Below are 56,357 nucleotides of genomic sequence, written 5' to 3' on the forward strand. Positions count from 1 at the left end.
GTACAGCGCAGCCACGCGGGCCAACACCTAGGCTTTGCCTACGACAAAGCAGGGCGCCTGACCCAGCTCACCAACGAGAACGGCGAGCACACCCGTTTTGCGTGGGATGTGATGGACCGCTTGGCCCAAGAAACCGGGTTCGACGCCCGGGTGCAGAGCTACCAATACGACGCGGCTGGCCAGCTTGTCCAATCCAGTGATGGATGGGCCGCAGAACAAAGCCTGGCTGAACACACCAGCCACTACGAATGGACAATAACTGGCCAACTCGCTGCTCGCTATCTGCCAGCGACGGACTTGTTGCCGGCTTCCACACAGCGCTATGAATGGGGCAAGGTCGGTGAATTGCTGAATGCCAGCGTTTGGCACCAAATACAAACCGGCAGCGAAGGCCCAAACCAGCATCCAGCCCCAGAAGGCATCCTGCAAAGCCAGGCCGTCATCGAGCGCGATGCAGCAGGCCGAGTCATCGGCGAAGTCCAGCGTCTCTACAAAACCTCCACCCCGGATGACCTGCAAGACCGGTTCTTTACCCCCGAGATTGAGTTCGAACACCGCATCAGCCACCAGCTAGACGCCCTGGGCAACCGCCAAGGCAGCCGGCTCCAAGGCCTGGGCGAAGTGGGCTACCTGCTCTACGGCGCAGGCCACGTACACGACATCACCTGGCAAGGCGAGAGCCTGGTGAACTTTGAGCGCGACGCGCTGCACCGAGAGATTCACCGCCAAGTTCTCACCGACATCAATAGCCAAGCGCCCGGCGAGAGCATCGCCAAACCGCTCTACCGCAAGCTCAGCTGGGATGCAGCAGGGCGCATGGAAACGATGCAGTGGATGGGGTTGGAACAAGGGAGTGCGCTGGATGACATGCTGTCCATGCCCGGCGGGCAAGCCCCCAAACGCGTCCCGCCAACGCTGCTGGGCGCCATGACCGCCCGCCAGTACTACTACGACAGCCTGGGCCAGATGGTCGGCATGCGCAGCCATGCCGGCATCAGCCGCTTTGCCTACGACGGGGCAGGACGCCTGACAGGCGCGCATACACCGCATGCCGGCTCGCAGCGCTGGCAGTTTGACCCAGCAGGCAATCGCCTTCCTATCGCTGGTCCTGAGACTAAGCCCACCACCCCAGACGCCATCACCGGCCACCTCAACGAAACCGACCGCCTCAGAGCCCAGCAACGCGCCGCAGTCCAAGCCAACCCCATCACCAAAGAGCAGCTGCTGCGCAGCGACTTCAACCCGCTCCAGGCGGATCCTGACCCCAGCAGCAACCAGCCGCTGCACATCAGCAAACGTTGGGCCGGCAACCGCGTGGGCTATTACGAGAACCAGGAAGATGTGAGTAGCCAAGGGGCAAAGATCCACTACCAGTACGACAGCCGAGGCAATCGGGTACAGAGTTTGGACGAGGCCACGGGCCGCAAGCTGGAGCTGATGTATGACAGTGGCAACCAGTTGGTGCAGGTGGTCGTCACAACCAACGAAAAACAGACCGCCCAGCAGTACCGCTACGACGCCTTTGGACGGCGACTGGCCAAATACAGCATGCCGGCGAACTCAGAATCAGGCGACCTGAGCGAGACAGACTACTTCGGATGGGACGGAGACCGCCTGATCCACACCGAACGCTTCAACAGCGCCAAAGATGACGGCGGCAATGCGCAACCCGAAGTCATCCACACCATCTACGAGCCCGGGTCGTTTACCCCACTCATCCAACTACGCAGAGCCGCCAAAGCTCCCTTAGACCTGGGCGAACAACTGCTTGCCAACACCTCACCAGGCGTAGTGCAAGACGCCTTGCGCAAAGCCCTGGCAGATATCAAAGAGCTCAGCGCCACGCTGCCCCAGAACATCGCCTTTAAGTCCATGTCCAAGGATGTGCAGATCTTTATGCGCGAGCAGCTGCAGGAGTACGAGCAAACGTTGAGCGTCCAACGCAAAGCAGCTGCAGAAAAAGTCGAAATCCGCCACTACCTGTGCGACCACCTGGGAACGCCCAATGCGCTGATCCGGGAAGACAGCCGGCTGGATTGGGCGGTGCAATTAGATGCCTGGGGGAATGTGCGGGCGGAGCATAACCCGGGTGAGCTGTACCAGCCGATTCGGCTGCCGGGGCAGCATGCGGATGGGGAGACGGGGCTTTATTACAACCGGCATCGGTATTATGAGCCGGGAGACGGTGATTATATAAACCAAGACCCTATTGGTTTGCTCGGAGGGATCCAAACAAGTGGATATGTTCGTAGTCCATTAATGAAATCTGATCCTTTAGGTCTTGTAGAAGAGCTTGCTCATATTTGGAATATTGGACCATTAGATGCATGGAATACTAGGGCTGATAATACAGAGGCATTAAGAAGGTCTCAGGAGAAATTTCCAAACCACGAGCTTCATAATGGGACGGGAGATGCATTTAGACATTGCTACTGGTCCTGCATAATGAGTCTGCGAATGGGTGTCGATCAGGCTAAAAAAGTAGGTGATACCCATGAGGTCTACGGTACAGAAAAACGAAAACAACCTAAAAAAGAAGAAATTATGGATTATCACAATAATAACAAAGGTCGTGAGTGCTCAGCTTTCTCGAATGATAAAAATGATTGTGAGATGAGATGTGATGAGAAGTTGGGGAATGGGGAGCTTTGGTTTATTGATAAAACCACCGGTTTACTTGATACAACAATAAAAATACCATGAAAATTTTGAATGTGATTTTATATATTTTCCTTTGTATTTTGATTGTTTTGCTTCAGGGTAGTAGAGGGATTAATTTTAAATATGATTACATTTGTGTATTCCCCCCTTATTCTTCAAAAGACTATATTGGAAAAGAAATTGGAAAGTATGTGGCTTCTAGTAGTTATCTGCGCTATTTCGAACCTTCGTCAGATGATGGATGGATTACGCGAGCAGCAATTTACAATCAGAAGTTAATTTATATTAAAAACGAGATAAGAGAGAATGGATTAAGTTATGAGGCCGGCTGTCGGCGCAATAACTAATTACCGAAATGCGCTTCTGAGTGCTTTATTCTTGCTTGGTCGAGAGAAAGAATGCTGCGTAAACTTGCGCTATGGATGTAGTGGTTAGATCGATGCTCCTATCGCTATAACAGTAGTGAGAGTATTGATTTCAGTGCTATTTTAAGATAAGGGAATATGTATCATTAATAGGTGTATATACGTGAAATATTTTTATTCATCCAGTAGCAAAGGTCTGGTGACTATGCGAACTTTACGCTCGATGATTTCTCGACCCTTGAAGAGATCTCACGCGTATGACTAAGTTTGTTATCTCGGTAATCATTTTGATGATTTCTAATTTGTCCAATGCCCAAGATTGGATTTATTTTGATATCAAATATCCAGAAAATCAATTTCTCTTGAATGGCAACCCTAGTTATAGCGCATGGTATCACTCGGTCGGCAATGTTGAATTTTGCCAAAAAGCTAGTGGCTTTTATTGTTTTAATACCGATAATTTTAAATTTGCGGTACCAAAAAAATTAAATAGACATATGGAGTCTTGGGTTTTTGATAATGCGAAATACACTATTCAGGAATAAGTAATAGATCTATTTTAGGTGCAAAATATCTTGCTTACTTGATAGATAGCGATTTCGAGGTGCATAAGTTGAGGTTTATTTACACTAAAGAGGTTGGTCTCATTGCGATTACATCTATAGGCGAAAAACAAGGAATGTTTTTATTGATAGCTGGAAAGTGCGGATATGCGGCACCAGCCAACTGCTACCAAGAAAAATAAACGCTAATGCCTGATCCACACCGAGCGCTTCAAAAGCGTTTCGCGATAGATGAAACCGGTGCAGTCCAACCAATAATTGCTGATATGAGCCTTTTGGGATGGATGTAGGATGAGTCGCCAAGCCTTACATGTGAGCCTAAATGTGAATAAATATCAATTTCATATCGAAATAATTGAGCAAGTGCTTTGGCCTAGAGGTATTTACGGTCTGGTTGTTTTTTTAATCGGGTTATTTTGTGCATTAATCTTATCTAATTTCTCTTTTCAGAGTATAAATGCTTATAGAAAAATTCACCAGTGGCATGCGAATGATGCATCTATTGAAGAACTAGTTGTTAAAAATAGTTTGCTTCATATGAAATACAAATATAAAGTCGGTGGGCATTACTACATCAATTCAAAATTAGAGGCAGAAGGGATCCCTAAGGCTGAAATTAGCAATAGCCAGAGACTTCAGCTTGAGGAGATGAAGCGCGATGGAAGATCAATAGCGATAAAATACAATCCAAAAAATCCTAGTGATTCGGTGTATTTAATAGATCCTAATGAAATTTACTACACTCTGGTTCTTGTAATTTTCTCGTTGTATTCATTACTAATTTATATATTTGTTATAGTTATTAAATTAATGAAGTATATGAAGAATTGTGATGCTCACTGATAGTTCGAGTCGCCTCGCTTCTAGTTCCAATATTAAATATCCCCAACACGGGTTTAAGCCCATCCAGGTTTGATGGCGCCATGACTCAAATAGCGGCCTTCATCAACCGCCCTCAGTCCCCCATCTAACTTGAGCGCCGTACGCCGGGCGCAACTGTCGCTACCATGGGGCCATGGACCAAGCTGTGGCTGCCTCTCTTCCCCCCACCGTGCTCGATTGGCAGGAGCGCGTTCGATCCGCCCATGCCCACAAGACGCCGCTGCGCATCCGGGGCGGTGGCAGCAAGGATTTTTATGGTGCACGCCTGGGCGGCGAGGTGTTCGACACCCGCAGCTACAGCGGCATCATCAGCTACGAGCCCAGTGAGCTGGTCGTGACGGTGCGGGCCGGCACGCCGCTGGCGGCGCTGGAGCAGGCCTTGGCCGAATGCGGCCAGTGCCTGGCGTTTGACCCACCGCATTTTGGCCCGGGCGCCACGGTCGGTGGCATGGTGGCGGCCGGTCTGTCCGGCCCCTCGCGGGCGGCGGTGGGTGCCGTGCGTGACTACATCCTGGGCCTGGAGCTGATCAATGGCCAGGGCGAGCTGCTGCGCTTTGGCGGCCAGGTGATGAAAAATGTCGCGGGCTATGACGTGTCGCGCCTGATGGCCGGTGCCTGGGGCACCCTGGGCCTGCTGACCGACATCAGCCTCAAGGTGCTGCCGATGCAGCGCGCGCAGGCCACCCTGTACTACGAATGCACGGCGCAGCAGGCGCTGGACAAACTCTCGGCCTGGCGCGCCAAGCCGCTGCCTATCAATGCCAGTCTGTGGCAGCAATCCGGCGATGGTGAACAAGGCCATCTGCTGGTGCGGCTGCGCGGTGCTGTGGCAGCGGTGCAGTCGGCCTTGGATGGCATGGGCGGCACCATGCTCGACCACGGCCAGGCCGATGCCGCCTGGTTGGCCTGCCGCGAGCAGCAACTGCCCTGGTTCAGCGATATGGACCCGAGCCATGCGCTGTGGCGCCTGTCGCTGCCAGCCACCACGCCGGTGCTGCCCTGCACCGAAGAAGGCCTGCAGCCGCTGATGGAATGGGGCGGCGCACTGCGCTGGGTGCAGGCCCCCATGCAGCATGCCCAGGCCTTGCAGGCGTTGGCCGCCAGTGTGGGCGGCAGCGCCGTGTGTTTCCGTCCCGGCCCCCAGGTGGGCCTGGTCGCATCCGATGATTTTGGTTTTACGCCCGCCTCGCCCGCGCTGCGCCAGGTGCAGCAGCGGCTCAAGCAGGCGTTCGACCCCCACGGCATCTTCAATCCCGGCCGCCTGGGCGACTGGGCGTTGAGCTAAGCTAATCGAGGCACCCCTGCACCATGCAAACCCAATTAGCCCCCGAATTCAAAGACACCCCCGAAGGCCAGGAGGCCGAGGCCATTCTGCGCAAGTGCGTGCATTGCGGCTTTTGCACCGCCACCTGCCCCACCTACCAGCTGCTGGGCGATGAGCTCGACGGCCCGCGTGGCCGCATCTACCTGATCAAGCAGGTGCTCGAAGGCCAGGAGCCCACGCGCAAGACCCAGACCCATCTGGACCGCTGCCTGACCTGCCGCAACTGCGAATCGACCTGCCCCAGCGGCGTGCAATACGGCAAGCTGCTCGACATTGGCCGCCACATCGTTGACCAGAAGGTGGAGCGCCCGACGGCCGAGCGCCTGCAGCGCTGGGCGCTGCGCAAGGGCATGGTGTCCAAGGCCTTTGGACCGGCGCTGGCGCTGGGCCGGCTGGCCCGCCCGGTGCTGCCTGCCGCGCTGAAGGCCAAGCTGGCGCGCGTGCCGCGTGCCGGCAAGTGGCCGACGCGTGCCCATGAGCGCAAGGTGCTGATGCTGGCCGGCTGCGTGCAGCCGGTGATGCTGCCCAATATCAATGCCGCCGCTGCGCGGGTGCTGGATGCCGTGGGCATCCAGACCTTGATCACGCCGGCCGCTGCCTGCTGTGGCGCGGTGCAGCAGCACCTGAGCGACCCGCAGGGCGCGCTGGCGCAGGCGCGGGCCAATATCGATGCCTGGTGGCCGCATGTGGAGAGCCAGCAGGTCGAGGCGATTGTGACCACGGCCTCGGGCTGCGGCGTGATGCTGAAGGACTACGGCCACCTGCTGCGCCATGACCCGGCCTATGCCGCACGGGCCGCAGCGATTGGCGCGCTGGCGCGTGATTTGTGCGAGCTGCTGCCCGACATGCAGCCCGAGCTGGAGCAGCGCCTGCAGGGCCAGCTGAACCTGCCCGAGGCCCCGCTGGCCTACCACCCGCCCTGCACCTTGCAACATGGCCAAAAGCTGCGCGGCGGGGTGGAGGCGAGTCTGCGCCGCCTGGGTTTTGACATCCGCGTCTCGCGGGTGGAATCGCACCTGTGCTGCGGCTCGGCCGGTACCTATTCCTTGCTGCAACCCGAGATTGCGCACCAGCTGCGCGACCGCAAGATCGGCACCCTGAACCAGGCCTGCAGCGATGCACCACCTGCCGCGATTCTGTCGGCCAATATCGGCTGCATCTCGCATCTGCAGTCGGGCACCGATGTGCCGGTGCGCCACTGGATCGAGGTGATCGACGAGGCGCTGGTGCCCGCCAAGGCCCAGCGCTGAAGCGGCTCAGACGGCCAGTGCCAGGCCGTCCTTGCGCTGGTCGGAAGCGCCGCAGAGCTGGCCATCGGGCAGGCGCCAGATGCACTGCGCGCCACCAAAGTCGCTGCGCCCGCCCAGCTCGCCTTCGCCACTCGGTTCGCGGTAGCCCTGGGCCCGCAGCGCAGCGGTAATCGCGGGCGGCATGCCGGCTTCCACCGCCAGCACCCGGCCACCTTCCAGGCGCCAGCGCGGCTGGTTCAAGGCGGGCTGCGGTGCCTCGCCGCCGGCCAGCATGCGGCACAGCAGCTGCACCTGGCCTTGGGGCTGCATCGCGCCGCCCACCACACCAAACACACCGAGGAATTGGCCATTGCGCGTCGCCGCGCCCGGCACCACCGTGTGGTACGGCCGCTTGCCTGGCGCCGGACCATTGATATGGCCAGGCTGCGAAAAGCCATGGCCCCGGTTCTGCAGCACAAAGCCGCCTTCTGCCACGCCGATGCCCGAGCCAAAGCGCTTGAACACGCTGCTCATCAGGCTGATGGCCAGGCCATCGCCATCGACCACGGTGGTGCATACGGTATTGCCGGCCGGGTCGGCCACGGTCTGCTGGGCATGGGCCATGGCCGCTTCCATCGCCTGCACCAGCGCGACCTGGGTGGCAGCGCTGGCCATGTCGATGGACTGGTCCTGCATGGCGGTCAGTGCATGCAACACAGCCACGCCATGGGTGTTGGGCGGGCATTCGTAGATGGTGGCGCCGCGAAACAAGGTGCTGACTGGCGTGCAGAAGTTGCCCTGGTGGGCACTGAAATCTGCAGCGGCCAACACGCCGCCCGCTGCTTGCACGGCGGCCGCACAGGCAGCGGGGATGGCGCCTGCATAAAAGGCTTGCGGCCCCTGCGCAGCTACGGCCTGTAGCAAGCGGGCCAGCGCGGGGTTTGCAAAGCGCTCGCCCGCGCGGGGCGGGGCATCGGCACGGTACAGGGCGGCGCTGGCGGCATCGCGGGCAATCACCGGTTGGAACAGCGCCCATTCACGGGCAGCCACGGGGGCCACCGCAAAGCCCTGGCTGGCGGCCTGCACGGCGTCATCGAACAGCTGCGCCCAGGGGCGTTTGCCAAAGCGCTGGTGCAGATCCCACCAGCCTTGCACCACGCCGGGCGTGGTGACGGAGAGCGGATGGCGCTCGGGGATGCGGCGCTGGGGCAGGGCCTCGACCAGATCGGCCGTCAACGCCTGGGGCGCACGCCCGGTGCCGTTGTAGGCCAGCGGGGCCTGGCCCGGCGGCACCAGCATGGCCAGCAGGTCGCCGCCCACGCCGGTGGCCATCGGCTCAACCACGCCCAGCACCGCATCGGCGGCAATCGCAGCATCGACAGCCGAACCGCCCTGCCGCAGCTGGGCCTGCGCGGCCGCTGCGGCCAGCGGGTGGCCGGTGGCGACCATTGCGCCCTGGCCCAGTACGCCTGCTGCGCCTGGCGCGTCCTGGCGGTGCAACTGCGCCATCTCAAGCGCCCCAAAGAGCGACAGCGGTGAAGACGGCCGCCATCAGACCCAGCACCACCGGTATCAGCAGCGCCCGGGCCAGCTCCAGCACATTCACCCGCGCAAAGCCTGCGACTGCGATCAGCGAGGACCAGGCGATCAAGGTGCCGCCACCGGTCCACACCGCGCCCATCTGACCCAGGGCGGCCAGCGCCGATACATCCATGCCCGAGGCCGGGCCGAGTGCGCCGGACAAGGTGCCGGTCAGCGGCAGGCCGGCAAAGCCTGAACCATCAATGCCGGTGATCATGCCCATCAGCAGCACACCAAAGGACACCAGCAGCTGGCTGTCGGGAATCAGGTGCTGGCTGGCCTTGACCAGCTCGAACAGCAGATCGGGCACGGGCTGGCCGGCGGCAATGCCCAGAATGGGGCCGGCCGTCTCATGCGAGCCGATGAAGAAGAAGCCGGCAATCGGCAGCACCGCGCCCATGGCCTTGAACGCAAAGACAAAGCCATCGGTGATGTGGTCGGCCGCGCCATCGAGCATCTTGCGAAAGCCCCGCGCGGCAGTGGTGGCCCAGATCATCAGCAGCGCAGCCACGCCGCCGATCAGCATGGCGGCATCGCCGCCCTTGAGCTCGGGCACGCTGGTGGTGAACTTGGGCGCCACCATCACCAGAATCACCACCAGAAAGGCCAGCGGCGTGACGACGGCAAACAGCTTGGAGGCCGAGGCCAGTGGCTGGGTCTTGCGCAGCTCGGCTTCCAGCTCCGAATTGGTGCCTAGGTCGCTGTCATGGGCGGTGCCCTTGGCGATCTCGGCCTTGTCAAAGGCGCCTGCACCCGCGATCTGTGCGCTGATGCCCGCCGGGTTCAGCTCCCAGCGCTCCAGCAGGGCGTTGTCGCTGGGCACGATGAGCTTGCGCACCTTGAAGTACGACAGGAAGAGCGCAATCATGCCGACCACCCAGGACAGCAGCAGCGCCTTGTCGGCCACCGCCACGGCGCTGATGCCGCCCGCGGCCTTGGCACTGATGCCCGGTGCCACGCCAATCACATAGTCGGACGACAGCGCCATGCCCTGGCCGGCAATCGCAATGGCCATTGCCCCAGCGATGGGCGGCAGGCCCGCCGCAATCGCTGCCGGCAGCAGCACCGCTGCCACCAGCGGCACGGCTGGCGTGGGCCAGAAGAACAGCGAGATCAGGTAGGTGACCAGCGCCAGGATGAAATAGGCCATATGGCCGTTTTTCATCACCGCGCGGAAGGGCTTGACCATGCGGATGTCCGAGCCCAGGTCCTTGAGCGCGTTGAGCAAAGCCGTCATCAGCGCAATGATCAGAAAGATGTTGAACAGCTCCTTGGCGGCCACCATGCTGGCACTGAATATGCTTCCAATCCCCGTGATGAAGCTGCCGCTCCAGGCGAAGGCCACGACGACGGTGGCCAGTATCGATGGCACCACCACATTGGCGCGGAAGGCCATGGTCAAAATGATGACCAGCACCCCGGCGAGGTAGGCCCAGTGCGCAGGGCCTATAGAGACTGACGGATCCATCGTGGCTACTCCTTGGTATGTTTAAACAGCCAATTTGTATACTAAATACAATGAATCAAAAAATCATCAGGGAATACCAGAAATATTGCATCGCAGCATCTAATAAACCAGGGTTAAATTCAAAAAATCTCCTTTTTCGTATACAAAGAAGGTGATTTCTGGCCTGAGATGTCAGATTGCAGGCGCTGTGGGTCCCGCTGATGTGCATTGCAAAAGCCTTGTATTGGCGTGAATTTCCAAGGCACATCAAAGGCTTGGATAGCGCATGGTTATGAATCCAGATCAAGGACATGGATTTGTACACTGGATACACTAGGGTAATTGCTAAGTCATCCAGGAGCTTATCCATGAAGAACACCGCTTCCCAAGCCATTGCTGCCCCGCAAGCCGATCTGCTGGCTCTGCGCGAGCCCCGCCAGGCCTTGCTGCCCGCGTCGTTGGGCTGGCTGTCGGCCATCGAAAACGCCTTTGTGCGCTGGCAGGCCAAGCGCCTGGCAGAGCTGGAGCCGGGCCGCCTCTGGGCGCAGGCGATGCAGGATACGCGCTCGCTGGCGGAGATCCGCCGCGCCCAGCGCTGAACGCCGATTTCTGTATACAAGGCAAGGCGAAGACGCTGCAAACCCTTGCTGGGCATGTAAACTGAGCGCGACCCAGGGTGGCGCATTGCAGCCGATGACGCCGCCCGGGCTTGCAACGTACCGAACGGACCGACTTTCATGCCCATTGCCAACGGAGACAAAAAACCTGGACTCAACCACTCGCCGCTGACCCAGCAGCTGGTGGAGGCCTTGCGCGAGAAGATCATGTCTGGCGAGCTCGCCTCAGGGGAGCGGCTGGTGGAGGAGCGTCTGTCCGAGGAGTTTTCGGTTTCGCGCATGCCTGTGCGCGAGGCCTTGCGCCAATTGGCCGCCAGTGGACTGGTGATCATCGAGCCCCGGCGTGGCGCATCGGTGGCCAAGTTCCATGGCGATCTGCTGCGAGAGCTGGTGGAGGTGCGCGCCACCTTGGAAGCGCTCAACGCGCGCCTGGCCGCCAAGCGCCATGACCCCGAGCAGATTGCCGCGCTGGAGGCCTTGCTGGCCGAAGGCACAAAGAACGCCCATTCGGGCGATGGCGATGTGCTGGCCGTGCTGAACCAGAAGTTCCACCTGGCGCTGGGCAAGATCGCCGCCAACTCGGTGCTGCAAGAGGTGATGCTGTCCTTGCGCGACCGCACCGAAGTGCTGTTTGCGCCCCGCAGCCAGGCGCGTGCGCCCCAGAACTGGGAAGAGCATGCGGCCATCCTGCGCGCCGTCATCAAGGGCGATCCGGAGCTGGCCGGCCTGCTGGCCGCGCGCCATATCTACAACGCGGCCGGCATCGAGCCCTGAGGTCTGCCGTTACGACTTGCTGGCCAGGTAGTTCTGGTAGGCCACACCAGCCAGCGCAATATCTTCCAATCCCACGCCCACGGCCTTGTACAGCCGGATGCCCGGCTGCGCGCTGACCGCATAGCGGCCGCTGACGATATCGCCCAGCTCCACCAGCTTGCCCGCCAGCGACAGGCCCGGGTCGGCCCGCACCAGGTCGCCCGCTTCGCTGGTCGCCTGCTTTTTCCATTCCACCGCAATCAGCTGTGCGCGCGCCAGCAAGGCATCGTCGAGCTCGCGGGTGTGGGGCAGGCTGGAGCCAATGGCCGCTACCAGCGCATGGGGGGCGACATGCGCACCGTTGAAGAGCGGCTCCTTGGCGCGTGAGGCGGTCACGATGATGTCGGCCTCGCCCACGCCCTGGGTGTGCGCCACGCGGCGGATCTGAGCTTCGGGCAAACCGGTCAGCTGCGCCAGCCGTGCATCCAACCCCTCGGGCGCATAGGGGTCGAACACATCGATGTGCTGCAGGCCGAAGTGCTGCACCATCTGCTGCGCATGGGCCAGGCCTTGCACGCCGGCGCCGCACAGAAACAGATGGCGCGCATTGGCAGGTGCCAGATACTGGGCCACCAGCACCGTGGTGGCAGCGGTGCGCAGGCGCGTGATGGCATTGGCATCCAAGGTGGCCAGCGGCGCGCCGGTCTCGGTCGAGAACAGCAGGATGACAAAGTTGAACTGGCCGGCAATGGTGGTGTAGACCTTGGCGCCGGTCACGCCTTGCGCGGGAATGACGGCCCCCAGGGTGGAGAGCTTGGCGCCCCCGGCATCGGTGCGCTCGCGCGCTTGCATGGCCGCCTCGCCCGCGCCAAAGGCGGCAAAGGCGCTGTGCATGGCCTGCAGGGCTTGGTCGGTGGACACCAGGGTGTCCACCATGGCATCGGTGATGTGCAGCATGGTGTGTGGTGGAGTGGGGGTGAAAATCAGAGCCAGACGCGCAGCAGGATGATGCAGGCGCTGACGGCGGCGGTGCCCAGCAGCCAGCGGCGGATGGTGGCCTTGGAGATATGGCGGGCCAGGCGGTTGGAGGCCAGAAAGCCGCCCAGCATCCAGGGCAGCAGCACCAGGCTGAGCAGCCATTGGCCGCTGTCCATGCGCCCCACCCAGGCCAGGGCGGTGAGCGAGACGATGGTGCCGGCAAAAAAGACCACGCCCAGGGTGGAGCGCATCGTGGCCGGCGCCAGGTGCTGCATCGCGATCGCAAACGGCGGGCCGCCCGCGGCGGTGATGGTGCCCATGATGCCGCTGGCCACACCGGCAATCGACAGGTTGGTGGTGCTGGGCTGCACGCGCCAGCCCAGGGTGCTGAGGCTGACGGCGGCCAGGATCAGCACGGCAAACAGAATGGACAGCGCATGGGCGCTGAACAGCACCAGCAGCCCGGCGGCGGCAAAGGTGCCGATGACCCGGCCCACCAAGGTGGCCGCAGCGACCTGGCGGTTGAGGGCATCGCGCTCACGCAGATACGCCAGCAAGGCCAGCGGTGCACCCACGGCCAGCAAGGGGCCGGGCACCAGTTCGGGGAAAAAGATCGCCGCCAGCGGCGCGCAGAACATCGCATAGCCCAGGCCGCCCACGCCCTGCATGGCGGCGCCGGCGAGCACCATCAGCCCCATGGCCAGGTAGCGGCCCCAGGAGAGGTGCTCGGCCATGGCGGTCCAGGCGCTCATGGCCGGGGCACCCAGCTGACCTTGATGTCGCCGTTGACAAAGGTCTGGCAGGCCAGGCGGTGGCCCTGGGCAAACTCTTCATCGCTGAAATGCTTGCGCTCCTTGGCCTTGATGGCATCGGTGTGGGCCAGGCCTTCCTCGATGCGGCATTTGCAGGTGCCGCAGAGGCCGCCGCCGCATTTGAAGGGGATGCCGCCTTTCTCGCGCAGCGACACGCGCAGCAGGTTGCTGTTTTCCGGGGCTTCGACAGTCTTGTTGTCGTTGCTGACAAAGGTGATGGTGGGCATACGAGGCAATCAGGCGGCAGAAGGGGCGGGGAGGGGTGCTGCTGTCAGGGTGGCGTCAAGCGCGCCGAACTGGCACAGGTGCTGCAGCTCCTGGCGAGCTTGCTCCAGCGAGTCAAAGCGCTCCAGAAACTTGGACGGCACCCGGTTGGTGGTGCCGCCAGGGCCTTCTTCGATCACCTGCACCTTGGTTTCGCGCAGCAGCTCGCCCACGGCAAAGTGGGCCAGCAGGCGACCGCAGAAGTGGTAGTCCCAGGCTTCGCACAGCGCAATGTCGGCATTGGGCTGCGTGCGGTACTGGCCGGGCTTGCTGGTCAAGATCACAAACATGGGCATTCCTCAGACGACAGGGGTGGCGGGCGCTGTGCCTGCGGCTTGGGTCGCGCTGGCGGGGCTGGCCGGCAGCGGCACTTGCTCCAGCTCCAGGTCGTGCTCGGGCCAGAGTTGGCAGACCAGGCGAAAGCCCTCGTCCAGGTGTGCGCCCAGCTGCTTCTTTTCTTTCCAGTTCGGCGCCGGCAGGTGCTCAGCCCCCGCTAGCACCTTGCAGGCGCAGGTGGCGCACTTGCCCATGCCGCACTGGTAGGCCAGGTGGGGAAAGGGGAACTGCTTGATCCCCGCGCGCACCACCAGGTTGGCGCCGGTCTTGACCTCGCCTTGGAAGGTCTGGCCGTTCTTGTGAAAGGTGATCTGGGGCATGGCATCCTCCGCATTGCAATTACGTATACTGTATACAAACGGATCTTGTGTATGTATTAGGGATAACGTGATGCAGGGGGAATTGGGAGCTGACTGTAGCAATTGAAAATGAATGAATATCAACTGCTTGTAGCTCTGCGGTGACGCGTGAAGACTTTGAGATTAACAGCGCTAGGGGTAAGCACTAGGGATGAATGGGGTGTGAAAACATTGACCTCGTATTCTGTATACAGTATTCTAACTCCGTCGCTTGGATCGGTTTGACTTGGCGACGACCCCAACATTTCAGAGGAACCCGCCATGACCCAAACACTGATGAACCGCGACGAATTCCGCGCTGCGCTTGAGAATGCGATCAAGGGCAAAAGCGCCAACAAGGCCCCTTTCAGCGTGGCCTGGGCCACTGGCCGCCTGAGCCGTGAGCACCTGGCGCGCTGGGCCGAGAACCACTACCACTATGTGGGCCCGTTTGCCGACTACCTGGGCTATCTGTACGCCCGCACGCCAGACCATATGACGGAGGCCAAGGACTTTCTGCTGGCCAATATGTATGAGGAAGAGATTGGTGGCGACCGCCACACCGATCTGCTGATCCGCTTTGCCGAGGCCTGCGGCACGACGCGTGAGCGCGTGGTGGACCCCAACAACATGTCGCCCACCACGCGCGGCCTGCAGTCCTGGTGCTATGCGATTGCGATGCGCGAAGACCCAGTGGTCGCGGTGGCTGGCCTGGTCGTGGGCCTGGAGTCGCAGGTGCCGTCGATCTACCGCAAGCAGACGCCCACCCTGCGTGACAAGTACGGCTTCACCGATGAAGAGGTCGAGTTCTTTGACCTGCACATCGTCTCTGACGAAATCCATGGTGAGCGCGGCTACCAGATCGTGCTGGAGCATGCCAACACGCCCGAGCTGCAAGCCAAGTGCCTGCGCATCTGCGAGATCGGTGCCCAGATGCGCCTGCTCTACACCACGGCGCTCTACCACGACTACGTGGCCAAGGACCTGCAGATCTCGCAGGAAGAGCTGCTGGCCGCCTGAGCCTTGCTGCACCCCCTTGCCCCGCGCAGCGGCGCGCCCCTGACGGCCGCCGCTGTGACCGACCCCTCACCTCTCCAAGACCTCTCCACCATGGCTGACACCGTGCAAACGTTTCTGAACTATATCGACGGCGCCTGGGTGCCCTGCCTGCTGGGCAGCACCTTTGACAACCTCAACCCCGCCGATACCCGCGATGTGGTGGGGCGTTTTCAGGCATCGGGCCCGGCGGACGCCGAGGCGGCCGTGCAGGCGGCGCAAAAAGCCTTTGATGGCTGGCGCAAACTGCCCATTGGCAAGCGCGCCAAGATCCTCAACGACGCGGCCAGCTACCTGGAACAGAACGTGGAGCAGTTTGCACAGGAGCTGACCCGTGAGGAGGGCAAGCAGCTGAGCCAGGCGCGCGACGAGTTTCTGCGCAGCGCGCAAACCTTTCGTTTTTATGCCACCGAAGGCCAGACCTTGGGCGGCGAGACCTACCCGCAGGACGATGCCAACCTGCATGTGTTCAGCCACCGCGAGCCGCTGGGCGTGGTGACGGTGATCTCGCCCTGGAACTTTCCCGCGTCCATCCCGGCGCGCAAACTGGCGCCTGCGCTGATCACCGGCAACACAGTGGTGTTCAAGCCCTCGTCGGATGCGCCGCTGTCGGGCCTGCGCCTGGTTGAGGCGCTGGAGAAGGCGGGCGTGCCCGCAGGCGTTGTCAACTGCGTCACCGGCCGCGCTGGCGAGGTGGGCCCGGTAATCACCAATTCGCAGGCCATCCGCGCGATCTCGTTCACCGGCTCGACGACGGCCGGCACCCAGATCCACCGCACCGTGCACCTGTCTACCCGCTTGCAGATGGAGCTGGGTGGCAAGAACCCGCTGATCGTGATGGAGGACGCCGACCTGAACCTGGCGGTGGACCTGGCGATCAAGGGCGGCTTCTCGCTGACCGGCCAGGCCTGCACCGGCACCAGCCGCATCCTGGTGGTGCCCAGCGTGAAGGCGGCCTTTACCGACAAGTTGCTGACGCGCGTGTCCCAGCTCAAGATCGGCAACGGCATGGCGCCGGGCATGGACCTGGGCCCCTTGGCGACGGAAAAGCAGCTGCAGACCGTGCAGCGCTACATCGACATCGGCAAGAGCGAGGCACGCTGGCTCTGCGGCGGCGAGCGGCTGACCGGTGGCGAGTTCGACCATGGCTACTACCTGTCGCCCGCAGTCTTCACCGATGTGAAAAACAGCATGCGCATTGCGCAGGAAGAGATCTTTGGCCCGGTGCTGGCGATCATCGAGGTGGCCGATTTTGACGACGCGCTGCGCCAGGCCAACGACTCGCAGTACGGCCTGTCGGCCAGCATCGTCACGATGAACCCGCGCTACATGCATGTGTTCACCAACGAGATCCAGGCGGGCACCGTCAAGATCAACCGCACGACCACCGGCAACCTGGTCAACGCCCCCTTTGGCGGGCTGAAGAACTCCAGCACCTCCACCTTCCGCGAATCGGGCCGCGCCGGCCTGGAATTTTTTACCCAGATCAAGACCGTCTACCGCGGTATCTGACCCCTGACAGCAAGAGGAAACACGATGAAAAGCGCACTGAAACTGGAACTGGCGGAAGCCCGTGTGATGTCCCTGGCCGCACTGGCCAAGGCCAAGGAAATTGGCGTGACCGAGACGGTCTGCATCACCGACGAAGGCGGCTTTCCGCTGGTGCTTGAACGCATGGATGGCGCCCGCGTCACCGGCCCACAGATCGCCTGGAACAAGGCCTTCACCGCTGCAGGGCACAAGCGCTCCACGCACCTGTTCAACACCTTGCCCAATGGGCCGGCGCTGCCGGGCAACGAGGCCTTTGGCATCCAGTGGAGCTTTGAGGGCAAGTTTGCGGTCTTCGTCGGCGGCTACCCCATCGTCGTCAACGGCGAGGTGATTGGCGGCGTAGGCCTGTCGGGCGGCAATGGCGAGCAGGACACCGCCTGTGGCGTGGCCGCCTTGCAAGCCTTGAAAGACCACCTGGGCGCCGCAGCCGATGTGCTGGTGCAGGCCGACATCAAGAAATAAGCGCCAGCGACAACCGAGCTGAGGTCTGCGATGAACTACCGCGTACAGTGGCTGCAGACGCAGCAATCGTTTGACGTGGGTGCCGATGAATCGGTGCTCGACGCCGCCACGCGCCAGGGCGTGGCGCTGCCCCATGACTGCACTTTTGGCGGCTGTGGCACCTGCCGCATAAAGGTGGAAGAGGGCGCTTTTGCCTATGCCGATGGCGAGCTGCCGCTGGCCATGGGCGAGGAGGAGCATGCCCAGGGCTATGCGCTGGCCTGCCAGGCCCGGGCGCAGTCGGATTTGGTCATCAGCATCGCAACTGGGCCGGACAGCTCCGCCGCCACCCGGGTGCAGGCCACCGTGGCCGAGCTGCGCATGCACACGCCCGATATCTACCACCTGGCGCTGGACCTGCCCGAGGACCATGGCCTGCGCTATGTGCCGGGCCAGTACCTGAACATCTGCCTGCCCGGTGGCGAGCACCGCAGCTTTTCAATGGCCACGCCGCCACAGGGCCGGCGCATCAGCCTGCAGATCCGCAAGATTGCCGGCGGGCGCTTTACCGATGGCCTGCTGGCGACGATGGCAGTGGGCGATGTGCTGGATGTGGAGCTGCCTCATGGCAGCTTTTACTACCGCGCGCAGGATTACCAGCCGATGGTGTTTGCCGCCACCGGCACCGGCTTTGCGCCGATCAAGGCGATTCTGGAATCGCTGCTGAGCGATGCCGACTGCCCGCCGATCCACTTCTACTGGGGCATGCGCAGCGAGGCGGATCTGTACCTGCTCGACGAGATCGCAGCCTGGGCTGGGCAGCTCTATGAGTTCACTTTTGTGCCGGTGCTCTCGCGCCCGTCTGACCGCTGGACCGGCCGGCGCGGCTATGTGCAGGACGCCATTGCCGAGGACTTCGAGGACCTGTCCGAGCACTCGATCTACCTCTGCGGCTCGCCCCATATGATTGCCGATGCCAAGGCGCTGATGGCCCTGTCGGGTGCGGCGCTGGACAAGATCTACAGCGACAGCTTTATCTTCCAGAACGAAGCGGCCGCTGTGGCCGAGCTGAGCGAACAACACTAAGCCGAGCTAAGGAGCAACACCATGGATCTGGGATTGACGGGCAAGGCCGCGCTGGTCTGGGGCGGCAGCAAGGGCATGGGCTATGCCGCGGCACGCCAGCTGGCGCTGGAAGGGGTGGACGTGGTGATCGCCGCGCGCACCGAAAGCAGCCTGCAGGCGGCGGCGCAGGCCTTGTCAGCCGAGTGTGGCCGCCCGGTGCGCTATGTGGTGGCCGACATCACCCAGAAGGCGGGCCGTGAAGCCGCACTGGCTGCCTGCCCGCAGCCGGACATTCTGGTCAACAACTCCGACGGCTACCCGCCCGGCGACTTCCGCGACTGGAGCGACGAGACCTGGCATGAGGCGCTGGACATGATGATGGTCGGCCCCATCGACATGATGCGCCGCGTGGTCGATGGCATGCAGCAGCGCGGCTACGGGCGCATCATCAATATCGTCTCGCGCAGCGTCAAGGCCGCGCATGCCGAGTTGGGCCTGTCCAATGGCGCGCGCTCAGGTCTGGTCGGCTTTGTGGCTGGGCTGGCGCGCCAGACGGTGCGCCACAACGTCACCATCAACAATGTGCTGCCCGGCGCGTTCGACACCGATGCGCAGGCCCGCCACATCGACAAGCTCGCCCAGCAAAGCGGCCGCTCGCCAGCCCAGGTGCGCCAGAGCCGCGAGGCCGCCAACCCCGCCGGCCGCTTTGGCCAGCCCGAGGAGGTGGGCGCACTCATCGCCTACCTGGCGTCGCAGCACACCGGCTATGTAACCGGGCAGAGCTGGCTGATCGACGGGGGCGAGTACCCGGGCACCTATTGATCTCCGCTTGCAGCGCGCGCAGGTTTTGCATGGCATGGATGGGTAGAAAACCTGCGCCGCCGCCAGCGCCTGAAAGCCCACGCAAGGTGTGCAGCTGCTTACTTGGTGATGGGCTTGATTCGTTATACTTGCAGTCTTGCCTTGGGTGATCCAGGGCGTTTTGCTTTTTACCGGTGCAGCTGCTGATGGCGGGTCTGCACTTTTTTCTGCGCCAGCCTCTGTTTATGACCGAACCGACCCTCCCCACCTCTTCTGATGCTTCCGCACCGGCACCAGCTGCGGCAGCGCCCGCAGCGGGCGGTGATACGCGTCGCCAGCCCAAGCAGGAACGCCGCGAGCGTCCTGCAGGCCAAGCGCCGGTGCTGAACTCGGCCATGGCCGATGCGCTGCGCGCGGCCACCAAGGGCCATGCGCTGGAAGTGGCAGCTGCGCCTGCCCCGGTCGAGGCCGATGCCGCGCCGGTGCAACGCCAGGCACGCAGCGAGCGCCCCGCCCGCAGCGGCCAGGCCCCCCGCCGCAGCAACAAGCCCGGCAACGGCGCACGCCGCGAAGGCCAGGGCGCTGGCGGCCGAGGCCCACGCCGTGATGGTGGCCAGGCCGCCCCTGCGGCGCCCAAGGCGCCTCCGCGCCCACGCCATCCCGTGGTGGAAAAGCTCGCAGGTCTGTACCCTGCGCTGTTTGGCGACCAGCCGCTGCCGCTCAAGCGTGGCGTGTTCCAGGACCTGATGGCCGCCCACCCCGATGCCTTCGAGAAGAACGAGCTGAAGGTGGCCCTGGGCCTGCATACCCGCTCGACCCGCTACCTGAACGCCGTGGCCATGGGCCAGCCCCGTCATAACCTGCAAGGCCAGGTGGTGGAGGCGATGGCGCCCGAGCACGTGTTCCATGCGCTGGTGGAGTCCTTCCGCCGCCGCAAGCCCCGCGATGGCGAAGACCTGCAGCTCAAGCTGCGCCGCCGCATCGGCATGGCCTACATCGCTTCCGACCTGAGCCGCGACGACTTCCTGGCCAAGGTCCAGGTCAAGGATGAAGCAACCCAGGCCCTGCTGGCAGCCGCCATGCAGGAAGTGGCCGAGTTCGACGCCAAGGCCGAGGCCCTGGCCACCGCCCATGCCGCCAGCGGCAAGAGCGTGGCCGAGTTTGCCGACATGTACGGCATGCACCCCGCTGCGGTGGAACGCCACCTGCACCGCGCCGCCCAGACCAAGGCGATTGCTGCACGCCCTGCAGCCGCGCCTGCTGCCCCCGAAGCGGCGGACGAGGACGATGTGGCCGAGCCGGCCGCTACCAAGGCCGACGACAGCGCTGCTGCTGCTGAATAAATCCGGCATCCGCCCAGCAAAAAGCTGCCCGCGCTCTAGAAGCGTGGACAGCTTTTTTTATGCCCTGGCTTGATCGCCGATCAACCGCTGCTTACACTGAACCCCTGAGACTTGGCAAGGAGAACGCCATGAAGCCCGATACCACTACAAGCACCAACAAGCGCCGCTGGCTGCGCAAGTTCTGGGGTGCGGTCTGCGTGATTGCCGGCCTGGCCAGCATTGCCGCCGGGCTGGAGACGGCGCTGATCGACTGAGCGCCGCTTGGCGTTTAAGAAGCAGCCAAGGCCTTCTCGATAGCCGCTGCCAGCTTGGCCGGCTTGGTCATCGGTGCAAAGCGCTGCACCGTGCGGCCATCGCGGCCCACCAGAAACTTGCTGAAGTTCCACAGAATCCGTCCACCCAGAATGCCCGGTGCCTGCGCCTTGAGCCAGGCAAACAAGGGGTCGGTGTGCGGGCCGTTCACCTCCACCTTGGCCAGGCTGGGAAAGCTGGTCTGGTAGTTCAACTCGCAAAACTGCGCGATCTCGGCATTGCTGCCAGATGCCTGCGCGCCAAACTGGTTGCAGGGCAGGCCCAGCACCTGCAAGCCCTGGGGGCCGTACTGCTGCTGCAAGGCCTCCAGCCCCTTGAGCTGCGGCGTAAAACCGCAGGCGGTGGCCGTGTTGACCACCAGCACCACCTGGCCGGCATAGCGCGACAGCGGCAGCGGCTGGGCGCTGGCGTCGTGGAGAACAAAGTCCTGGATGGTGTGCGGTGTTGCGGGCATGGCGGCTATCTTAGTCGCTAACCCCGCTTCAGCGCCACTCAGGGCAGGCGCGACTCCAGCGCCGCGATCAGCGAGGCCGACAGCACCAGCGCGCCGCCCAGCAGCAGCCGGCCCGAGAGCACCGTGCCCTCGATCAGCACATTGGAGGCGCTGGCAAAGACCACCTCGGACAGCATCACCACCGCCGCAGTGGTGGCGGCCAGGCGCGAGGCGCCGTATTGCAGGGTCCAGTTGCTCAGCATGATCAGCACGGCGACGACCAGCACCATCAGCGGCCAGCTCCAGGCGATATCGGGAATGGCCGGCATGCGGCCCAGGTAGATGCCCAGCACCGACATGGCACCGGCGGCGACCAGACCACCAAAGAACATGGCCAGCATGCGCGCCTCACCCGGCACGCGGTATTGGCTGCGCAACACCACATTGGTGCCAGCAAAGGTGAAGCCGCCGACAATCGCCAGCGCATCGGGCAGGGAGAGATTGGCCGTCAGGCTCTGCCAGGTGGCGCCGGCCGGAATCATCACGATCAGCACACCGCTGAAGGCCAGCACCAGACGCAGGATGGAGTACTTATTGGGCTTTTCACCCAGAAAGTACCAGGCCAGCAGCACCGACCAGGCGGGCATCAGATAGAACAGCAGCACCACACGCACCACATCGCCGGTGGTAGCTGCCCAGTTGAACAGCACATTGGTGCTGCCCGAGGTAAAGGCCAGCAGCAGCAGCAGCGGATGGCGCCGCGCAATGGCCGCTGCCGCTGGCTTGACCAGCAGCAGCCCGCAAAACAGGATCAGGTAGACCAGGGCCGTGCCCAGCACCGGGTGCACCCCCATGGCCTGCAACTGGCGGAACGGCCACCAGATCGTGCCCCAGATCAGGGCGTTGGTCATCAGGGCTAAAAAGGGCAGCGCGGTGAGCATGGGGCGAGGGGACGCAGCGCCTGTTGTCTGCAGGCGCTGTCAGTTTTCTAGTTTTGGGTGGTGCAGAAAGGGCGGCTGGGCTTGGCGCTGGGCCCACCGCCTGGGGCCATCAGTGGTGGTGGTCGTGGCGGGCAATGTCCAGCAGCCGTTGGACTTCCTGCGGATGCTGTTTGCAATTATGCCGGTGCCACAGCAGGATGCACCACATGATGCCGGCCACCAGCAGGCCAAAGCAGGTGATGGCGCCATAGGCCGACATGCCAAAGCGGGTGAACATGCTGTAGACGACGCCCAGGCCCAAGATGCAGGCCTGCTCGTTGAAGTTCTGCACGGCAATCGAGCGGCCCGAGCCCATCAGGTTGTGGCCCCGGTGCTGCAGCAAGGCGTTCATCGGCACCACCAAAAAGCCGCCCAGACCGCCCAGCACGACCAGAAAAGGCACCGCCAGCCAGATGCTGTGGATAAAGTTCATGCACACCACCAAGAGGCCCATCGCAATGCCCAGCGGGATCACGCGCGTGGCGCCGTCGAGCTTCATGCGCATCGAGGCGAGAATGGCGCCGACGGCCGTGCCGATGGCGACCACGCCGACCAGCGCCGAAGCCTTGGTGGTGCTGTAGCCCAGCGCCACCGCGCTCCAGGCCAGCACGATATAGCGCAGATTGCCTGACACACCCCAGAACAGGGTGGTGGTCGACAGCGAGATCTGGCCGAGCTTGTCGCGCCAGAGGCGGCCGTTGCAGCGCCAGAAGTCGGGCAGCAGGTCCATCACATTGGAGAACATGCTGCGGTCCATATCCTGGCGCAGCGGTACCAGCTTGGTACTGGTGCGTGGGATGCGGGTGTTGAACCAGGCAGCGCCCGCGTAGAGCAGGCCGATCACGCAGATCGCCGCCTCGGACGGGGTATCGATGGGGGTGTCGATCAGCGGCAGATCAAAGGACAGCAGCCAGCCCGAAACCTGGGGGCCTACCAGCTGGCCGCCCAGCAGCACGCCCAGGATGATCGAGGTGATGGTCAGCCCCTCGATCCAGCCATTGGCCCGCACCAACTGGCTGGCGGGCAGCAGCTCGGTCAGGATGCCGTACTTGGCCGGTGAGTAGGCCGCTGCGCCCAGGCCGACGACGGCATAGGCGAGCAGCGGGTGGTGGCCAAACAGCATCAGCAGACAGCCGATCACCTTGATGGCATTGCTGATGAACATCACCTGCCCCTTGGGGTAGGCATCGGCAAATGCGCCCACAAACGGTGCCAGGATCACGTAGAACAGCGCGAACATGGGCACCAGGGCGGCACGCTGCCACTCCGCGGCCCCTGCGCTGATCAACAGATCGACGGCAACGACAAACAGGGCGTTGTCAGCCAGCGAGCTGAAAAACTGCGCCGACATGATGGTGTAGAAACCGCGCTTCATTCGTTGGAGAGGCTAATAAGGGATGCTAATGGCGCGAGAAATTTTGTAAGCTACGTGTAGGGAGTCGAGGTTATAGCACGCAGGGGCGAAAGCACGGTGCCAGAATACTAGGGGTTTTCATAATCTTGTTGTGAGTATTTGCCATGCCGCGCCCCATTCTAGCCACCATTCACACTGCTGCCTTGCAACATAACCTGGCACGCGCACGTCAAGCGGCCCAAGACGCCAAGCTGTGGTGTGTGGTGAAAGCGAACGCTTACGGCCATGGCATCGAGCAGGTGTTTGACGGCATGCGCGCCGCCGACGGCTTTGCGCTGCTGGAGCCGTCTGAGGCCCAGCGCATCCGCGATCTGGGCTGGCGCGGCCCTATCTTGTTGCTGGAAGGCGTCTTTGATGCGCGCGACCTGGAGCTGTGCTCGCGCCTGAACCTCTGGCACACGGTGCACTGCGACCAGCAGATCGACTGGCTGGCGGCCCACAAGACCCAGCAACCGCACCGCGTGTTCCTGAAGATGAACTCCGGCATGAACCGCCTGGGCTTCACCGCCGAGCGCTACCGCTCCGCTTGGGCGCGGCTCAATGCGCTGCCTCAGGTGGATGAGATCTCCTTCATCACCCATTTCAGCGATGCCGATAGCGCCAAGGGCATAGGCGCGGCACTGGCGCTGTTCAACCAGACCACCCTGGACCTGCCCGGCGAGCGCAGCATCTGCAACAGCGCCGCGATGCTGCGCAATCCCGATATGTCCGCCAGCGAGCGCGGCGACTGGGTGCGCGGGGGTATCCTGCTCTACGGCAGCGCGCCCGATTACCCGCTGCAAACCGCGGACGACTGGGGCCTACAGCCCACGATGACCTTGTCGGCCAAGGTCATCGGCGTGCAGGAGCTGCAGCCTGGCGACACCGTCGGCTACGGCTCGGCCTTTACTGCCGACAAGCCCATGCGCATCGGCGTCGTCGCCTGCGGCTATGCCGACGGCTACCCCCGCCACTGCGGCAACGGCACCCCCGTGCTGGTCGACGGCCAGCGCTCGCGCCTGATCGGTCGGGTCAGCATGGACATGGTCACCGTCGATCTCACCGACTTCCCCCAAGCCGGCTGGGGCAGCGAGGTCACCCTCTGGGGCCGCGCTGCCAATGGCACGGTGCTCTCCATCGACGAAGTGGCCCAGGCCGCTGGCACCGTGGGCTATGAGCTGATGTGCGCGGTGGCGCCTCGCGTGCCGGTGGTGGTGGATGGGCACTGAGCTGCCTCAAAAATAGGCAAATCTTCCAAGGGCTGGGTGGGCGCAGCGCCATCACTTCTGAAGGTTTCAGCCAGCCCCGCAGGCTTTAAAGAAAGACCTGCCTTTGCAGCCTGAGCGCGTCGCGGTCGATGCTGGCTGCAGTTCGCTCATCTCTCTTTGGGGCCAGACTTATTAAGCAGCGCTGCAATACCCGGGTGGGTACTTGTAAAAGTAGGGCCTGTCTGCGTGGATAACATCTTTTTCAGCGGTGAGATGGCTGGTCCTGTCTGGCTAGGCAGTCCCTCTTCTGGTTGAGCGTCATCAGCACTTGCGTTATAGGCGTTGGATCGTTTGCTAGGTGAGCGCTTGCTCCGAACTCTCGCTATTTCTTTCTCCAGCGCGCCATGGTCATTCTGCGGCGTAATAAGTTCCGCCAGAGAACTGCGTGGATTGATCAACCAGATGCACATCACATAGGACGCCATGGCCACGGATGGGTCACCGCGTTCAATACGGGCCATCGTGGGTTGTGAAACGCCCAGCCTCATGGCCCATTGCGCCTGTGATTCACCCCGCCGTTTGCGCGCAATCGCAATGTTCAGAGCCAGATGCTTGATCTGCTGCAGCACGATGTCTGGATAGTCCGAGGGCGGCGTATTTTGGCGAGGCATTCATAGATATTAGTTTTTTCCCCACAGATCGTAAATCTATAAATAAAATTAACCCACGGGTTTACCCTGACGTCACCAGGGTTTGTGCAGGCCGCGTGCAATTAGCGTACAGTTTTGTACGTTTAATGCTTTTGCCTGCTTACCATGACCCCCAAAGAACGCCAACCCCGCAGTGATGCGCTGGCCCACCGCAGCCAGTTGCTCGATGCGGCCCTGCATGTGTTTACCGAGCAGGGGGTGACGGTGGCTTTGGATGTGGTGGCGGAGCGGGCGGGGGTGAGCCGCACAACGCTGTACCGCAATTTTGCGGACCGGTCCGAGCTGCTGCGGGCCTTGCTGATCCATATCCTGGAGCGGCTGGCCGCCAAGGCCCAGGCCTTGAGCGAGACGGGCGATGCCGATGCGCTGTTCGAGTTTCTGCGCTTGTGGGCCCATGACTCGGTGCTGACCGTGCCGCTGACCGATTACTGGCGTTCGCTGCCGCTCGATGACCCCTTGGTCGTCGATCTGCGCGCGCGCCTGTTGGCACTGGTGACGCCCTTGCTGCTGCAGGCCAAGGCGGCAGGGCGCTGCCGGGAGGATTTGCAGGGCGCTGATCTGCTGCTGATCGTGGGCATGTTCAGCGCGGCGCGGCGGGGCCGCACACCGGCTGAGCGCCTGCAGCTGAGCGACCGCGCCTGGCAGCTGATCACCGAAGGCCTGCGCGTGGATGCCAGGGAGGCGGTATGAACGCGCCCGCCTTTCGCTATGTCGAGCAACCCCCGGATTGGGAGACGCATGAGCGCCCCGTGCTGCCGGGCTCGCCCGCGCGGCTGCAGCACACGCTGCCCCGGCGCCTGGCCTACATCATGGTGGGCCTGTTTGTCGGTCTGGTCGGTGGTCTGGGCAATGGCCTGGTCACGGCCAATCTGACCTCGATCCAGGGCCAGCTGGGCTTGACGGCGGTTGAGGCCGCCTGGCTGCCTGCAGCCTATGTGATGGTGAATGTGACGGCCAACCTGCTGGTCTTCAAAAGCCGCCAGCAGCTGGGCCTGCGGGTGTTTGCCGAATGGGGCCTGGGCATTTATGCGCTGTTGGCCTTGCTGCACGTGTTTGTCGAGGGCTACACCATGTCCATCGTGGTGCGGGCTGTGGCCGGTTTTGCCGGTGCCACCACCACCTCGCTGGCCGTCATGTATGTGATGCAGGGCTTTCCGGCCTCCAAGGTGCCCTCGGCCTTCATCCTGGGCATGAACATGTCCTCGATCGCCGTGCCGCTGGCCTGGGTGCTGTCGCCCTCGCTGGTCAACGTCAACCCCTGGCCCCATCTGTATGCTTTTGAGGCAGGCCTGGCGCTGATGGCCTTTGCCGCCGTGGTGGTGCTCAAGCTGCCACGGGGCCTGCAGATCCATGTGTTCGAGCCGCTGGACTTTGTGACCTTTTTGCTGGTTGCGCCTGCGGTGGGCCTGCTGTGCGCGGTGCTGGCCCAGGGTGTGAATGCCTGGTGGTTCAACGCCCCCTGGCTGGCCTATGCGCTGATCGCCTCGCTGGTGCTGTTTGCGCTGGCGGCGCTGCTGGAATACAGCCGCCGCACGCCGCTGATCCAGCTGCGCTGGCTGATGCACCCCACGACGCTGACCTTCATGGCTGGCGCCATCATGATGCGTTTCATGATCTCGGAGCAGAACTATGGCGTGGTGGGCCTGCTGCGCGCGATGGGCGTGGTGCCCGAGCAGTTGCAGGCGCTGTACGGCGTGATCTTTGTCGGCATGCTGCTGGGTGTCATTGTCGGTGCGGCCACCTTCAGCCCCCAGGCCATCCTGCCGCAGATTCTGACCTCGATCCTGCTGATCGGCGTGGGCGGCTGGCTGGATCTGCACTCCACCAGCCTGAGCCGCCCGCATGATTTTTTCTTCAGCCAGTTCCTGATTGCGTTCTCGGCGGCGCTGTTCATGGGGCCGGTGATGATGATCGGCATCCAGCGTGCGCTGGGCAAGGGGCTGGACCACATGGTCACCTTTGTGGTGCTGTTCTCGGTCACCCAAAGCCTGGGCGGCCTGCTCGGCCCCGCGCTGCTGGGCAGCATCCAGCAGCAGCGCGCCCAGCTCTACACCCAGGCGATTGCGGCCGATATGCCGGTGACCAACCCCTTGGTCGCGCAGCGCCTGGCCCAGCAATCCCAGTCCCTGGGCCGCACCATCACCGACCCGGTGCAGCGCGGCGCCCAAAGCCAGGCCCAGCTGGTGCAGGTGATCCGGCGTGAGGCGGCAGTGCGCGCCTTCAACGATGTGTTCCGCGTGATTGGCGCAATGGCGCTGGCCTTCCTGGCCTGGGCGTTCTACCGCGTGCTGCGCCAGCGCATTCTGGCCTGGCTGGCGCGGCGCCGAGGCGAGCTGCCGGCTCCCGTCTGATCCCCACCCCCTTTTCGATCCTTATCTACAAAGCAACAACAATGTCTGATACTGAAAAACCCACACCTAACGCTGCCCCCGCTGCCACAGCGGAACCTGCAGCCCCCCAAGCCACGCCAGCGCCTGCTGCGCCCGTGCCCGCCGCTGCGCCTGCCGCATCGCCAACGGCCAAGCTGATCCGGCCCAGCCGCCGCGCGGTACTGACGATGGCGGTCGTCGCCTTGGCCGGCGTGCTGCTGGTGCTCTGGGCCTGGAAGCTGCCGCCCTTTGCCTCCGACATGATGCGCACCGACAACGCCTATGTGCGCGGCCAGATCACCGTGCTGGCGCCCCAGGTCAGCGGCTATGTGACCGAGGTGAATGTGCAGGACTATGCGCATGTCAAACGCGGCGATGTGCTGCTGCGCATCGATGACCGTATCTATGCCGAAAAAGTGGCCCAGGCCCAGGCGCAGCTGGACAATGCCCGCGCGCAACTGGCCAACTCGGACCAGACCCAGGCGCAAAACCGTGCCAACCTGGGCGCGCGCCAGGCCAGCCTGTCGGCGGTGGATGCCGAAGCCCGCCGTGCGGCGGCCGATCTGCAGCGGGTCGAGGACCTGGCCGCACGCGGCTCGGTGTCGCTGCGCGAGCGCGACCAGTCCCGCGCCACCAGCCAGCTGGCCAAGGCCAATGTGCAAAAGGCGCAGGCCGATATCCGCATTGGCGAGCAAAGCATCAAATCCACCCAGGTAGCACGTGCCAGCCTGGAGGCCCAGGTGAAGGCCGCCGAAGCCCAGCTGGGCCTGGCCCAGATCGACCTGGACAACACGGTGGTGCGTGCGCCGCGCGATGGCCAGATCAGCGAAGCCTCGGTGCGCCTGGGCCAGTACGTGGCCTCGGGCACGCAGCTGCTGTTCCTGGTGCCCGAGCAGCTCTGGGTGGTGGCCAACTTCAAGGAAACCCAGATCGCCCACATGCAGCAGGGCCAGGCCGCCAGCTTTTATGTCGATGCGCTGGAAGGCGCCGAGCTGAGAGGCCATATCGAGCAGATGGCACCGGCCACCGGCTCGGAGTTCAGCGTCATCAAGGCTGACAACGCCTCGGGCAACTTCATCAAGATCGTGCAGCGCCTGCCGATCCGCATTGCGATTGACCCAAACCAGCCGCTGGCCGCCCGCCTGCGCCCGGGCATGTCGGTTGAAGTGCATGTGGACACGCGCGCCGCCAAGGCCGCTGCCCAAGGAGACCGGCCATGACCCGCAGCCCGCTAGTGCGCGGTTCGGCCTGGACCACGCTGACCACCCTGGGCATGGCCATGCTGCTGGCTGGTTGCGCACCGGCGCTGCGCCAGGCACCCGCCGATGTCGCCGTGACCGTGCCCAGCGCCTGGGCGCAGACCGAGGCCGCTGCCACCAGCGGGCCGGAGGCCGCCGTGCCCGCCGCCTGGTGGCAGGCCTTTGGCGATGAACAGCTCAACCACTATGTGCAGGCCGCGCTGGCCCGCAATGCCAACCTGCAGGTAGCAGGCACCCGCGTGGCCGCAGCCCGCGCCCAGCTCGCGGCGGCTGATGCCGCGCTGCAACCCAACCTGTCTCTGGGCAGCAATGTGGGCGCCACCCACACCTTGACCACCTCGGGCATCACCACCAGCCGCTCCATCCAGCCCCAGCTGCAGGCCAGCTGGGAGCCCGATCTCTGGGGCCGCCTGGGCGACCGCAGCACGGCGGCCGATCTGCAGTACCGCGCCAGCCAGGCCGACCGCGATGCGGTGGCTCTGACGGTGGCGGCCACCACGGCCCAGGCCTATGTCGACCTGCTGGGCCGCGAGGCGCAACTGGCCCAGACGCGCCGGACCCTGCAGACCCGGAGCACCGCGCTGCAACTGGCCCGTGACCAGGAATCGGTGGGCTATATCTCGCGCCTGCAGGTGACCCAGGCGCAGGCAGAGTACGAGGCCATCCAGGGCCAGATCCCGCCGCTGGAGCTGGCGATTGCGCGGCAGTACAACGCGCTGCAATTGCTGGCCGGCGATGTGCCCGCCGTGCGGGATACCGCTGCGGCCGACGGCCAGGGCTTTGCCCGCCTGCAGATGCCGGTGGTGCCCGCTGCGCTGCCGTCGACCCTGCTGCGCCGCCGGCCTGACCTGGTGCAGGCCGAGCTGAACCTGGCCGCCAGCGATGCCAGCCTGCGTGCCAGCCGCGCCGCCTACCTGCCCCAGCTCAACCTCAGCGCCAGTGCAGGGCGGCTGTTTGTCAATGCGCTGCAGTACAACCCGATCAATGTCTGGAGCCTGGGCGCCAGCGTGCTGGCCCCGCTGTTTGATGGCGGCCGGCTTGATGCCCAGTACGATGCGGCTACGGCCCAGCGCGACCAGGCCGCCTACGCCTACCGGGGCGCGGTGCTCTCGGCCTTGGGCGATGTGGAAAACGCGCTGGTCGGCGTGCAGCGCCTGGCCGAGCAGGAGCAGGCCGCCGAGCGCCGCCGCGCCGTGCTGGCCCAGACCCTGGGCTATGCCAAGGACCGCTATGAGGCGGGCTATGCCTCCTACCTGGAGCAGATTGACGCCCAGCGCAACCTGTTCCAGGCCGAGACCGAGCTGGTCAACCTGCGCCAGAGCCGGCTGGACAACCAGATTGCGCTGTACCGCGCGCTGGGCGGGGGCTGGTCGGCCGATGCCGTGCTGCCGGCCGCCGCAGCGCAAGCCACAGCCGCAGATTAGGCCGGGCTTAAACACGGGCCAAAGCGTTGTGCTCAGCCCTCAGGCCGGCCCTTGCGGGGGTGATCCCGGGTTAGCAAGCATTGGTACAGCCGCATAATGCGCAAATGCCCCATTCTGGGGCGTTATGTGCAGAAAGGCGGTGCGCCTGCGCCTTCTGCAGCTGCCGGGTATTGCTGCCATGTCTGAGACTGTTGTTTTGCGGGGGCCCGAGCGCCCTGATTTGTTGCGCCACGAGGTGCTGGCCGATGTGTTGGAGGCCACCGCCTATGCCCACCCCGAGCAAGTTGCGCTGATTGCCGGCACGCGGCAGTTGACCTATGCCCAGCTCGATGCCGACGCCAGCCGCGCGGCACACCGGCTGATCGAGGCCGGCATTGGCCCGGGCGACATGGTGGGCCTGTGGCTGCCACGCGGCATTGCGCTGCTCAGCCTGCAGCTGGCCATTGCCAAAACGGGCGCCGCCTGGCTCCCCTTTGACAGCGAAACACCCCCCGAACGCATAGCGACCTGCCTGGAAGACGCCGGCGCCAAGGCACTGCTGATGGCCGCCGCCACGCCCCAGCAGGGCCTGCGCAATGCCCAGGTGCTGTGCCCGCTGCTGACCGACACCGACCTGCTGGCCGAGCTGCCCGCCGGCACCGCAGCGCGCCGGCGCAGCAATGCCCAGCCCAGCGATCCCGCCTATGTGATCTATACCAGTGGCTCGACCGGCAAGCCCAAGGGCATCGCCATCAACCAGGGCAGCATCTGCCACTTTTTGCGCAGCGAGAATGCGCGCCTGGGTGTGCGCCTGGGCGACAAGGTCTACCAGGGCTTCTCGGTGGCTTTTGACATGTCCTTCGAGGAGATCTGGATCAGCTACCTGGTGGGCGCCACCTTATGGATTGCGCCGCGCGAGATTGCCGGTGACCCCGAGGCGCTGCCGCAGGCCTTGCTGGACCAGCAGGTGACCGTGCTGCATGCCGTGCCCACCTTGCTGGCGCTGTTTGCCCAGGATGTGCCCAGCCTGCGCATCATCAACCTGGGTGGCGAGATGTGCCCCGAGGCCCTGGTTGATCGCTGGGCCCGCTCCAGCACCGGCGCGCCCCGGCAGCTGTTCAACACCTATGGTCCCACCGAGGCCACCGTATCGGCCAGCCTGGCCGAGCTGAAGGCGGGCGAGCCCGTCACCATCGGCACGCCGCTGCCCAACTACAGCATGGTGGTGGTGCAGGTGATCGAGGCGGACAGCTTTCCTGCAGGCACGGCACCCCAGTTGGTGGGCTTGCCGGCCGGTGAGGTGGGCGAGCTGTGCATTACCGGCCCCGGCGTGGCCGCCGGCTACCTGGGCCGGCCCGAGCTGACGGCCGAGAAGTTCTTGGACAACCCCTGGTCGGCCGGGCCGCATGACACGCGCCTCTACCGCACCGGCGACCTGGCGCGCATTGATGAGAAAGGCCAGATGCAGTGCCTGGGCCGGGCCGATGACCAGGTGAAGATCCGCGGGTTCCGCGTGGAGCTGGGCGAGATCGAGGCCGTGCTGGCCCAGCAGCCCGGTGTGGGCACCACGGCGGTGCTGCTGCGCAAGGACGATGGCATCGACCAGCTGGTGGCCTTTTATGTGCCGCTGGACACGCCCCCCAGCCATGCCGCACTGCGCAGCGCGCTGGCCGAGCGCCTACCGCCCTATATGGTGCCGGCCCGGTTTGAAACGTTGGCGCTGATGCCGCGCCTGACCTCGGGCAAGATCGACCGCAAGGCGCTGCGCGCCGCCGAGCTGAGCGCCGCTGTTGACAGCGGTGACTCGGACACCGCCGAGACCCCGGCCGAGGAACTGCTGTTTGCCGCGCTGGCCAAGATCTTCCCGGGCCAGCCCATCCGCCGTTCGCTGGATTTCTTCAGCGACCTGGGTGGCCATTCGCTGTTTGCCGCGCGCCTGACCTCGATGCTGCGCGCCGATACGCGCTTTGCGCAGGCCACCGTCAGCACCATCTACCAGCAGCGCCGCGTGGGCGCAATTGCCGAGGCCTTGCAGGCCAACATGCTGGCGGGTGATGAGCCGGCTGCGGCGCCGCGCGCTTTCCGCGAGCACTCGGCGCTGCGCCGCTGGCGCTGTGGCGCCGCGCAGGCGGTGGCGATTCCGCTGCTGGTGCTGGTCAAGATGGCGCAATGGCTGGCGCCGTTCTTCACCTACCACTTCTTCACCGGGGACGAAAACGACTCAGTGGCCGTGGCCATTGCGGTGTCGGTGCTGGCCTTTGCGCTGGCCACGGTGCTGGAGTTTGTCGTGGCCTGGGCCGGCAAATGGCTGATTGCCGGCCGGCTCAAGCCGGGGCGCTATCCGCTCTGGGGGATGACCTATTACCGCTGGTGGCTGGCGGACCGGCTGATCGAGGCCGTGCCCGTGGGCATGATCACCGGCTCCTCGCTGTTCCCGCTGTGGTTGCGTGCGCTGGGCGCCAAGGTTGGCAAGGATGTGGTGCTGGGCTCGATGACGGTGCGCGCCCCCGATCTGCTGCGCATTGGCTCGGGTGCCAGCGTGGGCAATGTGGTGAGCCTGGAGAATGCCCGGGTCGAAGGCGGTTGGCTGCTGCTGGGCACGGTCGATATCGGCGCCGAGGCCTGCATTGGCTCCTATGTGGTGCTGGAGGGCAATACCCGCCTGGGCGACTGGGCCCATCTGGAAGGGCAGTCCAGCCTCAGCGATGGCCAGGTGCAGCCCGAGCGCAGCGTCTGGACGGGCTCGCCCGCCCAGCCGGTCTCGGACTTTGACACCAGCTGCATGCCCGAGCGCGTGCGCCCCAGCGCCGCCTGGCGCGTCTGGGAAATGCTGGTCTATGCGGTGGGCGGCCTGAGCATCGCCACCCTGTTCTTCATGCCCGTGTTCCCGGCGTTCCTGCTGATCGACTGGCTGGATGTGGACGCGATCTCGGTGCGGCCTTTGATCGAAGACGGCACTGTCGATGCACTGGGTGCCTTTATCCTGCGCTTCTTCAAGTTCTTTGTGCTGGCGCTGCCAGCCAGCCTGGTGCTGGTGGTCTGCACCATGCTGGTGGCGGCCCTGGTCCGCTACCTGTTCCTGCCCCGGCTGAAGCCGGGCACCTGGTCGGTGCACAGCGGCCGCTACCTGGGCAAGTGGCTCACCAACCAGATCCAGGAAGGCAGCCTGGCCACCTTGCACGGCATCTATGCCACGGTGTTTTCGGCCAGCTGGTACCGCATGCTGGGCGCCAAGGTAGGCAAGCGCACCGAGCTCTCCACCGCGCTGGGCGTGGTGCCTGACATGCTGACCCTGGGCGACGAATGCTTTGTGGCCGATGCGGTGATGCTGGGCGATGAGCGCATCGACGGCGGCTACATGACGGTGCAGCCTACCGTGGTGTCGCGCCGCAGCTTTATCGGCAATGGCGCCTATGTGCCCGATGGCTCGACCATCCCCGAGGGGGTGCTGATCGGTGTGATGTCGGCCGTGCCGCGCAATGCCGACATGCAGGCCAACCAGACCTGGATTGGCTCGCCGGCCATCAACCTGCCGGCGCGCGAAGTGGTGCAGGGCTACCCCGACCATTTGACCTTTGCCCCATCGCGCCGCCGCGTGCTGGGCCGGGGCCTGGTCGAGGCCTTCCGCATTGGCGCGCCCCATGCGCTGGTGATTGCCGCCGGTTATGCGATCGTGCTCGATGCCATGCCGCTGGCTGCTGCCGGCCGCTGGGGCGCGGTGGTGCTGGATCTGGCCATCGCCGGCATGGTGTTTGGTCTGGGGGCCTTCTGGGCGGTGGCGCTGTTCAAGTGGCTGCTGGTGGGGCGCTACCGCAAAAAGGCTGCGCCGATGTGGACGCCTTTTGTCTGGCTGTCCGAGGCGACCACCAGCATGTACGAAGGCATTGCGGTGCCCAACTTCTTGCGCTACCTGCGTGGCACGCCCTGGCTCAACCTGGCGATGAACCTGCTGGGCAGCAAGATTGCCAGCAGCGCCTACCTGGACACCACCGACATCACCGAGCACGACTGCGTGACCATTGGCGCGCACAGCGAGCTCAATGCGCTGTCCTGCCCGCAAACCCATTTGTTTGAAGACCGGGTGATGAAGGTGGACGACGTGGTGATTGGCGAGCGGGTGACGGTGGGCGCACGCTGCACCGTGCTCTACAGCGCCGAGGTGGGCGATGGCGTGCAGCTGGGCCCCATGACCCTGGTGATGAAGGGTGAGCGCCTGCCGGCCGGCACCCGCTGGCAAGGCGCACCGGCCGCGCCATGGCGGGCTTAGGGCTGAAATGGACAGTGCAGCCGCTGGCCTTGCCGCCAGCGCTGCAGGGCCGGGTACAGGCCCAGGTGCTGACGGTGGCCGCACCCCCATCCAACCTGCTGCCGCGCGAGGCCCTGCGCGAGGCCGTCTACCGGGCCATTGGCGAGACCTTGGCGCCGCAGCTGGGCTGTGTACCAGCACAACTGGCGGTGCAACGCCGCGCCGGCCAGGCCCCGCAGCTGCTGCGCAACGGACAGATGCTGCCGGGCTGGCAGCTGTCCATCAGCTATGCAGATGCGATGGCGGTCTGGGCTTGCACACAAGAGGGCCGCGTCGGCATTGATGTGCAGGGCCCGCCTGGTGATGCACACACCGATATCGATGCCGCTGGCTGGCCGGCGGTGGCTGCCCTGTACCTGGAGCCCGATGCCGCCGCTGCGCTGGCGGGCTTGCAGCGCATGGACTGGCAGCGCGGCTTTGCCCGGCAATGGGCGAGGCTGGAGGCCCAGCTCAAATGCGCCGGGCTGGCGTTGACCGAAGTTCATGATCGCCGACCTGGCTGGAATGCGCATATGGTTTTGAGCGATCTGCCCTGCGATGCGGGTGCCCTGGCGCTGGCCTGGCGCGCGTCGGCCTAGGCGGCATCTGGCTTTAGCGCCCCCGTTACACTGGCCTGCACCGCAGCCGCTACCAGAAAGTAGTCAGCGCCGGGCCCATATCGATACAACGAATAAATCGTTGGCGGGGCCGGGCTGCACTGCCATAGTGCGGCGTTTTGATTTTTTGCATGGAATGAAGGACTCTGTGATGCAACCCACCACTTATCTGCAAGGCCGCAACGGCTGGGCGCGCAGCGTCTGCACACTGGCCATCGCCGGCGCAGTGGCCAGCATGGCATTTTCTGCTCAGGCATCGAACTTCCGCTGGACCCGCTCGGCCGATCTGTCGTCCTGGGACATCCATGCGCAGAATGTAGGGGTCAACAACTCGGTGCACCGCGCGGTCTACGAAGCGCTGGTCGAGTACAACAGCCAGACCCAGAAGCCCGAGCCTTCGCTGGCCACCAAGTGGGAGCGCATCAATCCCAAGCAGCTGCGCATCACCTTGCGCGAAGGCGTGACCTTCAGCGATGGCTCGCCGCTGACCCCCGATGACGTCAAGTTCTCGCTGGAGCGGGCCAAGTCCAAGAGCTCCGGCTTTGTGGTCTACACCCAGGGCATCGACCGCATCGAGGTGGTCAATGCCCGCACCCTGGATATCTTCTCCGACGTGCCCAACCCGGTGCTGGTCAACCAGCTGACCGAGCTGCGCATCATGAGCAAGCCCTGGGCGGTGCAGCACCAGTCCGAGGTGCCCAAGGACATCAAGGCCAAGGACGAGAACTATGCCCACCGCCATGCGCTGGGCACTGGCCCCTATGTGCTCGACAGCTGGTCGCAGGATTCGCGCCTGGTGCTCAAGCGCAACCCGCAGTGGTGGGGCAAGACCCAGTACCCCAGCAACATCACGCAGGCGGTGTACACGCCGATCAAGTCGGACGCCACGCGCACCGCAGCGCTGCTGTCGGGCGAGGTGGATTTCATCATCGACCCGAGCATGAATGACCTGCAGCGCATCAAGCAGGCGCCCAACCTGCAGGTACTGGAGTCTGCGGCTGACCGCACCCTGTTCCTGGGCATGGACCAGTACCGCGACGAGTTGCCGCAGTCCAGCGTCAAGGGCAAGAACCCGTTCAAGGATGTGCGCGTGCGCCAGGCACTGTACCAGTCCATCGACATGGGCACCATCCAGCGCGTGGTGATGCGCGGCCTGGCCCAGCCCACCGGCACCTTGATCGCCCACCATGTGAATGGCTGGACCAAGCAGGCCGACCAGCGCCTGGCCTTTGATGCGGAAGGCGCCAAGAAGCTGCTGGCCCAGGCGGGCTACCCGGATGGCTTTGAGTTTGAGTTCTCCTGCCCAGCCGGCCGCTACCCCAGCGATGAGCAGCTCTGCCAGGCCATCAGCGCCCAGTGGGCCAAGGTGGGCATCAAGGCCAAGCTGCGCACCTACCCGTTTGCCACCTACTTCCCGATGATCCAGCGCTACGAAGCCAGCGTCTACCTGCTGGGCTGGTCGGTACCGACCTTTGATGCCTACTACAGCCTGCAGGCGCTGCTGCGCTCGCCTGGCGGCAGCGGTGATGGCAACTTCAACCTGGGCCGCTTCTCCGACCCGCAGCAGGATGCGATGATCGAGCGCGTCAAGACCGAGACCGATCTGAAGCTGCGCAACCAGTTGATCGAGAAGGTGCTGCTCAACGAGCACAAGGCCATCTCGCACATCCCGCTGTTCAACCTGATCACCCCCTGGGCAGCCAGCAAGAAGGTCAGCATCCCGACCCGCGCGGACAACTACATCGACTGGCGCCTGTTGAACGTGGTGAATTAAGGGGCAGGTTAGAGGACATGGGCGCGGCTGTCTGATAATGCCGGCATGCGCCTGATGCCTCTTCGCCGCTCCTTCTTGCTCAGCTGTGCCGCTGCGGTGCTGGCGGGCTGTGCCTCCGAGCCGCCGCAGCCCGATGCGGAACCAAGCCTGGCCCATGCCAGCCTGCCGGTGCAGCTGCTGATGACAGAGGGCTTTGTGCCCGTGCACCGGGCGCTGGCCGGTCAGCTGATGATCCCCACCCAGATCCGTGCCGAGCCCGGCTATGGCGCGCCGCATGTGGTGGCGCAGGAGCTGATGCAGTACCTGCAGCAGGCGCGCTGTGTCGATCTGGTGTTGGCGCCGCGCCCCGTGTTGCAGCTGTTGCAGGCGCATGGCCTGGTACGCCAGGGTCGTCTTTATGACGTGGTGCGCTCACCGCTGATCGCCATCGTGCAGGCAGGCCGCCCACTGCCCGTGCTCAAAGACACCGAAGACGCGAAGGACATGCTGGAGGCGACCCGCAGCATCGCCTACCCCTCGGCCGATGGCGGCGACTTTATCGAGCAAAAGCTGTTTCCTGAACTGGATTTGAATGCCAAGGTGCTGCCCAAGAGCATCAAGGTGTTTGGCCCCCAGGTGGCGCAGCTGGTGGCCCGGGGCGATGCGGAACTGGGCCTGCTGCTGCGCAGCGAGCTGCCCCGTTCTGCCGAGGTGCGGGTCGTTGGCAAGATTCCGCATCCACTCGCCTATGAGGCGGTCTACAGCGCCGGCATTGCTGGCCAGGCCTGCAGCACCGCCGGTGCCCAGTTGCTGGCCCGCTTTTACCAGCGCGAAGCGGCCACGCATGACTGGAACGGCTCAGGCTGGGAGCCGGTGGCGGGCGTGTCGCAGCCACCCGCGCCACCGGTCGAGCACCTCGATCCGGCTGAATACCAGCCTTAAGCGCTCTGGGCCAGTGCCGCCTGCACCGCAGGCCGTGCCGCCACGCGGGCGTAGTGCGCGGCCACGCGCGGGAACTCGTTGATATCGACGCTGTCGCTCTTGAGCCAGCCGGCCATCGTGAACAGGTAGCCATCGGCCACGGTGTACTGCTCACCCATCACCCAGGTTTTGTCGCCCAGGTAGTGCTGCTCGATCAGTGCAAAGGCATCGCGCATGTTCTGCGGCACCTTGGCCTGCATGGCCTTTTGTGCGGCCTCGTCATCGGCCCAGCGTGCTGCGCGGGGGCGGTGGGCATGGCTGATGTGCACGGTCGAGGCCAGGTAGCTGTTGAACTCCTGCATGCGGGCGAGTTGAAACGGGTCGCTCAGCGGCGCCAGTTGTTGGTCGGGGTGGGTTTGCGCCACATAGAGCAGCAGCGCGGCCGTCTCGGTCAGCACGCCTTGCGGGGTGACCAGCGCAGGCACGCGGCCCTTGGGGTTGATGGCCAGGTAGGCGGGCGTGCGCTGTGCACCTTCGGCCATGTTCAGGCGCTGGGCCTGGAAGGCGGCGCCTGCCTCGTGCAAGGCAATCAGCACGGCCTGTGCGCAGGTGCCGGGGGCGTAGTACAGGGTCAGGTCTTGGCTCATGGGTCTCCTTCGGGGGCGGTGCGGGTGTTGGTGAGTGGCTGTCTGCCGTATGGCCTGGGGATGCTAATCGATTTGCCGGCGCCGCGCTGCGCTCGCCGTTACCATGGGTGTCTGTACCGAAACATCCACGCCATGGCCAAAGAGAAATCCGTTTACATCTGCAGCGAATGCGGCGGCTCCAGCCCGCGCTGGTTGGGCAAGTGCCCGTCCTGCAATGCCTGGAACACCTTGGTGGAGAGTGCCGCCGAATCGGCGGGTGGCGGCAAGAACCGCCTGAGCCAGACCGGCCGCACCGGCTATGCCGGCCAGGCCCAGGCCGTCACGCCCCTCGCCGCCATCGAGGCCACCGAAGTGGCGCGCACCCCCAGCGGCATTGCCGAGCTGGACCGGGTGCTGGGCGGTGGCATTGTCGAAGGCGGTGTGGTGCTGATCGGTGGCGATCCGGGCATCGGCAAATCCACCTTGCTGCTGCAGGCCGTGGATGCACTGCAGCGCCAGGGCCTGCCCGCGCTCTATGTGACCGGTGAAGAGAGCGGTGCCCAGGTGGCACTGCGCTCGCGCCGGCTGGGGTTGGACAACAGCCAGGTCGATGTGCTGAGCGAGATCCAGCTGGAGAAGATCCTGGCGACCTGCGAGAGCACGCAGCCGGCCATCGTCATCATCGATTCGATCCAGACCATGTACTCGGACCAGCTCAGCTCGGCCCCCGGCTCGGTGGCCCAGGTGCGTGAATGCGCGGCCCACCTGACCCGCATGGCCAAGAGCACCGGCATTGCGGTGGTGCTGGTGGGCCATGTGACCAAGGAAGGCGCGCTGGCCGGTCCGCGCGTGCTGGAACACATGGTCGATACCGTGCTGTACTTTGAGGGCGATACGCACAGCAGCTTCCGCCTGGTGCGGGCCATCAAGAACCGCTTTGGCGCCGTCAACGAGATCGGCGTGTTCGCGATGACGGAAAAAGGCCTCAAGGGCGTGAGCAACCCCAGCGCCATCTTTCTGAGCCAGCACAGCGAGCCGGTGCCCGGCAGCTGCGTGCTGGTGACCCTGGAAGGCTCCCGCCCGCTCTTGGTCGAGATCCAGGCGCTGGTCGACAGCGGTGGCCCTAGCCCGCGCCGCCTGTCGGTGGGCCTGGACCGCGACCGCCTGGCCATGCTGCTGGCCGTGCTCAACCGCCATGCCGGCGTGGCCTGTGCCGACCAGGATGTCTTCGTCAACGCCGTCGGCGGTGTGCGCATTGGCGAGCCTGCGGCCGACTTGGCCGTCATGCTGTCCATCACCAGCAGCCTGCGCGGCAAGGCCCTGCCCAAGGGCTTTATCACCTTTGGCGAGGTGGGCCTGGCCGGCGAAGTGCGCCCCGCACCGCGCGGGCAGGAGCGCCTGAAGGAAGCCGCCAAGCTGGGCTTTACCGTTGCCGTCGTGCCCAAGGCCAATGCGCCCAAGAAGCCGATCGAGGGCATCACCATCCACGCGGTGGACCGGGTGGATGAGGCGATATCGCTGGTGCGTGGGCTGGACTGACGAGGCTTAAACCAGCCGCCCCTGCGGCCACAGATGCGCCGGATCGTTGTACCCGGGCGTTGACGGGTGGCCGGGGCTGACCAGGCCGTTGACCAGGCGCTCGTCTTCCAGGCTGATCTGGTAGTTCAGTGCCGGCTGGTAGTCCTGCCACTGCTTCAAGGTGCGCGGGCCGGCGATGACCGAGCTGATGGCGTTATGGGCCAGCACCCAGGCGGTGGCGAACTGCGCGGCGCTGATGCCTTGCTGCTCGGCGTGCTGCTGCACCTGCTGGGCGATCACGAGGGATTCAGGGCGGAACTCGGTCTGCAGGATGCGGGCATCCTGGCGGCCGGCGCGGCTGTCCTTGGGCGGCTCCATGCCGGGCTGGTACTTGCCGCAGAGAACGCCCCGTGCGATGGGGCTGAAGGGCACGACGCCGATGCCGAACTGCGCGCAGGCGGGCAGGATGTCGGTCTCGGGCATGCGGTTGAGCAGGTTGTAGTAGGGCTGGCAGACGACGGGCGGCGGCAGGCCGATCTCGCGCGCGGTGTAGACGGCTTCGACGATGCGCCAGCCGCGAAAGTTGGACAGGCCCCAGTACAGAATCTTGCCGCTGTCGATCAGGTGCTTGAGCGCATACAGCGGCTCATGCAACTGCAGGCCGGCGCGGTCGCGGTGCAGGTAGAGGATGTCGATGCGGTCGGTCTGCAGGCGGCGCAGGCTGGCCTCCACCTCGCGCAGCATCCAGGTGCGTGAGTAATAGCCTTCGTTGGGCTGGCTGCCCATGGGGTTGCCGAGCTTGGTGGCCAGCACCCAGTCATCGCGCTGGCCCTGCAGCAGCTGGCCGACCATGCGCTCGGATTCGCCCTTGCTGTAGATATCGGCGGTGTCGATGAAGTTGACGCCCTGGGCGCGCGCATCGGCGACGATGGCGGCCGCCTCCTGGGCATCGGTCTGGTCGGCGAACATCATCGTGCCCAGGCAGAGGGCGGAGACTTGGAGAGGGCTGGCGCCCAGCTGGCGGTACTGCATCTTGGTCCTTTGGGAATCAGGTCGAGTCCCTCGATGCTAGCGGGCCGCCGCCAGTTTGTCAGTCACAGGGCTGCGGCCTGCCCCGCCGCATCCCTGCTCAATCGAGACCGCTGTCGTCGCCTTCCTCGTCATCGTCTTTTTCCAGCTGGCTGCGGTTTTGCAGCTGCTCGCGCATCCTGTCCGTGCCTTGCATGAACTGGTCCACCGAGGTAGTGGGCGCCCAGCGCCATTCAGGCGGCAGCATGGTGGACATGTAGAGGTTGTCGCCCAGGCGCTTTTGCGTCTGCCACTGCAGGCCCAGCTTGGCGCCGATGCCCAGCACCAGCAGACCGCCAACGGCCAGCGCCAGGGTGCGGGCCGATACCAGGGTCGCTGCACGCAGGTGGAACCAGATGACCACGGCCATCAAGCTGAAGGACGCCAGGCTGGCAAAGCGGCTGAGCATGGGCCAGGACATGGCAAAGCCCGTCACCGACAGCAGCACATCGAGCAAGGCCATGGCGACCATGCCGACCGAGGCAATGCAGACATGGCGCCAGAAGCCGGTCACCCCGGTGAACAGCTTGCCCATCATCGACCAGCCCAGGGTCCAGACCAGCAGGCCGCCCAGCATCCACAGCAGGATGGCGGGCAGCTGGCGGGCCAGGGCACCGGTTTCGGTGGCGCCCAGCCAGGTGGTCCAGGCCGACAGCAGTACCAGCAGCACCAGGGCCATGGCCGTCAGCAGCCCTTGGGCGCGTGAGAACGGGCGCCAGCGCTGGGTGGCGGGCAAGGGCTGGGCGGTGCTGCGCAGGTTCAGCTGCACGCCCCGGCCCAGGGTCAGGCGCTGGCCGGGCTGCCAGACAAAGCGCTCGCCGGCGCTGTAGTGGCGCCGGCCATGCCAGACGCCATTGGTGTTGTCGAGTACCTCGACCTCGTATTGGCCCGCATTAGGGTGGCCCGCATTGGGTTGGTGCAGGCGCACATGGCTGGGGCCAATGCTGGGGTCGGTCAGCACCAGGTCATTGGTGGCGGCGCGGCCGATGGTGCAGGGCCAGGCATACACCGGCAGGGCCATGGCCAGGCGGTGGCCGCGCTCGACCAGCTCCAGCACCGCGCCCTCGGGCTCTTGCGCGTCTTGCGCAGGGGCGGGCGCCTGGATGCTGGCGTCTTCGTGTTCGGGAGCGATGTCGGTCAATTCGGGGTAGTCGTGCTGGCTCATTGGGCGGCCTCGCTGGAGAAGCCTTGCAGGTACTGGCGGGCCAGGCGCTGGGCATTGTCAAAACTCACGGCACTGACGTTGAGGCGGCCGAGCACGCCTTGGCGCGGCTGGTCCACCGAGACGGCCAGCACGGTCAGGTCATACAGACCGCTGAACTTGCGGTAGGCGGCCATGCAGACGACGGCGCGCAGCGGCAGCTTGGCGTCGCCGGCGACAAAATCCTCGCGGCATTCATAGCCGGTGCGCACGCGGTTGCCACGCTTGCGCATCGGCTCATTGGCAAAGCTTGTGCCATAGGTATGGGCAAACTGCCAGGGGCTCAAACGGGGCGCGTCATAGGCCTCATATCGCATGCCCAGGCCGCCGACATCGCCGTCGCCGGTGAAGACTTCGCTGTCGATGCGGCATTGGCTGCGCTCAAAATCAAACAGGGATTCGCTGCGCCGCTCACGGCCATCGCCCCAGCAGCGGGCCAGGGTCTCGGATGGCACGGGCACGCGGTAGGGGCCATAGCGCTCGCTGCGGCTGCTGCCGCTCAGCACCCGGTCGACCAGGTCCTTCTGGTGGGCCATCAGCTGGCGCGTGACTTCGGCATGCATGGCGCCCTTGACCGGGGCGGCCTCGCGGCCATGGGCGAGCAGTTGCTCGACAAACTCCACCGGCACCAGAAAGCTCAGCTGCTCGGCGCCCAGCTGCTTGGCCACATTGACGCCGACCACACGGCCCTGGGTGTCGATGGCCGGGCCACCGCTCATGCCGGGGTTCAGGGTGCCGCCAAAGAAGATGCGCGGGTAGAAGCTGCGCTGCACCAGGCCGTTGTAGGTGCCTTCGGTGATCGCAAAGCCCACATCCAGCGGGTTGCCCAGCGAGAAGATGCGCTCACCGCCGCTCAATGGCCGGCTGCTGGGGCGCAGTGGCAGTGCGCTGTAGCGGTGTTCGGCGCTGGCCTCTGTGCTGTCGCCGCCTTCCTTGGCGGGGGCCACACGTAGCAGTGCTAGGTCATGCAGCACATCGATGGCGAGCAGCTGCACTGGCGCCTCCTGGCCGCTGACCGATACCAGCACCGCACGGTGGCGCTCGGGCTCCAGCGCCAGTTGGCTGATCACGTGGTAGTTGGTGATCAGCAAACCATCTTCCGAGACAAAAAAGCCCGAGCCGGTACTGCTTTGGGTATTGGTCTGGCGGCGCAGAGTGCGGATCTGCACCAGCTTGTCGCGGGCGGCCATATAGGCCTGCTGCGCGTCGGGGGAAGGGGGCGGGGCCTCGGCTGCCGCTGCGGGCTGGTTGGCTGCGGCAGGCGTTCCCGCTGCTGCTGGTGTTGTTGGTGACAGCGGTGGCGCTGTGGGTGCGGGCACGGCGGCCTCAGCCGAGAGCGGGTTGGCCGCCTGTACCAAGGGCGCCTGGGCCATGGCGGGCGCTGTCAGCAAGGCAGCCAGCGCAAGCGCCAGGCCGTTGCGCCACAAAGGGGAAGAAGTGCAAGAGGTCATGGTGGTGGGTTTCGGGCCTTTGTAAAGGCCATCAACGCGAAAGCGGGCAACCGGTTAGCTTGGAATGCTATCAAAATAAAAGTGGCGCTGCGCAAGATCACGGGTTCAGCAGGCCCATGAACTTGGTGTTGTGCCTCTATACGCTAGTGTTGCAGCCCGTGGGCCCGGGTCACGCCATGCGCGATGGCATCGCTGATCAGGTTGCTCAGTCCGCTCCAGGCAATCTGTATGCCCAGGCACAGCAGGATAAAGGCGGAGATGCGCAGGAACACGATGGTGCCGGTTTCGCCCAGGGGTTTGAGCAGCTTGTCGGCATAGCGGTTGCACAACAGCAGAATGACGCCGACCACGAGGCTGCCCACGGCGGCCCCCATGACATTGACCACGGTGATCGCCGGCGAGCTGCGATCGAGCAGGCTGACACCGATGGTGATGGTGGCGGCCAGGCTGCCCGGGCCATAGGTCAGTGGGAAGGTCAGAGGATAAAAGGCGCGGCGTCTGGCCATCTCGGGGGTGAAGGCCTCGGCCAGCTTCTCGGTTCGCCCTTCGGTGGAGTTGGTGTTGATCATGTTCCAGCCAATCACCGCCACCAGCAGACCGCCGCCCAGGCGAACCACATCGATGGACAGGCCAAACATTTCCAGCATGTAGGAGCCCACCAGCATGAAAAAGATCAGCAGCAAGGTGACATTGACGGCGATGCGCGTGGCAATGTTGCGGCGGGTCTGGTTCGAGGCACCTTCGGTCAAGGTCAGGAAGATGGCCGAAACACTGACGGGGTTCAGGATGGGCAGCATGGTGGCAATCACCAGCAAAAAGCTCTTGCTGAAGGCGGCAAAGGCGATGGCGAAACTCATGGGTGGGGACCGGGTAATAGAGGGTCCCTAGCATGCCAGCCAAGGCGGTGTAGCGCTAGAGCCTGCACGGGCCGGTGTGGGGCCAAAGGTACGCCCATGGCCTGCCCAACAAGTCACCTGCTGCGGCCCCCAATTGGCCCCTGGCGACAAGGGCAAGTCCGCAGGCAGTGGACAATAGCGCAATGAACTGGAGAAACATACTGATCCCCATTGGCTTGCTGGTGCTGCTGGGGGCTGCTTACCAAAATTACAAGTGGATGGGTGTGCTGGCCGTCAGCGGCGGCATTTTGATGTGGCTGATGCTGCATTTCACCCGTCTGATGACCATCATGAAGCGGGCCTCGCAGCGCCCCTTGGGCTATGTGGACAGCGCCGTCATGCTCAATGCCAAGCTCAAGGCCAATGTGCCGCTGGTGCATGTGGTGGCGATGACACGCTCGCTGGGCCTGCGCCAGTCGCATGCGCTGGAGCAGCCCGAGGTGTTTGTGTGGCGCGACAACACCGACTCCAGCGTGACTTGCGAGTTTGTGCACGGACGTCTGCAGAAATGGACCTTGCAGCGCCCCAGCGACGCGGTGGATGCTGTGGCTGCCCCCTCGACCCCCCAGCCCTGAGGCCGGGCTACTTGTAACAACGGCGACCTGCCGCCCGCTTGTGGAACCCATTTAGGCGGGTTTGGCGGTCAATTCTGACGCGCGCGCTGTGCATCTTCTGCCAAGTCGGGCGCCGTCCACGTAAAATCACTGCCCAGCATGGGAGCCCCTTGGGGCTGGTCCCCACCATTGCCCATGCCTACAGAATCATCGATAGCCGGTCCGCCCCAGGGGTGCGGGGCTGGCGCAGGAAAGTTGAAAACCATGACGCAGGCAGTTGTTGAGTTGCTGGCCAAAGACCTGAACGCCCAAGGCGGCGTGTTTTGCCCCAATCCCAAGGCAGACATGAAATTGTGGAGTGGCCATCCCCGCGTCTTTCTGGATGTGGGCCACAGCGGTGAAGCCAAGTGCCCTTATTGCGGCACCGTGTACCGACTCAAGGCGGGCGAAACCTTCCACGGCGGCCATTGAGTGACTGATTCCCCCTTGGGCGGCGCTCCAGCTTCGCGCAAGCTGACGCTGACCATTGGCATCCTCACCCTCAACGAAGAAGACAATATCGAGGCCTGCTTGCGCAGTGCCTCGTTTGCCGACCAGGTGGTGGTGGTGGACAGTGGCAGCGTGGACCGTACCACTGCCATTGCCTGTGGTCTGGGCGCCCAGGTGTTCCGCTACGAAGACTGGCAGGGCTTTGCCTTGCAGCGCAACCGCTTGCTCAGCCACGCCAAGGGCGACTATGTGTTCTTCCTGGATGCCGATGAGACGATCTCTCCGGCTTTCCGCGAGGAGCTGCAGGCCATTGTGCAGGGTGGAGAAGAGGCCATCTGGATGGTGCGCTGGCGCATGGTCGCCTTTGGCAAGGAACTCAGATACCTGCGCTCGACCGCCAAAGTGGAGCGCCTGTTCTGGCGCGGCTTGCTGCGCGAGTACACCGGCGTGGTGCATGAAGAGGCACAGCTGAGCCGCGCCAATGTGACACGCCATTTGATGCGCACACCGCTGCTGCACCATTCGCGCAGCACCGTGCACACCAGCCTGGAAAAGCTCACCCAGTACGCGATGCTCGGCGCGGCCAAGCGGGCCGAAGAGGGCGTGCGCGGCGGCATTTTGCGCGGCATGGCTTCGTCGATTGCCATGTTTGTGCGTCTTTACTTCTTCCATTTCGGCATTCTCTGCGGGGGTGCGGGCTTTTTGTACTGTGTCTTTGTCGCGCTGGAGAGCTTCTTCCGCTATGTGGCCCTGGCCTACGACCGCCCTTATCTGAGCGGAGACGTGCGCCGATGAGCCTGGCTGCGGCGGCGCCCGTTGCGCCTTCGCCCGCCATGCGGGCCAGCCAACTGGCGGCCTTTGTGGTGCCTGGGGTGGCCCTCAGCTTGCCGTCGGGCTATTCCTTTGGCGCCGCGGTGTTGGCGCTGGCCAGCCTGATTTTTGTGCGCCAATGGTGGGGCCGCGGCTGGGACCGCCGGGCGCTGGCCTGGGCGCTGATGCTCGCCGTCATGGCCGTCATGTGGACCATGAGCTTTGACGACTGGCACACGCGCTCGCGCAGCGACCAGTTCATCAAATACGCATTCGCCATTACCGGCCTGGGTTTCTTGCAGACTTGTGCACCCCGGGTGCGCCCGCTGGGCTGGGGCATGCTGGCAGGCGCCTTGGGCGCGGGCCTGGTCGCCGTCTACCAGATGGGCTGGACCGATGCCCACCGTGCCAATGGTTTTACCAATGCCATCCAGTTCAGTGGCATTGCGCTGGTGCTGGCGCTGGCTTGCTGCTTTGGCGTGCTGCTGCTGTGGCGCTCACTGGCGGCCTGGCAGCGTGCCTTGGGCCTGGTGTGCAGCCTGTTCGGCATGCTGGCCGTCATCCTGTCTGATACGCGTGGCAGCTGGATCGTGCTGCCCTTTGTCTTGCTGATTGGTGCCGTGCTGCTGTGGCGCTGTGGCCTGCGCAAGCCGGTGGGCATGGGCTTGCTGGCCGCCGTGCTGGGCATTGGCGGCCTGGTGTCGTTCAAAGGCGGTGAGATGGCCGAGCGCTACCACACGGCCGTGCATGAGGTGCAACGCTACGAAGTGCAAGACCGCGATGCGGCTGAGACCTCGGTAGGCCAGCGCCTGGCCCATTGGCACCTGGCCTGGCACATGGGGCTGGACAAGCCCCTGACCGGCTGGGGCCTCAAAGGCTATATCGCAGAAAAAGCCCGCCGTGTGGAAGCGGGCGAGGCCAGCGCCTCGGTGCTGCCCTATGACCATGCGCACAACGAGCTGCTGGACATGTTTGCCAAGCGTGGCTTGGTGGGGGTGGCCCTGCTGCTGGCCTTTTATGCCGTGCCGCTGCTGATCTTCTGGCCCACCCACAAGCGCATGGCGCAGTGCCCCGGTGCGCCTATGGACCGCCAGATTCTCTACCTGCGCATGCTGGGCATCATGGTGCCGCTGTGCTACATGGGTTTTGGCCTGACCCAGGTGTTTTTTGCCCACAACAGCGGGCATCTGTTTTATGTCTACCTGCTGGTGCTGCTGCTGGGTGCGCTGATTGGACGTGAGCGCGCACTGCTGGCCTTGCACGCGGCATGCTGAGTCCGGTAATTGGCCAGGCTGGCCGCGCGTCAGCCTTGGCGGCTGCTCCACTCGCGCGCCAGCAGCGCATAGATGTACTCATCGCCCCACTGGCCGTTGAACTGGTCATTCTCGATCAGATGGGCTTCTCGCCGCATGCCCAGGCGCTCGACAACGCCCACCGAGCCTTGGTTGGCGGCATCCAGCCGCGCAAAGATGCGGTGAAAGCCCAGCGCGCCAAAGCCCTGCGCCAAGGTCAGCGCCACGGCTTCGGTGGCATAGCCGTGTCCGGCATGGGCTGGATCAAAGATATAGCCCACCTCCGCCTGGCGCGCGGCAGCGCTCGCTAGTTTGAGCAAGGTCTCTCCCAAAAGGCAGCCATCGCTGCTGCGCACCACGGCAAAGCGCCGGGTGTCGCCATCCTGCGCCAGGCGCTGGGGCAGTGCATCGCGTGCGAACTGGGCTTGCAGTACCGCAATGTCCTGCGGTGCCTCGGCATACAGGTAGCGGTAGACAGGGGGGCTGGCGGTGGTAGTGGGCATAGGCCTCGAAATCGCTGGATGCAAAGGCGCGTAGCTGAAGACGGGGGGCGGGGCTTGGGTTCGGCATGCGGTGGGTGACTTCCTGCTCAGGCCACCTGGCGGGCCGCAAAGCGCGCGGCCGGCTCGATCAGCTGGGCCTGCGCTGCCACCAGCGGCAGATCGCGTGAACCTGCGACCGTGCCCTTGACCAGCGAATACAGAGTGGCCGTCGCCAGCTCCAGCGCCTCGGGCAGGGGGCGGCCATCCATCAAACGGCCCAGCAAGGTGGCGGCAAACACATCGCCCATGCCATTGGGGAGTGGGTGCAGGTCGATGCGTGGCGTGGTCACCAGCCAGGCGCCTTGGCCGTTGACCGCCAAGGTGCCCAGTTGGTCAGCCGCGATATCGGGCGTGGCCAGGCTGGTGATGACAATAATGTCCGGCCCCCGGCCACGCATCTGGCGCGCAACGGCCACGGCCTCTGCCGTGCTGGCCAGCTTGGTGCCGCTCAGCAGCTCAAACTCGAACTGGTTGGGCGTGATGATGTTGGCAAACGGGATGGCCTGGTCGCGCAGAAAATCGGGGATGGCGGGGTTGACGAAGAGCCCCCGGCCCACATCGCCCATCACCGGATCGCAGAGGTAGCGCAGCTGCGGGTTGGTCTGGCGGATGTCGTTGACGGCATCAAGAATGGCTGAGCCGGTATCGGCATTGCCCAGGTAGCCCGAGAGCACGGCGCCCACTTTTTGCAGCGCGCCGCGCTCGCGCAGGCCGGCGAGGATCTCGCGGATATGCTCGGCGCTCAGGATCTGGCCCCGGAACTGCCCATAGCCCGTGTGGTTGCTGAACAGCACCGTATGCACCTGCAGCACATCAAAGCCCAGGCGCTGCAGCGCAAACACCGCCGCCGAGTTGCCGACATAGCCCCAGGCCACATGCGATTGGATGGACAGGATGACGGGGCGGGAGGCTTGCGCAGTGGCAGAGGGTGCAACAGTGTTCACGGTAGGCAGTCTTAGCAGGCCCGGACCAGGCTGCCGGGCATTGGCTGCTATTGTGCGCCCGCTGCCTGCCACTCCTGCTTGAGCTTTTGCAATAGTTGCGCAGCGGGCAGGGCTCTGGCCTGGGCCACGCCCTGGCCGGCCCAGAGCGACAGGTACTGCGCATCGCCCGCCGCGCCGGCGAGCTTGCGCAGCGCGCCGGTCAGTGCGTTTTGTACCGGGTAGGGCGGGATGGCGGCCTCATCGGCTTCCAGCGCGTCAATCATTGCATTGCGGATGCCACGCGCGGGCCGGCCCGAGATGGTGCGGGTGGTGACCGTGTCGGTAGCCTGGGCCGCCGCCAGCGCAGCGCGGTAGGCCGCGTTGATGGCCGATTCGGGGCAGACCAGAAAGGCCGTGCCCATTTGCACCGCCTGCGCGCCCAGCGCCTGTGCAGCGGCAATGCCGGCGCCATCCATGATGCCGCCGGCCGCAATCACCGGTAGCTGCAGCTGCTGCACGCAGTCGCGCACCAGCGGCAGGGTGGAGACCATGGACGAGGCATAGTCCGCCAAAAAAGTGCCCCGGTGGCCGCCGGCCTCGCTGCCGCTGGCAATGACGGCATCGGCCCCCACGGCCTGCCAGGCCAGCGCCTCGGCCACCGTGGTAGCCGTGCCCCAGACCTGGCTGCCTGCTGCCTGCAGGCGCTGCACCTGGGCGGCGCTGAGGATGCCAAAGGTAAAGCTGGCCACGGCCGGGCGGCAGGCAACCAGTGCATCGAGCTGCTGCGCAAAATCTTCGCACCACTGGCCGGGCACGGCTGGCTCAGCACCAAAGCGCGCATACAGCGGGGCCAGGCGTTGCAGGGCCTGCTGCACGGTGGCGGCATCGGGTGCGGGGGTGGCCTGCACAAACAGGTTCATCGCAAAGGGCCGGTCGGTCTGTGCGCGCACCGCGGCTGCGGCCTCGGCCATCGCCTGGGGTGAGCGCATGCCGCAGCCCAGCGAGCCCAGGCCGCCGCCAGCGCTGACGGCAGCGGCCAGCGCCGGGCTGTCCGAGCCGGTCATCGGGCCTTGCACCACGGGCAGCTGCAGGCCCAGTTCTTGCGTCAGGTTGCGGGTCATACGGTCTCCATAGCGGCTGATAAAGGGGTGGGGGCGGCCGCCTGCAAGACCGCCAGCAGCTGCTGCACGGCCGGCGTGGCATAGCCCTGGCGGGTGACAAACATCGTTGTGCAGGTGCCCAAGGGCTGGCTGTGTACGGGCAGGGGGTTGTGCTGCAGGTCCAGCACATTCTGCGGCACCACGGCCACGGCGCTGCCGGCGGCGACCGCCGCGACGATCGCGTGGTACGACGACAGCTGCAGCACGCGCGTGGGCGCCGGGCCATGGGCCTGCGCCATCCACTGCTCGCCAACACGGCGGTAGGTGCAGCCATCGCTGAAACCAGCCAGGGTACGGGGCAGTTCCCCACCCACCGTCTGGGCGGGACGCAGCAGCAGCAGCGATTCCTCGTACAGTGGCACCAGGTCCAGCGGCAAGGGGGCATCCACATCGGGCGGCGGCCAGGCGACCAGCGCGGCATCGAGCTGGTGGTCCAGCACCTGCTCCATCAGCTGCAGCGATGCGGCCGTGGACAGCTCCAGCTGCACCTGCGGATGCGTGCGGTGGAACTCGGCCAGCGGCAGCGGCAGGCGTGCGGCGGCCGTGCTCTCCATCGAGCCCAGGCGCAGCCGGCCGCTGGGGTGCTGGCCGCGCAGGCTTTGGGTGGCCTCTTCGGCCAGGGTCAGCAGCTGGTCGGCATAGCGCTGCAGCTGCTGTCCCTCGGGTGTCAGCACCATGCGCCGGGCTTCGCGTACAAAAAGCGCTACGCCCAGCGACTCCTCCAGCTGCTGGATGCGGGTGGTGATATTCGACTGGGCGCGGCCCAGCTGCTGCGCAGCACGCGTGATGCTGCCGCTGGCGATGACCTGCTGAAAGATGGCGAGGGTGGCGAGATCCAACACGTTTGTATCTATCTTTTTTGAAGATGTTAATTTAACATAGCATCTCCAAAAAAGATACATAAGCGATAGGTCCGCACCATGCCACCTTCGGTCAGCTCTTCGGTTTCCCCCTCCGCACCCGCCCCGTCCCTGCCCTGGGGCCAGCGCCCCTGGCTGGTCGCGGTGGCCGGCATGCTGGCGCTGGCGTCGGCCATGGGCGTGGGGCGCTTCGCCTTTACGCCTTTGATGCCGATGATGCTGCACGACGGCAGCATCGACTTGGCCCAAGGCAGCTGGCTGGCGATGAGCAACTACCTGGGTTACTTTGTTGGCTCCCTGGTCTGCATGGTGCTGCCCTGGGTGGCCAAGGGCCTGATGCAGCGGATGCACCCCTCGCGCATGGTGCACTGGTGGCTGTTCCTCACCGCGGTGCTGACGGCGGCGATGGCGCTGAACTGGCCCGGCGCCTGGGCCAGTCTGCGTTTTGTCTCGGGTGTGGCCAGTGCGGTGGTGTTTCTCAATATCACCCTGTGGTGCATGTCGCAGCTGGCGCATCTGGGCCGGCCGCAAATGGGAGGCTTGCTGTTTTGCGGCCCGGGCATCGGCATTGCGCTGACCGGCCTGGCCACCAGCGGCATGGTGGCGGCCGGCTGGCATGCCGTCAGCGCCTGGCTGGCCTTTGCGCTGCTGGCAGTGGTGTTGTGGCTGATGGTGATGACGGTGGTGCGCGGCCCGCTGGCGCCACCACCGGTCCATACGCAGGCCGGCGCTGCTGTGGCGGTCGCGCCCGAAGGCCCGGCGGACCGGCTGCTGCTGACCCTGGCCTACAGCCTGGCCGGCCTGGGCTATATCGTCACCGCCACCTATTTGCCGGTGATTGCGCGCGGCGCGCTGCCGGCCGATTCGATCTGGCCTGATCTGTTCTGGCCCATGTTCGGAGGCGGTGTGGCGCTGGGTGCTTACCTCTCTACCCATTTGCCGACCCGCTGGGACCGGCGCCGGCTCCTGATGGCTGGCTACGGCATCCAGGCGGTGTCCATCGCCATCAGCGCGCTGTGGCCCACGCCGCTGGGCTTTTCGCTGGGCAGCCTGCTGCTGGGCCTGCCGTTTACCGCGCTGACCTTTTTTGCGCTGCAAGAGGCGCGCCGCATCTGGCCGACTGCGCTCAGCAGCTTTCCGGGTCTGCTGACGGCTGCCTATGGGCTGGGCCAGATTGTGGGCCCGCCGATGGTGGCCTGGATGCTGGCCCACAGCGCCAGTATCCAGCAGGGCTTTGCCTATGGCCTGGCGGCCGCAGGCGGCGCGTTGGTACTGGGCATGGGCGTGCTGGGATGCATGGTCTGGCGCCATCCGCACCAGGGCTGAGCGGCGGAAAAGCGTCGGGCAGCCAGCCGCCCAGGGGCTGCCAAAGCAGATGCCGGGGCCGCATCCGCCCCGCATGACCAACTGGTGAAACATTGTTTGACCTTGGGGTAAACTCCGGGGCGCAAACGTTTGCGCCTATGCAAACATGCGGCATCTCGCGGCTACTGCTGTGGATAGCGCCGCGTGATGCACAACAATCCTTCGGAGACTTATCTCATGCGCTTTACCCGCCGTACCCTGACTGCTGCGCTGGCTTTGGCCACCGTGGCTGGTTTTTCCCACCAAGCCGTAGCGGCTGACAAGCCCAAGGTGGCCCTGGTGATGAAATCGCTGGCCAACGAGTTCTTCCGCACCATGGAAGACGGCGCCAAGGCGCACCAGAAGGCCAATGCCGCCCAGTACACCCTGGTGGCGAACGGCATCAAGGACGAAACCGACACGGCCGCACAGATCAAGATGGTCGAGCAGATGGTGGCCCAGCGCGTGCAGGCCATCGTGATCGCTCCGGCAGATTCCAAGGCCCTGGTATCGGTGCTGAAAAATGCAGCAGACAAGGGTGTGCTGATCGTCAATATCGACAACAAGCTCGATGCCGATGCGCTCAAGAGCAAGGACCTGAACGTGCCTTTCGTGGGCCCGGACAACCGTGCAGGCGCCAAGCTGGTGGGCGATTTCCTGGGCAAGCAGCTGCAGGCCGGTGACAAGGTGGGCATCGTTGAAGGTGTCTCGACCACGTTCAACGCCCAGCAGCGCACCCTGGGCTTCCAGGATGCGATGAAGGCCGCTGGCGCCAATGTGGTCAGCCTGCAATCGGGCCAGTGGGAAATCGACAAGGGCAACACCGTGGCAGCCGGCATGCTGCGCGAGCACCCCGATCTGAAGGCGATCATGGCGGGCAACGACAGCATGGCGCTGGGCGTGGTCGCAGCGGTGAAGGCCTCTGGCCGCACTGGCAAGGTGCAGGTGGTGGGCTATGACAACATCGCTGCCATCAAGCCCATGCTGAAGGATGGCCGCGTGCTGGCCACTGCGGACCAGTACGCCGCCAAGCAGGCCGTGTTCGGTATCGAGATCGCGCTTAAGGCCCTGGCCGAGAAGAAAAAGCAGAGCGAGCTGCCTGCTGAGGTCAAGACCGATGTGGCCTTGGTGACCAAGGACAGCAAGTAACAACGGCGCACACCATGGCAACGACTGAGGCGCAAGGCGCCGGCACGCCACGCGTGCGTTTGCAGCAGATGGGCAAGGCCTACTCCGGCACCTTGGTGCTGGAGGGCGTGAGCCTGGATCTGCATGCGGGCGAAGTGATGGCGCTGACCGGAGAAAACGGCGCGGGCAAGAGCACCTTGTCCAAGATTCTGTGCGGGTTGGTGGATCCATCGCAGGGCCAGATGCAGCTCGATGGCAAGCCCTTTGCCCCCACATCGCGCCGCGATGCCGAGCGCCAGGGCGTGCGCATGGTGATGCAGGAGCTGGGCCTGGTGGCCACCTTGACGGTGGCCGAAAACCTGCTGCTGGGCCAGCTCCCCCACAAGCTCGGCTGGCTGGACCATGCGGCGATGCGGGCGCTGGCCCGCACCCAGCTGGCCAAGATCGGCATGGAGCATATTGATCCGGACACCCCTGTCTCGCAGCTGGGCATTGGCCAGCAGCAGATGGTGGAGATCGCCCGCAATCTGCAGGATGGCACGCGGGTGCTGGTGCTCGACGAGCCCACCGCCATGCTGACGCTCAAGGAAACCGAGCACCTGTTCACGCAGATCGCGCTGCTCAAGGCGCGCGGTGTGGCCCTGGTCTATGTGTCGCACCGGCTCGAAGAGCTGCAGCGCATTGCCGACCGGGTGGCCGTGCTGCGCGATGGCCGCCTGGTCGATGTGCGGCCCATGCAGGGCGTGCAGGAGCATGAGCTGGTCGAGCGCATGGTGGGCCATGCCGTGCAGGACAACGAAGGCCGGCCGCGCCGCACACGCGGTGCGCTGCGCCTGTCTGCGAAAAATTTGCAACGCGGCGCGCAGGTGCGCGGCGTCAGCCTCTCGCTCTATGCGGGCGAAATCATGGGCCTGGCGGGCCTGGTCGGCTCGGGCCGTACCGAGCTGGTGCGCCTGCTGTTTGGTGCAGACCGCGCCGAGCAGGGCGAAATCAGCCTGCATGCCGCTGGCAGCAACGCCGCCACACACAGCGTGGCGCCCAACTGGAACAGCCCGGTGCAGGCCATCCGCGCCGGCATCGGCCTGGTGACCGAAGACCGCAAGTCGCAAGGCCTGCTGCTGTCGCAATCCATCCGCGCCAACACCACCTTGGCAGGCATGCACAAGATTGCACGCGGCGGCTGGCTGCAGCGTGCCCAAGAGAGCGAAGTGGCGCGCCATTTTGTCGAGCGCCTGCGCATCCGCTCGCGCAGCGCCGAGCAGGCGGTATCGACCTTGAGTGGCGGCAACCAGCAAAAAGTGGTGTTTGCCCGCTGGCTGCACCAGCCCTGCGATGTACTGCTGCTCGACGAACCCACACGCGGCGTGGATGTGGGCGCGCGCGCCGACATCTACCACGAGATCGACCGCATGTGCGATGACGGCAAGGCCGTCTTGATGGTCTCTAGCGACCTGCGTGAGCTGATGGCCATGTGCGACCGCATTGGCGTGATGCACGATGGCGAGCTGGTGGCCGTGTTCGAGCGCGGCCAGTGGAGCGACCAGCAACTGCTGGCCGCCGCCTTTGGCAATGTGGACGAAGCCCCATCGGCCCACGCCGCAGCACAGGCTGCAACCCCCGAATAAAAGAGCAGGCAAGAGGACCAAGCCATGACAACCCCCCTTTCCGCGCGCCCCAGCGCGCCTACGCCGTCGGCTGCACCGGCTGCCAGCTCCGCCTCGCAGGCGTCTTCGGGCCGCATGCAGGCCTGGGGCACCTATGTGGGCCTGTTTCTGGTGCTGGCCGCCATGGTCGCGCTGTTCAGTTTTCTGAGCGAGTATTTCTGGAGCACCGAGACCTTTGTCACCATCGCCAACGAGATCCCCGCACTGGCGGTGATGGCCGTGGGCATGACCTTTGTGCTGATCCTGGCCGGCATTGACCTGTCGGTGGGCTCGGTGCTGGCGCTGTCGGCGGCTGTGGCGGCCCAGGCGATTCTGGTCTGGGGCCTCAACCCCTGGGCTGCAGGCGCGCTGGGCCTGCTCTGCGGTTTGCTCTGCGGCGCGGTGCTGGGCTCCATCTCGGTGGTCTGGCGCCTGCCCACCTTCATCGTGTCGCTGGGCATGCTCGAAGCGCTGCGCGGCGCGGCCTACCTGGTGACCGACTCGCGCACCCAGTATGTCGGCGATGCGATCTCCGGTCTGGCAGCGCCCATCGCCTATGGCGTCTCGGCCGCCTTTGTCATCGCCATCGTGGTGGTGGCCCTGGGCCAGATTGTGCTGACCCGCACCGTGTTTGGCCGCTATGTGGTCGGCATCGGTACCAATGAAGAGGCCATGCGCCTGGCCGGTATCGATCCGCGACCCATCCGCATCCTGGTGTTTGCGCTGACCGGCCTGCTGGCCGGCCTGGCAGGCCTGATGCAATCGGCCCGCCTGGAAGCGGCCGACCCCAATGCCGGCAGCG

53 protein-coding genes (1 of these 53 running past the window's edge) are annotated in these 56,357 nt (G+C 64.5%); 33 read left to right on the forward strand and 20 right to left on the reverse strand.

The genetic code is table 11. The annotated features are described in order from the left end of the window. The 6 genes from EDF71_RS15690 to glcF all read left to right on the forward strand — a co-directional run. The coding region (locus tag EDF71_RS15690) for an RHS repeat-associated core domain-containing protein (RefSeq protein WP_133857520.1) at positions 1-2,703 on the forward strand (2,703 nt) is incomplete at its 5' end. After that, positions 2,700-3,008 carry a hypothetical protein gene (locus EDF71_RS15695; protein ID WP_133857521.1) on the forward strand — a complete coding sequence of 103 codons (309 nt, stop codon included), beginning with the start codon at positions 2,700-2,702 and terminating at the stop codon, positions 3,006-3,008. The genes EDF71_RS15690 and EDF71_RS15695, both read left to right, overlap by 4 nt. Before the next feature lie 275 nt (positions 3,009-3,283). Further along, a complete protein-coding gene (locus EDF71_RS15700; RefSeq protein ID WP_133857522.1) occupies positions 3,284-3,571 on the forward strand; it encodes a hypothetical protein in 288 nt (95 codons plus the stop codon). Positions 3,572-3,880: 309 nt separating this feature from the next. After that, a complete protein-coding gene (locus tag EDF71_RS15705; RefSeq protein WP_133857523.1) occupies positions 3,881-4,432 on the forward strand; it encodes a DUF3592 domain-containing protein in 552 nt (183 codons plus the stop codon). 172 nt (positions 4,433-4,604) lie between these two features. Next, the gene (gene glcE, locus EDF71_RS15710; protein WP_133857524.1) at positions 4,605-5,756 is read left to right on the forward strand and encodes a glycolate oxidase subunit GlcE; all 1,152 of its coding nucleotides are present in this window, start codon (positions 4,605-4,607) and stop codon (positions 5,754-5,756) included. 23 nt (positions 5,757-5,779) lie between these two features. Continuing rightward, complete coding sequence (gene glcF, locus EDF71_RS15715; RefSeq protein ID WP_133857525.1) at positions 5,780-7,045, forward strand: glycolate oxidase subunit GlcF; 1,266 nt, start codon at positions 5,780-5,782, stop codon at positions 7,043-7,045. 6 nt (positions 7,046-7,051) lie between these two features. Here glcF and EDF71_RS15720 read toward each other — a convergent pair whose 3' ends face one another. Beyond that, the gene (locus EDF71_RS15720; RefSeq protein WP_133857526.1) at positions 7,052-8,533 is read right to left on the reverse strand and encodes a gamma-glutamyltransferase; all 1,482 of its coding nucleotides are present in this window, start codon (positions 8,531-8,533) and stop codon (positions 7,052-7,054) included. Position 8,534: 1 nt separating this feature from the next. Beyond that, on the reverse strand, positions 8,535-10,073 hold the full coding sequence (locus tag EDF71_RS15725) for a hypothetical protein (protein WP_133857527.1): 1,539 nt from the start codon (positions 10,071-10,073) through the stop codon (positions 8,535-8,537). A 347-nt stretch (positions 10,074-10,420) separates the two neighbouring features. Between EDF71_RS15725 and EDF71_RS15730 the strand changes: the two genes are divergently transcribed. Then, positions 10,421-10,651, forward strand: coding sequence for a hypothetical protein (locus tag EDF71_RS15730; RefSeq protein WP_133857528.1), 231 nt, complete (start codon positions 10,421-10,423; stop codon positions 10,649-10,651). Between the two features lie 138 nt (positions 10,652-10,789). Further along, positions 10,790-11,443, forward strand: coding sequence for a GntR family transcriptional regulator (locus tag EDF71_RS15735; RefSeq protein WP_021024713.1), 654 nt, complete (start codon positions 10,790-10,792; stop codon positions 11,441-11,443). Between the two features lie 9 nt (positions 11,444-11,452). On the opposite strand, the gene EDF71_RS15740 is transcribed toward EDF71_RS15735, so the two are convergent. From EDF71_RS15740 to EDF71_RS15760, 5 genes are read right to left on the reverse strand one after another with little or no spacing between them, the layout of a single operon-like run. Next, the gene (locus EDF71_RS15740) at positions 11,453-12,379 is read right to left on the reverse strand and encodes an ornithine cyclodeaminase family protein (RefSeq protein WP_133857529.1); all 927 of its coding nucleotides are present in this window, start codon (positions 12,377-12,379) and stop codon (positions 11,453-11,455) included. A gap of 26 nt (positions 12,380-12,405) precedes the next feature. Beyond that, entirely contained in the window at positions 12,406-13,152 is a 747-nt protein-coding gene (locus tag EDF71_RS15745; RefSeq protein WP_243854330.1) for a sulfite exporter TauE/SafE family protein, read from the reverse strand. Continuing rightward, complete coding sequence (locus EDF71_RS15750) at positions 13,149-13,439, reverse strand: 2Fe-2S iron-sulfur cluster binding domain-containing protein (RefSeq protein WP_133857530.1); 291 nt, start codon at positions 13,437-13,439, stop codon at positions 13,149-13,151. The genes EDF71_RS15745 and EDF71_RS15750 overlap by 4 nt, the downstream gene beginning before the upstream one ends. Before the next feature lie 9 nt (positions 13,440-13,448). Next, on the reverse strand, positions 13,449-13,766 hold the full coding sequence (locus EDF71_RS15755; RefSeq protein ID WP_133857531.1) for a ferredoxin: 318 nt from the start codon (positions 13,764-13,766) through the stop codon (positions 13,449-13,451). A gap of 9 nt (positions 13,767-13,775) precedes the next feature. After that, positions 13,776-14,132, reverse strand: coding sequence for a 2Fe-2S iron-sulfur cluster-binding protein (locus tag EDF71_RS15760; protein ID WP_133857532.1), 357 nt, complete (start codon positions 14,130-14,132; stop codon positions 13,776-13,778). Positions 14,133-14,432: 300 nt separating this feature from the next. Between EDF71_RS15760 and EDF71_RS15765 the strand changes: the two genes are divergently transcribed. The 7 genes from EDF71_RS15765 to EDF71_RS25580 all read left to right on the forward strand — a co-directional run bounded on the left by EDF71_RS15765 (position 14,433) and on the right by EDF71_RS25580 (position 20,661). Continuing rightward, the gene (locus EDF71_RS15765; RefSeq protein WP_133857533.1) at positions 14,433-15,170 is read left to right on the forward strand and encodes an iron-containing redox enzyme family protein; all 738 of its coding nucleotides are present in this window, start codon (positions 14,433-14,435) and stop codon (positions 15,168-15,170) included. A 90-nt stretch (positions 15,171-15,260) separates the two neighbouring features. Then, positions 15,261-16,718: an aldehyde dehydrogenase family protein gene (locus EDF71_RS15770; RefSeq protein ID WP_133857534.1), complete on the forward strand. Its 1,458-nt coding sequence runs from the start codon at positions 15,261-15,263 to the stop codon at positions 16,716-16,718. A gap of 24 nt (positions 16,719-16,742) precedes the next feature. Then, complete coding sequence (locus tag EDF71_RS15775) at positions 16,743-17,219, forward strand: heme-binding protein (protein WP_133857535.1); 477 nt, start codon at positions 16,743-16,745, stop codon at positions 17,217-17,219. Positions 17,220-17,249: 30 nt separating this feature from the next. Continuing rightward, complete coding sequence (locus EDF71_RS15780; RefSeq protein WP_133857536.1) at positions 17,250-18,284, forward strand: 2Fe-2S iron-sulfur cluster-binding protein; 1,035 nt, start codon at positions 17,250-17,252, stop codon at positions 18,282-18,284. 21 nt (positions 18,285-18,305) lie between these two features. Further along, positions 18,306-19,085: an SDR family oxidoreductase gene (locus tag EDF71_RS15785; protein WP_133857537.1), complete on the forward strand. Its 780-nt coding sequence runs from the start codon at positions 18,306-18,308 to the stop codon at positions 19,083-19,085. A 224-nt stretch (positions 19,086-19,309) separates the two neighbouring features. Next, positions 19,310-20,407, forward strand: a complete 1,098-nt coding sequence (locus EDF71_RS15790) for a ProQ/FINO family protein (RefSeq protein WP_347876674.1) — start codon at positions 19,310-19,312, stop codon at positions 20,405-20,407. Between the two features lie 128 nt (positions 20,408-20,535). Next, on the forward strand, positions 20,536-20,661 hold the full coding sequence (locus tag EDF71_RS25580; RefSeq protein ID WP_279586293.1) for a hypothetical protein: 126 nt from the start codon (positions 20,536-20,538) through the stop codon (positions 20,659-20,661). A 14-nt stretch (positions 20,662-20,675) separates the two neighbouring features. On the opposite strand, the gene EDF71_RS15795 is transcribed toward EDF71_RS25580, so the two are convergent. From EDF71_RS15795 to lplT, 3 genes are all read right to left on the reverse strand, one after another. Beyond that, complete coding sequence (locus EDF71_RS15795) at positions 20,676-21,173, reverse strand: glutathione peroxidase (protein ID WP_133857538.1); 498 nt, start codon at positions 21,171-21,173, stop codon at positions 20,676-20,678. Between the two features lie 38 nt (positions 21,174-21,211). Further along, on the reverse strand, positions 21,212-22,093 hold the full coding sequence (locus EDF71_RS15800; protein WP_133857539.1) for a DMT family transporter: 882 nt from the start codon (positions 22,091-22,093) through the stop codon (positions 21,212-21,214). A gap of 109 nt (positions 22,094-22,202) precedes the next feature. Then, entirely contained in the window at positions 22,203-23,507 is a 1,305-nt protein-coding gene (gene lplT / locus EDF71_RS15805) for a lysophospholipid transporter LplT (protein WP_133857540.1), read from the reverse strand. A 143-nt stretch (positions 23,508-23,650) separates the two neighbouring features. Between lplT and alr the strand changes: the two genes are divergently transcribed. Continuing rightward, a complete protein-coding gene (alr, locus tag EDF71_RS15810; RefSeq protein WP_133857541.1) occupies positions 23,651-24,754 on the forward strand; it encodes an alanine racemase in 1,104 nt (367 codons plus the stop codon). 146 nt (positions 24,755-24,900) lie between these two features. Here alr and EDF71_RS15815 read toward each other — a convergent pair whose 3' ends face one another. Beyond that, on the reverse strand, positions 24,901-25,404 hold the full coding sequence (locus EDF71_RS15815) for an XRE family transcriptional regulator (protein ID WP_133857542.1): 504 nt from the start codon (positions 25,402-25,404) through the stop codon (positions 24,901-24,903). Positions 25,405-25,548: 144 nt separating this feature from the next. On the opposite strand from EDF71_RS15815, the gene EDF71_RS15820 reads away from it, so the two are divergent. The 8 genes from EDF71_RS15820 to EDF71_RS15855 all read left to right on the forward strand — a co-directional run bounded on the left by EDF71_RS15820 (position 25,549) and on the right by EDF71_RS15855 (position 38,071). Further along, positions 25,549-26,133, forward strand: coding sequence for a TetR/AcrR family transcriptional regulator (locus EDF71_RS15820; RefSeq protein ID WP_133857543.1), 585 nt, complete (start codon positions 25,549-25,551; stop codon positions 26,131-26,133). Then, a complete protein-coding gene (locus tag EDF71_RS15825) occupies positions 26,130-27,794 on the forward strand; it encodes an MFS transporter (protein WP_133857544.1) in 1,665 nt (554 codons plus the stop codon). Before EDF71_RS15820 ends, EDF71_RS15825 begins: the two co-directional genes overlap by 4 nt. Positions 27,795-27,835: 41 nt before the next feature. Then, positions 27,836-29,032 (forward strand): HlyD family secretion protein, encoded by a 1,197-nt coding sequence (locus EDF71_RS15830; protein WP_133857545.1) that lies wholly within the window; start codon positions 27,836-27,838, stop codon positions 29,030-29,032. After that, positions 29,029-30,495 (forward strand): efflux transporter outer membrane subunit, encoded by a 1,467-nt coding sequence (locus EDF71_RS15835; protein ID WP_133857546.1) that lies wholly within the window; start codon positions 29,029-29,031, stop codon positions 30,493-30,495. Before EDF71_RS15830 ends, EDF71_RS15835 begins: the two co-directional genes overlap by 4 nt. A gap of 178 nt (positions 30,496-30,673) precedes the next feature. After that, the gene (locus EDF71_RS15840) at positions 30,674-34,741 is read left to right on the forward strand and encodes a Pls/PosA family non-ribosomal peptide synthetase (protein WP_133857547.1); all 4,068 of its coding nucleotides are present in this window, start codon (positions 30,674-30,676) and stop codon (positions 34,739-34,741) included. After that, positions 34,729-35,358, forward strand: a complete 630-nt coding sequence (locus tag EDF71_RS15845) for a hypothetical protein (protein WP_133857548.1) — start codon at positions 34,729-34,731, stop codon at positions 35,356-35,358. Before EDF71_RS15840 ends, EDF71_RS15845 begins: the two co-directional genes overlap by 13 nt. 253 nt (positions 35,359-35,611) lie before the next feature. Then, positions 35,612-37,150 (forward strand): ABC transporter substrate-binding protein, encoded by a 1,539-nt coding sequence (locus tag EDF71_RS15850; RefSeq protein ID WP_243854334.1) that lies wholly within the window; start codon positions 35,612-35,614, stop codon positions 37,148-37,150. A 54-nt stretch (positions 37,151-37,204) separates the two neighbouring features. Further along, on the forward strand, positions 37,205-38,071 hold the full coding sequence (locus EDF71_RS15855; protein WP_166656561.1) for a substrate-binding domain-containing protein: 867 nt from the start codon (positions 37,205-37,207) through the stop codon (positions 38,069-38,071). On the opposite strand, the gene EDF71_RS15860 is transcribed toward EDF71_RS15855, so the two are convergent. Further along, positions 38,068-38,697: a glutathione S-transferase family protein gene (locus EDF71_RS15860; RefSeq protein WP_133857551.1), complete on the reverse strand. Its 630-nt coding sequence runs from the start codon at positions 38,695-38,697 to the stop codon at positions 38,068-38,070. The two genes, EDF71_RS15855 and EDF71_RS15860, sit on opposite strands and share 4 nt — an antisense overlap. Before the next feature lie 132 nt (positions 38,698-38,829). Here EDF71_RS15860 and radA point away from each other — a divergent pair, with 132 nt between their 5' ends. Continuing rightward, complete coding sequence (gene radA, locus EDF71_RS15865; RefSeq protein ID WP_133857552.1) at positions 38,830-40,215, forward strand: DNA repair protein RadA; 1,386 nt, start codon at positions 38,830-38,832, stop codon at positions 40,213-40,215. 6 nt (positions 40,216-40,221) lie between these two features. On the opposite strand, the gene EDF71_RS15870 is transcribed toward radA, so the two are convergent. The 4 genes from EDF71_RS15870 to EDF71_RS15885 all read right to left on the reverse strand — a co-directional run bounded on the left by EDF71_RS15870 (position 40,222) and on the right by EDF71_RS15885 (position 44,771). Then, positions 40,222-41,226, reverse strand: a complete 1,005-nt coding sequence (locus tag EDF71_RS15870) for an aldo/keto reductase (protein ID WP_133857553.1) — start codon at positions 41,224-41,226, stop codon at positions 40,222-40,224. Positions 41,227-41,323: 97 nt separating this feature from the next. Next, the gene (locus EDF71_RS15875) at positions 41,324-42,427 is read right to left on the reverse strand and encodes an FHA domain-containing protein (protein WP_133857554.1); all 1,104 of its coding nucleotides are present in this window, start codon (positions 42,425-42,427) and stop codon (positions 41,324-41,326) included. Beyond that, positions 42,424-43,914, reverse strand: coding sequence for a serine protease (locus EDF71_RS15880; RefSeq protein WP_133857555.1), 1,491 nt, complete (start codon positions 43,912-43,914; stop codon positions 42,424-42,426). Before EDF71_RS15880 ends, EDF71_RS15875 begins: the two co-directional genes overlap by 4 nt. Before the next feature lie 143 nt (positions 43,915-44,057). Continuing rightward, positions 44,058-44,771 carry a MarC family protein gene (locus EDF71_RS15885; protein WP_133857556.1) on the reverse strand — a complete coding sequence of 238 codons (714 nt, stop codon included), beginning with the start codon at positions 44,769-44,771 and terminating at the stop codon, positions 44,058-44,060. Between the two features lie 182 nt (positions 44,772-44,953). Between EDF71_RS15885 and EDF71_RS15890 the strand changes: the two genes are divergently transcribed. The 4 genes from EDF71_RS15890 to EDF71_RS15905 all read left to right on the forward strand — a co-directional run bounded on the left by EDF71_RS15890 (position 44,954) and on the right by EDF71_RS15905 (position 47,937). Next, positions 44,954-45,385 carry a glycerate kinase gene (locus tag EDF71_RS15890; protein WP_133857557.1) on the forward strand — a complete coding sequence of 144 codons (432 nt, stop codon included), beginning with the start codon at positions 44,954-44,956 and terminating at the stop codon, positions 45,383-45,385. Positions 45,386-45,628: 243 nt separating this feature from the next. Beyond that, complete coding sequence (locus EDF71_RS15895) at positions 45,629-45,835, forward strand: zinc-finger domain-containing protein (RefSeq protein WP_021028650.1); 207 nt, start codon at positions 45,629-45,631, stop codon at positions 45,833-45,835. Further along, the gene (locus EDF71_RS15900; RefSeq protein ID WP_243854331.1) at positions 45,836-46,648 is read left to right on the forward strand and encodes a glycosyltransferase family 2 protein; all 813 of its coding nucleotides are present in this window, start codon (positions 45,836-45,838) and stop codon (positions 46,646-46,648) included. Continuing rightward, a complete protein-coding gene (locus tag EDF71_RS15905; protein ID WP_133857558.1) occupies positions 46,645-47,937 on the forward strand; it encodes an O-antigen ligase family protein in 1,293 nt (430 codons plus the stop codon). Before EDF71_RS15900 ends, EDF71_RS15905 begins: the two co-directional genes overlap by 4 nt. A 29-nt stretch (positions 47,938-47,966) precedes the next feature. Here EDF71_RS15905 and EDF71_RS15910 read toward each other — a convergent pair whose 3' ends face one another. The 4 genes from EDF71_RS15910 to EDF71_RS15925 all read right to left on the reverse strand — a co-directional run bounded on the left by EDF71_RS15910 (position 47,967) and on the right by EDF71_RS15925 (position 51,422). After that, on the reverse strand, positions 47,967-48,458 hold the full coding sequence (locus EDF71_RS15910; RefSeq protein ID WP_208301068.1) for a GNAT family protein: 492 nt from the start codon (positions 48,456-48,458) through the stop codon (positions 47,967-47,969). Between the two features lie 86 nt (positions 48,459-48,544). Next, positions 48,545-49,441 carry a pyridoxal kinase PdxY gene (pdxY, locus tag EDF71_RS15915; RefSeq protein WP_347876675.1) on the reverse strand — a complete coding sequence of 299 codons (897 nt, stop codon included), beginning with the start codon at positions 49,439-49,441 and terminating at the stop codon, positions 48,545-48,547. Positions 49,442-49,488: 47 nt separating this feature from the next. Beyond that, on the reverse strand, positions 49,489-50,541 hold the full coding sequence (locus EDF71_RS15920; protein WP_133857559.1) for a nitronate monooxygenase: 1,053 nt from the start codon (positions 50,539-50,541) through the stop codon (positions 49,489-49,491). After that, positions 50,538-51,422 (reverse strand): LysR substrate-binding domain-containing protein, encoded by an 885-nt coding sequence (locus EDF71_RS15925; RefSeq protein ID WP_347876676.1) that lies wholly within the window; start codon positions 51,420-51,422, stop codon positions 50,538-50,540. The genes EDF71_RS15920 and EDF71_RS15925 overlap by 4 nt, the downstream gene beginning before the upstream one ends. Before the next feature lie 78 nt (positions 51,423-51,500). Here EDF71_RS15925 and EDF71_RS15930 point away from each other — a divergent pair, with 78 nt between their 5' ends. From EDF71_RS15930 to EDF71_RS15945, 4 genes are all read left to right on the forward strand, one after another. After that, on the forward strand, positions 51,501-52,766 hold the full coding sequence (locus EDF71_RS15930; protein WP_133857560.1) for a YbfB/YjiJ family MFS transporter: 1,266 nt from the start codon (positions 51,501-51,503) through the stop codon (positions 52,764-52,766). A gap of 216 nt (positions 52,767-52,982) precedes the next feature. Beyond that, the gene (locus EDF71_RS15935) at positions 52,983-53,933 is read left to right on the forward strand and encodes a sugar ABC transporter substrate-binding protein (RefSeq protein ID WP_116926749.1); all 951 of its coding nucleotides are present in this window, start codon (positions 52,983-52,985) and stop codon (positions 53,931-53,933) included. Positions 53,934-53,947: 14 nt separating this feature from the next. Then, a complete protein-coding gene (locus EDF71_RS15940) occupies positions 53,948-55,537 on the forward strand; it encodes a sugar ABC transporter ATP-binding protein (protein ID WP_133857561.1) in 1,590 nt (529 codons plus the stop codon). Positions 55,538-55,651: 114 nt separating this feature from the next. Further along, positions 55,652-56,357 carry the 5' portion of an ABC transporter permease gene (locus EDF71_RS15945; RefSeq protein WP_243854335.1) on the forward strand. Its footprint extends 233 nt past the window's final position, so 706 of the gene's 939 nt are visible here — the first part of the coding sequence; the start codon lies at positions 55,652-55,654; the stop codon falls past the right edge of the window.

Origin of the sequence: Comamonas sp. JUb58 (assembly GCF_004364775.1) — a bacterium.
Lineage (GTDB): Bacteria > Pseudomonadota > Gammaproteobacteria > Burkholderiales > Burkholderiaceae_C > Comamonas.

Coding starts and splice junctions, on each gene's coding strand:
- EDF71_RS15695 (WP_133857521.1), top strand. CDS start 2,700: ATGAAAATTTTGAATGTGATTTTATATATTTTCCTTTGTATTTTGATT.
- EDF71_RS15700 (WP_133857522.1), top strand. CDS start 3,284: ATGACTAAGTTTGTTATCTCGGTAATCATTTTGATGATTTCTAATTTG.
- EDF71_RS15705 (WP_133857523.1), top strand. CDS start 3,881: ATGAGTCGCCAAGCCTTACATGTGAGCCTAAATGTGAATAAATATCAA.
- glcE (WP_133857524.1), top strand. CDS start 4,605: ATGGACCAAGCTGTGGCTGCCTCTCTTCCCCCCACCGTGCTCGATTGG.
- glcF (WP_133857525.1), top strand. CDS start 5,780: ATGCAAACCCAATTAGCCCCCGAATTCAAAGACACCCCCGAAGGCCAG.
- EDF71_RS15720 (WP_133857526.1), bottom strand. CDS start 8,533: ATGGCGCAGTTGCACCGCCAGGACGCGCCAGGCGCAGCAGGCGTACTG.
- EDF71_RS15725 (WP_133857527.1), bottom strand. CDS start 10,073: ATGGATCCGTCAGTCTCTATAGGCCCTGCGCACTGGGCCTACCTCGCC.
- EDF71_RS15730 (WP_133857528.1), top strand. CDS start 10,421: ATGAAGAACACCGCTTCCCAAGCCATTGCTGCCCCGCAAGCCGATCTG.
- EDF71_RS15735 (WP_021024713.1), top strand. CDS start 10,790: ATGCCCATTGCCAACGGAGACAAAAAACCTGGACTCAACCACTCGCCG.
- EDF71_RS15740 (WP_133857529.1), bottom strand. CDS start 12,379: ATGCTGCACATCACCGATGCCATGGTGGACACCCTGGTGTCCACCGAC.
- EDF71_RS15745 (WP_243854330.1), bottom strand. CDS start 13,152: ATGAGCGCCTGGACCGCCATGGCCGAGCACCTCTCCTGGGGCCGCTAC.
- EDF71_RS15750 (WP_133857530.1), bottom strand. CDS start 13,439: ATGCCCACCATCACCTTTGTCAGCAACGACAACAAGACTGTCGAAGCC.
- EDF71_RS15755 (WP_133857531.1), bottom strand. CDS start 13,766: ATGTTTGTGATCTTGACCAGCAAGCCCGGCCAGTACCGCACGCAGCCC.
- EDF71_RS15760 (WP_133857532.1), bottom strand. CDS start 14,132: ATGCCCCAGATCACCTTTCACAAGAACGGCCAGACCTTCCAAGGCGAG.
- EDF71_RS15765 (WP_133857533.1), top strand. CDS start 14,433: ATGACCCAAACACTGATGAACCGCGACGAATTCCGCGCTGCGCTTGAG.
- EDF71_RS15770 (WP_133857534.1), top strand. CDS start 15,261: ATGGCTGACACCGTGCAAACGTTTCTGAACTATATCGACGGCGCCTGG.
- EDF71_RS15775 (WP_133857535.1), top strand. CDS start 16,743: ATGAAAAGCGCACTGAAACTGGAACTGGCGGAAGCCCGTGTGATGTCC.
- EDF71_RS15780 (WP_133857536.1), top strand. CDS start 17,250: ATGAACTACCGCGTACAGTGGCTGCAGACGCAGCAATCGTTTGACGTG.
- EDF71_RS15785 (WP_133857537.1), top strand. CDS start 18,306: ATGGATCTGGGATTGACGGGCAAGGCCGCGCTGGTCTGGGGCGGCAGC.
- EDF71_RS15790 (WP_347876674.1), top strand. CDS start 19,310: ATGACCGAACCGACCCTCCCCACCTCTTCTGATGCTTCCGCACCGGCA.
- EDF71_RS25580 (WP_279586293.1), top strand. CDS start 20,536: ATGAAGCCCGATACCACTACAAGCACCAACAAGCGCCGCTGGCTGCGC.
- EDF71_RS15795 (WP_133857538.1), bottom strand. CDS start 21,173: ATGCCCGCAACACCGCACACCATCCAGGACTTTGTTCTCCACGACGCC.
- EDF71_RS15800 (WP_133857539.1), bottom strand. CDS start 22,093: ATGCTCACCGCGCTGCCCTTTTTAGCCCTGATGACCAACGCCCTGATC.
- lplT (WP_133857540.1), bottom strand. CDS start 23,507: ATGAAGCGCGGTTTCTACACCATCATGTCGGCGCAGTTTTTCAGCTCG.
- alr (WP_133857541.1), top strand. CDS start 23,651: ATGCCGCGCCCCATTCTAGCCACCATTCACACTGCTGCCTTGCAACAT.
- EDF71_RS15815 (WP_133857542.1), bottom strand. CDS start 25,404: ATGCCTCGCCAAAATACGCCGCCCTCGGACTATCCAGACATCGTGCTG.
- EDF71_RS15820 (WP_133857543.1), top strand. CDS start 25,549: ATGACCCCCAAAGAACGCCAACCCCGCAGTGATGCGCTGGCCCACCGC.
- EDF71_RS15825 (WP_133857544.1), top strand. CDS start 26,130: ATGAACGCGCCCGCCTTTCGCTATGTCGAGCAACCCCCGGATTGGGAG.
- EDF71_RS15830 (WP_133857545.1), top strand. CDS start 27,836: ATGTCTGATACTGAAAAACCCACACCTAACGCTGCCCCCGCTGCCACA.
- EDF71_RS15835 (WP_133857546.1), top strand. CDS start 29,029: ATGACCCGCAGCCCGCTAGTGCGCGGTTCGGCCTGGACCACGCTGACC.
- EDF71_RS15840 (WP_133857547.1), top strand. CDS start 30,674: ATGTCTGAGACTGTTGTTTTGCGGGGGCCCGAGCGCCCTGATTTGTTG.
- EDF71_RS15845 (WP_133857548.1), top strand. CDS start 34,729: ATGGCGGGCTTAGGGCTGAAATGGACAGTGCAGCCGCTGGCCTTGCCG.
- EDF71_RS15850 (WP_243854334.1), top strand. CDS start 35,612: ATGGCATTTTCTGCTCAGGCATCGAACTTCCGCTGGACCCGCTCGGCC.
- EDF71_RS15855 (WP_166656561.1), top strand. CDS start 37,205: ATGCCTCTTCGCCGCTCCTTCTTGCTCAGCTGTGCCGCTGCGGTGCTG.
- EDF71_RS15860 (WP_133857551.1), bottom strand. CDS start 38,697: ATGAGCCAAGACCTGACCCTGTACTACGCCCCCGGCACCTGCGCACAG.
- radA (WP_133857552.1), top strand. CDS start 38,830: ATGGCCAAAGAGAAATCCGTTTACATCTGCAGCGAATGCGGCGGCTCC.
- EDF71_RS15870 (WP_133857553.1), bottom strand. CDS start 41,226: ATGCAGTACCGCCAGCTGGGCGCCAGCCCTCTCCAAGTCTCCGCCCTC.
- EDF71_RS15875 (WP_133857554.1), bottom strand. CDS start 42,427: ATGAGCCAGCACGACTACCCCGAATTGACCGACATCGCTCCCGAACAC.
- EDF71_RS15880 (WP_133857555.1), bottom strand. CDS start 43,914: ATGACCTCTTGCACTTCTTCCCCTTTGTGGCGCAACGGCCTGGCGCTT.
- EDF71_RS15885 (WP_133857556.1), bottom strand. CDS start 44,771: ATGAGTTTCGCCATCGCCTTTGCCGCCTTCAGCAAGAGCTTTTTGCTG.
- EDF71_RS15890 (WP_133857557.1), top strand. CDS start 44,954: ATGAACTGGAGAAACATACTGATCCCCATTGGCTTGCTGGTGCTGCTG.
- EDF71_RS15895 (WP_021028650.1), top strand. CDS start 45,629: ATGACGCAGGCAGTTGTTGAGTTGCTGGCCAAAGACCTGAACGCCCAA.
- EDF71_RS15905 (WP_133857558.1), top strand. CDS start 46,645: ATGAGCCTGGCTGCGGCGGCGCCCGTTGCGCCTTCGCCCGCCATGCGG.
- EDF71_RS15910 (WP_208301068.1), bottom strand. CDS start 48,458: ATGCCCACTACCACCGCCAGCCCCCCTGTCTACCGCTACCTGTATGCC.
- EDF71_RS15920 (WP_133857559.1), bottom strand. CDS start 50,541: ATGACCCGCAACCTGACGCAAGAACTGGGCCTGCAGCTGCCCGTGGTG.
- EDF71_RS15930 (WP_133857560.1), top strand. CDS start 51,501: ATGCCACCTTCGGTCAGCTCTTCGGTTTCCCCCTCCGCACCCGCCCCG.
- EDF71_RS15935 (WP_116926749.1), top strand. CDS start 52,983: ATGCGCTTTACCCGCCGTACCCTGACTGCTGCGCTGGCTTTGGCCACC.
- EDF71_RS15940 (WP_133857561.1), top strand. CDS start 53,948: ATGGCAACGACTGAGGCGCAAGGCGCCGGCACGCCACGCGTGCGTTTG.